Origin of the sequence: Natronorubrum tibetense GA33, assembly GCF_000383975.1 — an archaeon.
Classification (GTDB): domain Archaea; phylum Halobacteriota; class Halobacteria; order Halobacteriales; family Natrialbaceae; genus Natronorubrum; species Natronorubrum tibetense.
In genome coordinates, this window is sequence record NZ_KB913017.1 from 2,314,659 (window position 1) to 2,371,625 (window position 56,967).

The 56,967-nt window shown below is 64.0% G+C and carries 51 protein-coding genes and 1 pseudogene (2 of these 52 running past the window's edge); 21 read left to right on the forward strand and 31 right to left on the reverse strand.

From position 1 onward, the window contains the following. From NATTI_RS0112130 to ahaH, 11 genes are all read right to left on the reverse strand, one after another. Positions 1–580: the 5' portion of a V-type ATP synthase subunit D gene (locus NATTI_RS0112130; protein ID WP_006089732.1), read on the reverse strand. Its footprint begins 161 nt before the window's first position; the window shows 580 of its 741 coding nt (coding positions 1–580); its start codon is at positions 578–580; the stop codon falls past the left edge of the window. Between the two features lie 109 nt (positions 581–689). Beyond that, on the reverse strand, positions 690–2,303 hold the full coding sequence (locus NATTI_RS0112135; protein ID WP_006089733.1) for a long-chain-fatty-acid--CoA ligase: 1,614 nt from the start codon (positions 2,301–2,303) through the stop codon (positions 690–692). 138 nt (positions 2,304–2,441) lie between these two features. Continuing rightward, on the reverse strand, positions 2,442–3,380 hold the full coding sequence (locus NATTI_RS0112140; RefSeq protein WP_006089734.1) for a DUF7382 domain-containing protein: 939 nt from the start codon (positions 3,378–3,380) through the stop codon (positions 2,442–2,444). Between the two features lie 141 nt (positions 3,381–3,521). Next, a complete protein-coding gene (locus NATTI_RS0112145) occupies positions 3,522–4,940 on the reverse strand; it encodes an ATP synthase subunit B (protein ID WP_006089735.1) in 1,419 nt (472 codons plus the stop codon). Positions 4,941–4,942: 2 nt separating this feature from the next. Further along, positions 4,943–6,706, reverse strand: a complete 1,764-nt coding sequence (locus NATTI_RS0112150) for an ATP synthase subunit A (protein ID WP_006089736.1) — start codon at positions 6,704–6,706, stop codon at positions 4,943–4,945. Positions 6,707–6,712: 6 nt separating this feature from the next. Beyond that, positions 6,713–7,039, reverse strand: a complete 327-nt coding sequence (locus tag NATTI_RS0112155) for a V-type ATP synthase subunit F (protein WP_006089737.1) — start codon at positions 7,037–7,039, stop codon at positions 6,713–6,715. After that, positions 7,036–8,103: a V-type ATP synthase subunit C gene (locus NATTI_RS0112160; RefSeq protein ID WP_006089738.1), complete on the reverse strand. Its 1,068-nt coding sequence runs from the start codon at positions 8,101–8,103 to the stop codon at positions 7,036–7,038. Before NATTI_RS0112160 ends, NATTI_RS0112155 begins: the two co-directional genes overlap by 4 nt. Then, positions 8,100–8,681 carry a V-type ATP synthase subunit E gene (locus tag NATTI_RS0112165; RefSeq protein WP_006089739.1) on the reverse strand — a complete coding sequence of 194 codons (582 nt, stop codon included), beginning with the start codon at positions 8,679–8,681 and terminating at the stop codon, positions 8,100–8,102. The genes NATTI_RS0112160 and NATTI_RS0112165 overlap by 4 nt, the downstream gene beginning before the upstream one ends. A 22-nt stretch (positions 8,682–8,703) precedes the next feature. Next, positions 8,704–8,967, reverse strand: coding sequence for a hypothetical protein (locus NATTI_RS0112170; protein WP_006089740.1), 264 nt, complete (start codon positions 8,965–8,967; stop codon positions 8,704–8,706). 5 nt (positions 8,968–8,972) lie between these two features. Then, entirely contained in the window at positions 8,973–11,192 is a 2,220-nt protein-coding gene (locus NATTI_RS0112175; protein WP_006089741.1) for a V-type ATP synthase subunit I, read from the reverse strand. Further along, on the reverse strand, positions 11,179–11,511 hold the full coding sequence (gene ahaH, locus NATTI_RS0112180) for an ATP synthase archaeal subunit H (RefSeq protein ID WP_006089742.1): 333 nt from the start codon (positions 11,509–11,511) through the stop codon (positions 11,179–11,181). Before ahaH ends, NATTI_RS0112175 begins: the two co-directional genes overlap by 14 nt. Positions 11,512–11,669: 158 nt before the next feature. Here ahaH and NATTI_RS0112185 point away from each other — a divergent pair, with 158 nt between their 5' ends. After that, positions 11,670–12,293 (forward strand): methyltransferase domain-containing protein, encoded by a 624-nt coding sequence (locus tag NATTI_RS0112185; protein ID WP_006089743.1) that lies wholly within the window; start codon positions 11,670–11,672, stop codon positions 12,291–12,293. Between the two features lie 31 nt (positions 12,294–12,324). On the opposite strand, the gene NATTI_RS0112190 is transcribed toward NATTI_RS0112185, so the two are convergent. Next, a complete protein-coding gene (locus NATTI_RS0112190; protein ID WP_006089744.1) occupies positions 12,325–12,888 on the reverse strand; it encodes a type IV pilin in 564 nt (187 codons plus the stop codon). 50 nt (positions 12,889–12,938) lie between these two features. After that, positions 12,939–14,201: a DUF7096 domain-containing protein gene (locus tag NATTI_RS0112195; RefSeq protein WP_006089745.1), complete on the reverse strand. Its 1,263-nt coding sequence runs from the start codon at positions 14,199–14,201 to the stop codon at positions 12,939–12,941. A 371-nt stretch (positions 14,202–14,572) separates the two neighbouring features. Between NATTI_RS0112195 and NATTI_RS0112200 the strand changes: the two genes are divergently transcribed. Continuing rightward, the gene (locus NATTI_RS0112200) at positions 14,573–15,748 is read left to right on the forward strand and encodes a helix-turn-helix transcriptional regulator (protein WP_006089746.1); all 1,176 of its coding nucleotides are present in this window, start codon (positions 14,573–14,575) and stop codon (positions 15,746–15,748) included. A 147-nt stretch (positions 15,749–15,895) separates the two neighbouring features. Here the strand turns inward: NATTI_RS0112200 and NATTI_RS0112205 are convergent, their stop codons facing one another. Next, positions 15,896–16,891 (reverse strand): radical SAM protein, encoded by a 996-nt coding sequence (locus tag NATTI_RS0112205; RefSeq protein ID WP_006089747.1) that lies wholly within the window; start codon positions 16,889–16,891, stop codon positions 15,896–15,898. A 453-nt stretch (positions 16,892–17,344) separates the two neighbouring features. Between NATTI_RS0112205 and NATTI_RS0112210 the strand changes: the two genes are divergently transcribed. Further along, entirely contained in the window at positions 17,345–18,469 is a 1,125-nt protein-coding gene (locus tag NATTI_RS0112210; protein WP_006089748.1) for a DUF373 family protein, read from the forward strand. A gap of 65 nt (positions 18,470–18,534) precedes the next feature. Here NATTI_RS0112210 and NATTI_RS0112215 read toward each other — a convergent pair whose 3' ends face one another. The 4 genes and pseudogenes from NATTI_RS0112215 to NATTI_RS0112230 form a co-directional block, all read right to left on the reverse strand. Next, on the reverse strand, positions 18,535–19,377 hold the full coding sequence (locus tag NATTI_RS0112215; RefSeq protein WP_006089749.1) for a polyprenyl synthetase family protein: 843 nt from the start codon (positions 19,375–19,377) through the stop codon (positions 18,535–18,537). A gap of 310 nt (positions 19,378–19,687) precedes the next feature. Next, positions 19,688–19,936 (reverse strand): annotated as a pseudogene (locus tag NATTI_RS27640) (methyl-accepting chemotaxis protein); the annotation flags it as partial. An 86-nt stretch (positions 19,937–20,022) separates the two neighbouring features. After that, positions 20,023–20,979 (reverse strand): electron transfer flavoprotein subunit alpha/FixB family protein, encoded by a 957-nt coding sequence (locus NATTI_RS0112225; RefSeq protein ID WP_006089751.1) that lies wholly within the window; start codon positions 20,977–20,979, stop codon positions 20,023–20,025. Continuing rightward, complete coding sequence (locus NATTI_RS0112230; protein ID WP_006089752.1) at positions 20,976–21,767, reverse strand: electron transfer flavoprotein subunit beta/FixA family protein; 792 nt, start codon at positions 21,765–21,767, stop codon at positions 20,976–20,978. Before NATTI_RS0112230 ends, NATTI_RS0112225 begins: the two co-directional genes overlap by 4 nt. A 226-nt stretch (positions 21,768–21,993) precedes the next feature. Between NATTI_RS0112230 and NATTI_RS0112235 the strand changes: the two genes are divergently transcribed. From NATTI_RS0112235 to NATTI_RS0112275, 9 genes are all read left to right on the forward strand, one after another. Next, positions 21,994–22,506, forward strand: a complete 513-nt coding sequence (locus NATTI_RS0112235; protein WP_006089753.1) for a TRAM domain-containing protein — start codon at positions 21,994–21,996, stop codon at positions 22,504–22,506. A 156-nt stretch (positions 22,507–22,662) separates the two neighbouring features. Next, positions 22,663–23,661, forward strand: coding sequence for an MBL fold metallo-hydrolase (locus NATTI_RS0112240; protein WP_006089754.1), 999 nt, complete (start codon positions 22,663–22,665; stop codon positions 23,659–23,661). Between the two features lie 326 nt (positions 23,662–23,987). Then, complete coding sequence (gene nadE / locus NATTI_RS0112245) at positions 23,988–24,866, forward strand: NAD(+) synthase (protein ID WP_006089755.1); 879 nt, start codon at positions 23,988–23,990, stop codon at positions 24,864–24,866. Positions 24,867–25,058: 192 nt separating this feature from the next. Then, positions 25,059–25,610, forward strand: coding sequence for a hypothetical protein (locus NATTI_RS0112250; protein WP_006089756.1), 552 nt, complete (start codon positions 25,059–25,061; stop codon positions 25,608–25,610). A gap of 111 nt (positions 25,611–25,721) precedes the next feature. Next, positions 25,722–26,180, forward strand: a complete 459-nt coding sequence (locus NATTI_RS0112255; protein ID WP_027119136.1) for a Tfx family DNA-binding protein — start codon at positions 25,722–25,724, stop codon at positions 26,178–26,180. An 89-nt stretch (positions 26,181–26,269) separates the two neighbouring features. Then, positions 26,270–26,896, forward strand: a complete 627-nt coding sequence (locus tag NATTI_RS0112260; RefSeq protein WP_006089758.1) for a hypothetical protein — start codon at positions 26,270–26,272, stop codon at positions 26,894–26,896. Between the two features lie 151 nt (positions 26,897–27,047). After that, positions 27,048–29,066 carry a bacterio-opsin activator domain-containing protein gene (locus tag NATTI_RS0112265; RefSeq protein WP_006089759.1) on the forward strand — a complete coding sequence of 673 codons (2,019 nt, stop codon included), beginning with the start codon at positions 27,048–27,050 and terminating at the stop codon, positions 29,064–29,066. A gap of 71 nt (positions 29,067–29,137) precedes the next feature. Beyond that, positions 29,138–30,043, forward strand: a complete 906-nt coding sequence (locus NATTI_RS0112270) for an HFX_2341 family transcriptional regulator (RefSeq protein WP_019991843.1) — start codon at positions 29,138–29,140, stop codon at positions 30,041–30,043. A gap of 142 nt (positions 30,044–30,185) precedes the next feature. Then, on the forward strand, positions 30,186–30,947 hold the full coding sequence (locus tag NATTI_RS0112275) for a LamB/YcsF family protein (RefSeq protein WP_006089761.1): 762 nt from the start codon (positions 30,186–30,188) through the stop codon (positions 30,945–30,947). Positions 30,948–30,975: 28 nt separating this feature from the next. Here the strand turns inward: NATTI_RS0112275 and NATTI_RS0112280 are convergent, their stop codons facing one another. The 3 genes from NATTI_RS0112280 to NATTI_RS0112290 are packed head-to-tail and all read right to left on the reverse strand — an operon-like array spanning position 30,976 to position 34,213. Beyond that, positions 30,976–32,328 carry an acetyl-CoA carboxylase biotin carboxylase subunit gene (locus NATTI_RS0112280; RefSeq protein WP_019991844.1) on the reverse strand — a complete coding sequence of 451 codons (1,353 nt, stop codon included), beginning with the start codon at positions 32,326–32,328 and terminating at the stop codon, positions 30,976–30,978. A 17-nt stretch (positions 32,329–32,345) separates the two neighbouring features. Next, positions 32,346–33,311 carry a 5-oxoprolinase subunit C family protein gene (locus NATTI_RS0112285; RefSeq protein ID WP_006089763.1) on the reverse strand — a complete coding sequence of 322 codons (966 nt, stop codon included), beginning with the start codon at positions 33,309–33,311 and terminating at the stop codon, positions 32,346–32,348. Then, the gene (locus tag NATTI_RS0112290) at positions 33,311–34,213 is read right to left on the reverse strand and encodes a 5-oxoprolinase subunit B family protein (protein WP_006089764.1); all 903 of its coding nucleotides are present in this window, start codon (positions 34,211–34,213) and stop codon (positions 33,311–33,313) included. Before NATTI_RS0112290 ends, NATTI_RS0112285 begins: the two co-directional genes overlap by 1 nt. A 186-nt stretch (positions 34,214–34,399) precedes the next feature. Between NATTI_RS0112290 and NATTI_RS0112295 the strand changes: the two genes are divergently transcribed. Then, positions 34,400–34,645, forward strand: a complete 246-nt coding sequence (locus tag NATTI_RS0112295; protein ID WP_006089765.1) for an acetyl-CoA carboxylase — start codon at positions 34,400–34,402, stop codon at positions 34,643–34,645. Between the two features lie 91 nt (positions 34,646–34,736). Here the strand turns inward: NATTI_RS0112295 and NATTI_RS0112300 are convergent, their stop codons facing one another. From NATTI_RS0112300 to NATTI_RS0112315, 4 genes are all read right to left on the reverse strand, one after another. After that, positions 34,737–35,609, reverse strand: coding sequence for an FAD binding domain-containing protein (locus NATTI_RS0112300; RefSeq protein WP_006089766.1), 873 nt, complete (start codon positions 35,607–35,609; stop codon positions 34,737–34,739). Beyond that, positions 35,609–37,996, reverse strand: coding sequence for a xanthine dehydrogenase family protein molybdopterin-binding subunit (locus NATTI_RS0112305; protein WP_006089767.1), 2,388 nt, complete (start codon positions 37,994–37,996; stop codon positions 35,609–35,611). The genes NATTI_RS0112300 and NATTI_RS0112305 overlap by 1 nt, the downstream gene beginning before the upstream one ends. Further along, positions 37,993–38,472, reverse strand: coding sequence for a (2Fe-2S)-binding protein (locus NATTI_RS0112310; protein ID WP_006089768.1), 480 nt, complete (start codon positions 38,470–38,472; stop codon positions 37,993–37,995). The genes NATTI_RS0112305 and NATTI_RS0112310 overlap by 4 nt, the downstream gene beginning before the upstream one ends. Positions 38,473–38,764: 292 nt before the next feature. After that, the gene (locus NATTI_RS0112315; protein WP_006089769.1) at positions 38,765–41,380 is read right to left on the reverse strand and encodes an efflux RND transporter permease subunit; all 2,616 of its coding nucleotides are present in this window, start codon (positions 41,378–41,380) and stop codon (positions 38,765–38,767) included. Positions 41,381–41,532: 152 nt separating this feature from the next. Here NATTI_RS0112315 and NATTI_RS0112320 point away from each other — a divergent pair, with 152 nt between their 5' ends. Then, positions 41,533–42,168, forward strand: a complete 636-nt coding sequence (locus NATTI_RS0112320; protein ID WP_019991846.1) for a hypothetical protein — start codon at positions 41,533–41,535, stop codon at positions 42,166–42,168. Here the strand turns inward: NATTI_RS0112320 and NATTI_RS0112325 are convergent. Together NATTI_RS0112325 and NATTI_RS0112330 are read right to left on the reverse strand one after the other, a co-directional pair. Then, on the reverse strand, positions 42,149–42,967 hold the full coding sequence (locus NATTI_RS0112325) for a sensor domain-containing protein (protein WP_241434314.1): 819 nt from the start codon (positions 42,965–42,967) through the stop codon (positions 42,149–42,151). The two genes, NATTI_RS0112320 and NATTI_RS0112325, sit on opposite strands and share 20 nt — an antisense overlap. 93 nt (positions 42,968–43,060) lie before the next feature. Then, positions 43,061–43,894 (reverse strand): DUF4097 family beta strand repeat-containing protein, encoded by an 834-nt coding sequence (locus tag NATTI_RS0112330; protein ID WP_006089772.1) that lies wholly within the window; start codon positions 43,892–43,894, stop codon positions 43,061–43,063. A gap of 275 nt (positions 43,895–44,169) precedes the next feature. Here NATTI_RS0112330 and NATTI_RS0112335 point away from each other — a divergent pair, with 275 nt between their 5' ends. Further along, the gene (locus NATTI_RS0112335; RefSeq protein ID WP_006089773.1) at positions 44,170–46,953 is read left to right on the forward strand and encodes a valine--tRNA ligase; all 2,784 of its coding nucleotides are present in this window, start codon (positions 44,170–44,172) and stop codon (positions 46,951–46,953) included. A gap of 282 nt (positions 46,954–47,235) precedes the next feature. Next, entirely contained in the window at positions 47,236–47,607 is a 372-nt protein-coding gene (locus tag NATTI_RS0112340; RefSeq protein WP_006089774.1) for a DUF7344 domain-containing protein, read from the forward strand. Between the two features lie 15 nt (positions 47,608–47,622). Here the strand turns inward: NATTI_RS0112340 and NATTI_RS0112345 are convergent, their stop codons facing one another. Continuing rightward, on the reverse strand, positions 47,623–48,309 hold the full coding sequence (locus NATTI_RS0112345) for a DUF1405 domain-containing protein (RefSeq protein WP_027119137.1): 687 nt from the start codon (positions 48,307–48,309) through the stop codon (positions 47,623–47,625). Positions 48,310–48,439: 130 nt separating this feature from the next. On the opposite strand from NATTI_RS0112345, the gene NATTI_RS0112350 reads away from it, so the two are divergent. The 3 genes from NATTI_RS0112350 (at position 48,440) to NATTI_RS0112360 (ending at position 51,131) form a co-directional block, all read left to right on the forward strand. Further along, positions 48,440–49,225, forward strand: coding sequence for an acetoacetate decarboxylase family protein (locus NATTI_RS0112350; protein WP_006089776.1), 786 nt, complete (start codon positions 48,440–48,442; stop codon positions 49,223–49,225). A gap of 117 nt (positions 49,226–49,342) precedes the next feature. Then, positions 49,343–50,254, forward strand: a complete 912-nt coding sequence (gene pdxS / locus NATTI_RS0112355) for a pyridoxal 5'-phosphate synthase lyase subunit PdxS (RefSeq protein ID WP_006089777.1) — start codon at positions 49,343–49,345, stop codon at positions 50,252–50,254. A gap of 94 nt (positions 50,255–50,348) precedes the next feature. Then, on the forward strand, positions 50,349–51,131 hold the full coding sequence (locus NATTI_RS0112360) for a kinetochore Spc7 family protein (RefSeq protein ID WP_027119138.1): 783 nt from the start codon (positions 50,349–50,351) through the stop codon (positions 51,129–51,131). Positions 51,132–51,151: 20 nt separating this feature from the next. On the opposite strand, the gene NATTI_RS0112365 is transcribed toward NATTI_RS0112360, so the two are convergent. After that, complete coding sequence (locus NATTI_RS0112365) at positions 51,152–51,502, reverse strand: hypothetical protein (RefSeq protein WP_006089779.1); 351 nt, start codon at positions 51,500–51,502, stop codon at positions 51,152–51,154. Positions 51,503–51,530: 28 nt separating this feature from the next. Beyond that, complete coding sequence (locus NATTI_RS0112370; RefSeq protein ID WP_006089780.1) at positions 51,531–52,412, reverse strand: homoserine kinase; 882 nt, start codon at positions 52,410–52,412, stop codon at positions 51,531–51,533. On the opposite strand from NATTI_RS0112370, the gene NATTI_RS0112375 reads away from it, so the two are divergent. After that, the gene (locus NATTI_RS0112375) at positions 52,411–52,608 is read left to right on the forward strand and encodes a hypothetical protein (RefSeq protein ID WP_006089781.1); all 198 of its coding nucleotides are present in this window, start codon (positions 52,411–52,413) and stop codon (positions 52,606–52,608) included. The genes NATTI_RS0112370 and NATTI_RS0112375 overlap by 2 nt on opposite strands. A 193-nt stretch (positions 52,609–52,801) precedes the next feature. On the opposite strand, the gene NATTI_RS0112380 is transcribed toward NATTI_RS0112375, so the two are convergent. Further along, the gene (locus NATTI_RS0112380; RefSeq protein ID WP_027119139.1) at positions 52,802–55,900 is read right to left on the reverse strand and encodes a methyl-accepting chemotaxis protein; all 3,099 of its coding nucleotides are present in this window, start codon (positions 55,898–55,900) and stop codon (positions 52,802–52,804) included. Positions 55,901–56,283: 383 nt separating this feature from the next. On the opposite strand from NATTI_RS0112380, the gene NATTI_RS0112385 reads away from it, so the two are divergent. Continuing rightward, positions 56,284–56,967, forward strand: partial view of an ABC transporter substrate-binding protein gene (locus NATTI_RS0112385; RefSeq protein ID WP_006089783.1) — the 5' portion only. Its footprint extends 534 nt past the window's final position; the window shows 684 of its 1,218 coding nt (coding positions 1–684); it begins with the start codon at positions 56,284–56,286; its stop codon lies off the right edge, out of view.

Sequence of the window (56,967 nt, forward strand, 5' to 3'; positions counted from 1 at the left end):
CGCGTTCTTGCTCCTCGAGTTTCTGTTCGATGTATTCCTGGTTGTCATAGAGGTCGGGCAGGAGTTTGAACTCGAGGGCGTTGACGCGCCGTTTGGTCGTCTCGATCTCCCGGAGCATCTTCTTCATCGCCGTCTCGACCTCGGCGGCGAGGATGATGCTCTCGAGGAGGTCCTCGTAGGCCTCGGCGGCCTCGTCGATGCGGGCGGAGGTTCCCATGATCCCGTAGCCGCGCTGGTCGAGGCTCTTCGAGACGCGGGAGGACTCGATTTGGGGAACGACGACGCCCATGATGTTTTTCGACTCGGTGGTGATCTCGGGGTGTTCCTGCAGCGCAGCGGCGGCCCCGCGGACCGCGACGTCGCCCTCCATGGCCCGAGCCATGTTGATTTTCTTCTGGGCGTCCTCGTAGTCCTGCGCGAGGTCGCCGCGGACATCCTGGGCCTTATCCAGGATATCCATGAACTCCATGATCAGCCCGTCCCGTTTCTTCTCGAGTGTCCCGTGCCCCCGCTCGGAGAGTTCGATGCGATCCTCGATCTCCATCAGGTTCTTGCGGGTGGGCTTGACGTCCTTGGCCATCTTGTGGGGGGATTGCGCCCCCAGTCGGATAACTGTTTACAGTTTCCCTGGCCGCTGCGGCCGTGGGACGGCACTCGAGGACGTGAAATCGCTTCGATCGGAGTTCTGCTTACCCCTGTCCGACCATTCGATCTTCGTCCTCCCACTCCTCCTGACGGAGTTCGTACTTCTGGATCTTGCCGGTCGCGGTTGTCGGCAGCTCCTCGACGAACTCGATCTCCCGCACCACCTTGTACCCCGCGAGGTTGTCCCGCGTAAAGTCGACGAGGTCGTCGACAGTCACGCCCGGGTCGTCCGGATCGCCGCTCTCGGGCACGACGAACGCCTTCGGTGTCTCACCCCACTGGTCGCTGGGGGCCGGGATGACCGCCACGTCGGATATTTCGGGGTGGTCGAACAGCGTGTCCTCGAGTTCGATGCTCGAGATGTTCTCGCCGCCGGAGATGATGATGTCTTTCTTGCGGTCCTGGATCGAGATCATCCCGTTTTCGTCGACGGTCGCGAGGTCGCCCATGTGGTAGTAGCCCTCGACGCGATCGGTAAAGGCCTCCTCGGTCTCCTCGGGCTTGTTCCAGTACTTCTCCATGACCTGATTGCCTCTGACGACGATCTCACCGATCGAGGCGTCGTCGCGGGCCACGTCGGTACCGTCCTCGTCGACGACGCGGATTTCCGTGCCGAGGAAGCCGATTCCCTGCCGTTTCTTGATCGCGAACCGATCACCGCTGTCGTCGTCGAACGTCCGTCGAGCGTCGGAGGTCGTGATCAGCGGTCCGGTCTCGGTCGCGCCGTAGACGTGTTTCAGGTACCAGCCGAACTCGTCCTCGACGGTGCGGATGGTTGCCTCCGGCGGCGCTGATCCGGCGGTCGCGATTCGGATGTCGTTCTCGCCCGTCGTTGTGGGGTCGTTTTCCTCGTAGTAGTCACTCAGCATGTTCAGCACCGTCGGCGCACAACACATGTAGGAGATGTCCTCCTTTCGGACCGACTCGAAGATGTCCCCGGCGTCGACGCCGCGGGTACAGACGTGTTTCGCGCCCATGCCGGTGATCGCGTAGATGTGGCCCCAACCGTTGACGTGGAACATCGGCAACGTCCAGAGGTAGCTGTCGTCGTCGCGAATCTCCTGGTGGATGCTGATCAGGTACGCGTGGAGCGTCTCCGCGCGGTGGGTCCGACAGACGCCTTTCGGGTCGCCAGTGGTCCCGGAGGTGTAGTTGATGGTGATGATCTCGTCCTCGTGCATCTCGGGGCGGTCGTACTCGGTGCCCGCCGCCTCGAGGACATCGTCGAACTCCTCCCATTCACCGTCGACACTTTCAGCGTCGTTCGTAATGAACGTCTCCGCCGGCACCTCCTCCCGGATCGGCTCGATCTTATCCGCGAAGTCGTAATCCGCGTAGACCGCGTCGACCTCCGCGTCCTCGAGCATGTAGGAGAAATCGTCCGGCGTCAGCCGGTAGTTCAGCGGCATATGGATCGCCCCGGTCTGCATCGTCCCGTAGGCCGCCTCGAGGTGGTAGTGCGTGTTTGGATCCAGGACGGCGACGCGATCGCCCTTCTCGATGCCGCGTTCCTGTAACGCCGCCGAGAACCGGTCGGCGCGCTCCCCCAGTTCGCCGTAGGTGAACCGTTCACCCGTCGTGGCGACGACCGCTTCGTCGTCGCCGTAGTGGGTCCGCGCCCGGTCGAGAAAGTCCGTCGTAAGCAATGGCTTGTGCATTTATATCACACCACTTGACCCTTCACCGACGAACCCTACAGAAGTTTCGGTCGCTCGACGTTCGGCGAGCGTCTCGAGCATGCGACGTATCGCAGATATCGAATGGGCGGAGACGGCCTAATTCCTCCAGACTCGAGGTCAGTTTCTGACGATACGAATTTCCGGGTTCGGCTGCTCGTCGATATAGTAGCTGTCGGACGGCGGGAGCACGTCCAGTTCGACCGTCCCGATATCCTGCTCGTCGCGAAGCGATTGCCGGCCGTCGAAATTCAACACCGCCTGGTGGTCCTCGAGGTCGTCGTAGGTACCTTCGAGGTCGTCGGGAACGGCACCCGTCTCGGCGTCGAGAACGCCCTCGAGTTGTGCCGATCCGCCGGTAGCGATCACCGTCGCGCCCGGCACGATCTCCCCGTTCTCGTCGACGACCGAGACGACGACTTCCGCGTCTTCCCCGCTCGCGTCCGCGTCTACGAGCTGATCATCCTCGGCGATTTTGACCGTTACCTCGGTGTCTGAGACGGATACATCGACGACGCCGGCGTACCACGTCCCCTCGATCTCGAGGGCAAGGACGTCTATCAACTCCGATACTGCCTCCTCATCGGCCTCGAGGTCGAGTTCGTAGGTGAGCCACTCGCCGTCCGTCACTTCGGCGTCCAGTTCGCCGTCGGCCGCCTCGATCACGTCGTGGTCGTCGGCCGACTCTGCACAGTTCGCGGCCGTGAGATCGTAGTCCTCGACGGCGTCCGCGAACCGATCCTCGAGATACTCGACGAAGTACTCCCGGTCGTGCTCCGCGAGATGCTCGTGGGGGTAGTACTCGCTGGCCGCCTCGAACTCTCCGTCGAAGGTCGTCTCGAGGAACCCGGTGCCAGCTTCGCAGGCGGTCGCGTACGTTTCGTCGCCGTTGGAGGGATCGTCGTTGCCGTTTTCGGGACCGCTTCCGGCGTCGGATGGAGCCTCGTCATCGTCGCTCGACTCGCTACCGAACTCGTCGAGACAGCCGGCGACGCCGACCGTTAGACTGCCAGCTGCCGCTGTGGAGAGCAACCGTCGCCGCGAAATACGATCGTCCATACAAATTCATGTTTGCTGGAAAGAAATAACTATTGTCATTAAATCCAGGCCGTCAGCTTCCAGCTTCCCCCCGAGCCGGCCGACCGACTACCGGGATGAGTGAATCGAGAGAAACGGAACGACAAAACGAAACCGCGTCGATCAGTCGGCCGAGACTTCGGCGGCTTCCGTCTCGTCTTCGCGGTAGTGCTCTGCGATGAGGTCCTCGTCGATCCGGTTGAGGGACTCTTTCGGGAGTTCCGACAGGAGATCCCAGCCGAGTTCGATCGTATCGTCGATCGAGCGGTTGTTGTCGTACCCCTGCTGGATGAACTCCTCCTCGAACCGGTCGGCGAAGTCGAGGTACTTGTTGTCCAGTTCGGAGAGCGCTTCGCGACCGACAATGTTCACGAGGTCGCGCAGGTCCTCACCCTCGGCGTACGCGGCGTACATCTGGTCGGAGACGTCAGCGTGATCTTCACGGGTGAGTCCCTCGCCGATACCGTCGTCCATCAGCCGCGAGAGCGATGGCAGGACGTTGATCGGCGGCTCGATCCCCTGGCTGTTCAGGTCCCGATCCATCACGATCTGGCCTTCCGTAATGTAGCCGGTCAGGTCCGGAATCGGGTGGGTGTCGTCGTCGCCGGGCATCGTCAGGATCGGAATCTGCGTCACCGACCCCTCCTTGCCTTCGATTCGACCGGCGCGCTCGTAGAGCTGTGCCAGGTCGGTGTACATGTATCCGGGGTAACCACGCCGACCCGGAACCTCCTCACGTGCCGCACCGATCTCACGAAGCGCCTCGCAGTAGTTCGTGATGTCGGTGAGGATGACGAGCACGTGGTAGCCTTTCTCGAAGGCGAGGTACTCCGCCGTCGTCAGGGCGAGTCGCGGCGTGACCGTCCGCTCGACTGCGGGGTCGTCCGCGAGGTTCATGAAGACGACCGAACGCTCGAGCGCGCCGGTGCGCTCGAAGTCGTCCATGAACTCGTTTGCTTCCTCGGCGGTAATTCCCATCGCACCGAAGATGACTGCGAACTCCGACCCCTCGTCGTCGTCGCCTTCCTCTTCCTCGGGCACCGACGCCTGACGGGCGATCTGGAGCGCGAGGTCGTTGTGGGGGAGTCCGGATCCGGAGAAGATCGGGAGCTTCTGGCCACGAACGAGCGTGTTCATGCCGTCGATGCCGGAGACGCCGGTCTGGATGAACTCCTCGGGATACTCTCGGGAGTACGGGTTGATTGCCTTGCCGACGATGTCAATGCGCTCGTCGGGGACGATTTCCGGGCCGCCGTCGATCGGGTTGCCGGAGCCGTCGAGCACCCGTCCGAGGAGATCCTCGGTGACGGGCATCTTCATCGTCTCGCCCAGGAACCGAACGGAGGCGTTGCGGTCGATACCGCCCGTCCCCTCGAACACCTGGATCGAGACGACGCCTTCGCTCGATTCCAGCACCTGTCCGCGCAGCGTTCGTCCGTCGTCGGTTTCGATCTCGACGATCTCGTCGTAGCCGACCGGTTCGTCGACCTCGGCGAACACCAGCGGGCCGCTGATCTCCGTGATTGTTTGGTACTCTTTCATCGTTAGTACTGGCTTCTGATCTGCGATTCGATCTCTGATTCGAGTTCGTCGATGTACTCGTTCCACTCCTCCGCCGTCGCCATCCGGTTGAGCCGTGGGAGGGCGTCGGCGTCCTGAATCTCCTCGGCTGGAACGCCAGCGTCGAGCGCCTCGAAGGCCTCGTCGTTGAACGTCCGGATCGCCTGGAGCATCCGGTAGGTCTTTTTCGGGTCGCAGTAGGTGTCGACGTCATGGAACGCGTTCTGCTGGAGCCAGGCTTCACGCAGGTAGCGTGCGACCTCGAGGGTCAGCTGCTGGTCTTCCGGCAGGGCGTCCTTGCCGACGAGTTGGACGATCTCCTGCAGTTCGGCCTCCTCGTCGAGCACGTCGACCGCCCACTGGCGGACCTCCGGCCAGTCCTCCGCGACGTTGTCGCGGAACCAGGGGTCGAGTTGCTGTCGATACAGCGAGTACGACTCGTTCCAGTTGATAGAGGGGAAGTGCCGACGCTCCGCGAGGTCGGCGTCCAGCGCCCAGAACGTCTTGACGATACGCAGGGTGTTCTGCGTGACGGGTTCCGAGAAGTCGCCGCCGGGCGGCGAGACGGCTCCGATCGCCGTCACCGAACCCTCGTCGCCGTTGAGCAGCTGGAACTTGCCGGCGCGCTCGTAGAACTCCGAGAGCGAGGCGGCCAGATATGCGGGATACCCCTCTTCGCCGGGCATCTCCTCGAGTCGGCTCGAGATCTCGCGCATGGCCTCTGCCCACCGGGAGGTGGAGTCGGCCATCAGCGCGACGTCGTAGCCCATGTCGCGGAAGTACTCCGCGATGGTGATCCCCGTGTAGATACAGGACTCGCGGGCTGCGACCGGCATGTTGGACGTGTTCGCGATGAGACACGTTCGGGACATGAGCGGCTTGCCTGTCTGCGGGTCTTCCAATTCAGGGAAGTCCTCGATAACCTCGGTCATCTCGTTGCCGCGCTCGCCACAACCGACGTAGACGACGATATCCGCGTCGGCCCACTTGGCGAGTTGGTGCTGGGTGACCGTCTTCCCGGAGCCGAAGGGACCGGGAATCGCAGCCGTCCCACCTTTCGCGATCGGGAAGAGGCCGTCGAGAATTCGCTGCCCCGAAACGAGGGGGATCGTCGGCGTCTCCTTCGTCTCTGCCGGACGGGCCTCACGAACGGGCCACTCCTGGTGCATCGTGATCTCCTCGCCGGAGTCGAGTTCGACGACGGGTTCGTCGACCGTGAACTCGCCGCTCTCGGTCGACGTCACCTCGCCACCCTCGTAGTCCGGCGGGACCATCACGCGGTGCGTGATGCTCTCGGTCTCGGGCACTTCACCGACGACGTCGCCGGCTTCGACCGTGTCGCCGACCTCGACGGTCGGGGTAAACTCCCACTCCGTCTCGAAGTCGATTCCGGGAGCGTCGACCCCGCGGTCCAAGAACGCCGTCCCCATCTTCTCCTCGAGAACGTCGAGCGGGCGCTGGACACCGTCGTAGATGGCGTCCAGCACACCTGGTCCGAGGTCGACGGAGAGGGGTTCGCCCGTGTTCTCGACGGGTTCGCCCGGGCCGACGCCGGAGGTTTCTTCGTACACCTGAATCGTGGTCAGGTTCCCTTCGATCTCGATGACCTCGCCCATCAGCCCTTCGTCACCGACGTAGACGACGTCGTTCATCCGGGCGTCGAGGTCCGCGGCGGTCACGACTGGACCGCTCACGCTTTCGATTACACCGTCTTCGTCGACGGTCTGGGTGTCTTCTGCCTGGCTCATAGTTTATTATTCGTCTTCGTCCATCAGGTCGATACCGATCGCACGCTTGATCTGGTCGCGCAGTCCGCCGCCACCGGTTCCGCTCCCGATCGTGACGACGACCGGCTCGACGCTCGTCTCGACGTTCTGGCGGACGTTCCGCGAGAGGAACTCCAGATCGTCGTCGTGCATGACGACGATTCCGATGCCGTCGTCGTCGAGGACATCCGTAACGGCGTCGTCGAGTTCAGTCTCCTTCTCGTCGTCCGGGACGTTCTCGAATCGACGGACTCCCGCGAGGCGGAAGCCGGTCGTGAACTCCGGACTGCCGACGACTGCGATTTCCTGACTCATAGGATCACCAGCTCCTCTTCGATCTCGCTTTCCTCGAGTCCAACCTCGCGACCGCGAGCGATCGCACGGATGTTCTCGACCTCGCGTTCCTTGGCGAGGATGTACGACAGCACGGCCGAGATCGAGGCCGGGTAGATGCTCGAGAGCGTATCCGCGTACTCGAGCAGCGCAGCGTCTAGTGCGTGCTCGAACTGGATAAGGCTGTCAGCGTCCCGCAGCCGATCCATCGCTCCGGAGAGTCGCTTGCCGTAGCGTTTGTTCTCGCCGATGTGATCGACGAGCGCGTCGTAATCGTTGACGAGTTGATTCAGCTCCGACTCGTCGAACAGCACGCCGCCTTCGATGTAGTAGGACGCGGGATCGAGGTCGGCGCCGCTGCGAGCGAGTCGCAGGGCGTTCCGGGCGTTCCGGAAGTCGATCTCGGCCTGCAGGAACTCGACGTACTTCGCCTCCGGCCCCTCCTGGGGCTCGGCAATCGGTCCGCGGGAGAGATCGTCGAGCAGGTGCTCGTAGAACTCCCGGTCGAGTGCGTTCTCGAGGGGAACGAGCGCGCCGGTCTCTTCGAACTCCTCGTACGCTTCCGTGAGGGGCTCGTAGTAGACCGTCCGGTTGAGGACTTCGATCGCGTCCTCGATCTCGTCGACCTCGAGCAGACGATCAATCGTCGCCTCATCGAGTTCGCCGGCCATGATCAGGTCCGTCCGGATCTCCTCGGGATCGGTTTCGGTGTAGATCCCGCGGATGATCGTCTTCAGGTTCCAGACGTCGAACTTCCGGAGGTAGCGGGCGATGAGGTCGTACAGTCGACCGTCCGACCAATCGAGCAAGTCCTGGAAGTGTTTCGCGAGATTCCGGTTCAGCGCGTACTCGATCAGGTCGACACCCGAGAAGCGTGCGCCGAGTTCGTTGATCTCGCGTTCGTACTCCGATTCTTCCATGAACCGTGCGATCCCGCTCGGCCCCATCCGGATCAGCTTCCGATAGTCTTCGTCCGCGAACAGCGAGGCTCGGCGTGACCGAACGCGAGCGTTCACGTACTCCGGATTCGAGGCACCTACGCTCATTGTTCGAAGAGTCTGTTGCTGATCTCCCGGAGGTTGTCTTCCCAGACGTCCTCGAGCAGCGAGTCGAACGTGTTGTTGACTCGGACTCGAGACTGGTCGCTTTCGACGACGACGCCGCCGAGGCAGTCGTACTCGCCGGCGTACTCGTAGCCATCGTAATCGTCGAGGATCGACGTGATCAGCTCCTCGTCGCTTTCGCGACCGTAGACGCTGACGTCGTCGCCCTCGTCGAACTCGTCGCTCGCCGTCTCGAGGAGGGTTCGCGTCAGCTCCTCGCGAGTGTCTCCTTCGAGAGCCGCGAGTTCGTCTTCGACCTGCTCGCGAACGTCGCCGAGGACGTCACGGCGGGCCTCCAGGCGCTGCTGTTTCGCCTCCAGTTTCGCACTGGAGAGTCGCTGTTCGCGAAGCTGCTCGATCTCGCGCTCGACAGCCTGCTCTGCATCGCTGCGGATCTCCTCGGCGTCCTCCTCGGCGGCCGATTCGATCTCGTCGGCGCGCGCTTCGCCCTCCGCACGGATGTCCTCCGCACGCGCGTGGGCCTCTTCTCGAATGTCTTCTACGACTGTATCCAAACTCATTGGTGAGAGAAGGGGGGTTGTTTTAGACGATGAAGACGACGACCAGTGCCAGGATCACGAGCGTCTCCGGAAGGACGGTCATGATCAGGCCTGGAACGAACATATCGTCGTCCTCGGCCATTGCGCCGACCGCAGCGGCGCCGATACCTCGTTCCGCATATCCGGCTGCGAGTGCCGCGAGACCGACTGCCAGTGCCGCTGCACCTTCGTTCTCGAGGGTTGGGCCGCTCACTTCTTCTGCTTGCAGTGCAACATCCGCCAGTTCAGGTCCGAGTTCAAGTGCCATTGTAGTTAGTCCTCGCTGTTATTTCGATCGTGTCCGAACGGTTCGTAGTTCTTTCCACCGCCTTCATAAAACTTCCCAAAGAACTCGACGTACTCGAGCCTGATACCCTGTAATCCGGCACTTGTGATACCAAGTAGCAAGACCAGGATGTGTCCGAGTACCAGCACGAGAATGCCGAGTGCGAAGGCGGCGATCGCGACTGCTCCGTCGCCGATGTAGAACAGGCCATCAAACATGACCTGTCCGTCCTCGGGTCCGTAGCCGGTCCAGGGTGCCATGAAGGGGCGGCCCCCCTCAGGCGTCTGGACGGCTCCGAAGGTCAGCAGGTTGACGACGAACGCCATCCCACCCTTTGCGAGCAAGACGGCGGTCATTCGTGCGTAGGAGACGACGTGTGCGAACGGCATGGCGAACTCGGCCAGTTCGACCGGGTCGCCGACTGCCAGGAGCACGACGCCGAGGATGACTGCCAGGAGCGGCAGCGTAATGTCGACGCCGCCGATCGCGAACAGATCCATCATCGGGAAGCCGCTGAATCCGAACGCGAACGGCTCGCCGTCGAACGCGGTGTAGATGAAGTCGGGCTTGACGTCCGCTGCCTGCTCCGTGAACACCCACACCCAGAGTCCGTTGAGCATCAGGAGCCACGAGCCGCTGTGGGTAATCGCTCCCCAGAGACCGTGACCGTGCTGGATGTTCGCGACGAAGTCGAGGATCCAGCCGATGTTCAGGTGAAGCACTCCGAGTGCGACGGCGACGATCAGCCAGGCGTTGACGAACTCTGCCGTCGCTGGCGAGAGTCCCTTGTCTCCCATCGGCGCACCGCCGTCGCCGAAGATCATGTAGCCGAGTTCGTGGAGTCCGAAGAACTCCCCGAACAGGATCCCGAAGAAGATCGTGAACGCGCCACACCACATGGCGACGCCCCCGAGACTCGTGATCCCCGGGCTATCGAAGCTCTGGTACATGTAGAATCCGGTCAGCACGTACAAGAGCCCGTACCCGACGTCACTGATCATGAACCCGAAGAACAGTGGGAACGTCAGGAACAGGAAGATCGTGGGATCGAGTTCGTTGTACTTCGGTCGGTTGACCGCCTGTACCAGCGTTTCGAACGGCTTGGCTGCCGACGGGTTCTTCTGGATCGTCGGCGGCTCATCACTCATCGTCACGGCCGAGCCACCGTCCGTCATGGCCTTCTGCTGCTGGCCGTCTTCTTCCGCAGCCGCATCTTCGTCGTCTTTCGCCGCCTGGGCACCCTGCTGGATATCCTCCGTGTGGGTTTTCCCGTGACGGTCGTAGCTCGCTCGCTCGAGCTCTTCGATCTCGACGCTCTCGCCGACGGCGTCGTTCAGCGACGCGACGAGATCGTCGTACTCGTCGCTCGGGATCCATCCCTCCGCGATGAACGCGCGGTCGGTCGTCGCGAACTGCAGCGGCGCGTCGGCCTGCTGGACCTCGACGGTCAGCTCCTCTTCTACACGCAAGAGGAAGCGAGCTTCGTTCGCCTTGATCTGCTCGAGTTCCGCGTCGATATCTTCGATCTCGTACTCGAGTTCGCGTTTGCGTTCCGACAGCTCGTCGACGTACGCACTCGGCGTCTGGTCGGTCTCCGGCACCGGGTGCCGGGTGAACTCGACGCCGACCAGGGCGTCGTCGATCGGACTCGAGCCAGTGTTTGCGGTGGGCGCGGCCACGATAGCCACGACATCGCCACCGGTGAACGTCTCGTAGGCTCGAATGTCGTCGGACGCGGCGACGGCGTCTTCGACCTGGGCGTGCTGCCCTTCGCCGACGACGACGTCGACCGTGTCGTACCCCGACAGGAGGTCGAGGTCAATTCCGAGCTCCGCGAAGGGAGCGACGCGGCCGATCTTCTCCTCGACCTGTCGAAGCTCCTCACGGATCTCGCTGCGCTGGTCGTCGAGCTCGTTGACCCGCGTTCGGATCTCCTCGACGCGCGACTCCCAGTTCTCCTCTAAGGTCCCCGGCTCGGCCTCGTCGGCCGACAGCTCCAGGGTACTCTCGAGGGCGCGGACGGTCACCAGCTTCTCGGAGGCGTCGTCGGCTCCTTCGATGGGGTTCCCGTTGTCGAACCCCTCCCAGGTGCCGTCGTAATCCGAGAGGTGAACCAGGTTCAGTCCGTGGATCGTCTCGATGACCGTGGGCATAACGCCCTTGGAGCCGGTCACCGAGACCTTGCTCATCCGTTCAGGTCTGAGCATGGACGTCCTCCTGGAACAGTTCGACGACGTGGTTCGTCACTTCGTCGACCCGATCCTGGGCACGTTCGGCTAGCGCCGCACGCTCCTGTTCTCCGTCTTCGAGGACGCGTTCGCACTCCTCGTCGATCTCTTCGCGCGCCGCTTCTAGCTGGCGCTCCTTGAGATCCCGCGCTTCTTGTTCCGCTTCCGTGCGAATCTCCTCGGCACGTTTCCGGGCCTCGGCTATTCGCTCGTCGCGGTCGTTCTGTGCCAATGCGACGATCTCGTCGGCTTCCTCTTCCGCCGACTGTATTCGTTCGAGAACCTCTGGCCTCGGCATACTCTAAGCGGGTGGACGTTTACAAGGGCGCGTATATGGTAGTTGCGAAAGTCATCCAGCAATTTTGCACACGGGAGTATCGATCTGTGCCGATCAATCACGTTTCGTGACCGACGGGAACAGCAGACATATCCCGATCCGGCTGAAACCCACTCACAATGGGAATCCTCGAGAACAAGGCCAGAGCCCGACTGTTCTACAAGTACCTCTCGAAAGTGTACGACCAGGTTAACCCCTTCATCTGGAACGAGGACATGCGCGCCGACGCCCTCGAACTGCTCAATCTCGACGAGGGGATGACCGTCCTCGACGTCGGTTGTGGCACCGGCTTCGCGACGGAGGGGCTGCTCGAACACGTCGACGAGGTGTACGCGCTCGATCAGAGCGAACACCAGCTCGAGCAGGCTTACGCGAAGTTTGGGAAACGCGCTCCGCCGGTTCACTTCCACCGCGGCGACGCCGAACGGCTGCCGTTCGCGACGGACACGTTCGACGTCGTCTGGTCGTCCGGCTCGATCGAGTACTGGCCGAACCCGATCCTCGCGCTTCGGGAGTTCCGCCGCGTCCTGAAACCCGGCGGACAGGTGCTCGTCGTCGGGCCGAACTACCCCGACAGCTTCGTCGCGCAGAAACTCGCCGACTCCATCATGCTCTTTTACGACGAGTACGAGGCCGACCGAATGTTCAAACGGGCCGGATTCGAGGACGTCAAACACCTGTTCCAGGGACCGTCCTACGATCCGGACGTCGCGATCACGACGATCGGTCGCGCTCCCGAGTAATCGCTGACTATCGTTCTCCGCTACCGCTACGTTACGTCGCCGTCGTCTCGAGCGTCGCTATCCGAGTCCCGTTGACAACGAGTGTGACGCCGACCGTATCGCCGGACTCGACCGTCGGATCGTTCGTCTCGGCGACCGTGACACTCGCACGCTCACCGGTCCGCCACTCGGAATCGCTCTCCGCGTTGAACGGCCCCGTCGGCGAGCCGTCGAATCCGTCCGCGCCGACGAACGGCACCGGCGGCTGGTCGGTCAGCTCTTCGCCGTCGACCGTAATCCGAATCGACAGTTCCGCGACGTCGATTTCGTCGCCCTCGATGTGATCGATTGCAATCGTCGACTCTTCTCCGTCGACCGTCAGATCGAACGCCGCGGTCGGCCCGCCCGCCTCGAGCGACCACGTGCTGGCCCCGACTGCGACCATCGTCGCCAGCAGGACCGTTATCGCGAGCAACGCGAGCACGCCGACGAGTCGGCTGACGGCTCGTGTGCCGAAACCGAACGTCGTTCCGTCGGCGCTCCCCTTGCTGGCGCAGTCGCTCCTGTGATCGCAGTTTTGGTCGCAGGTTGACGGATCGCTCGAGCGGAGTGACACGCCCCATCGTGGCCGCTCGTTCCGATATAAAGGTACGGCCGAACCCGTTGTTACCTTCTATTCGCGGTCCTCGTGTCGACGCTTCCCGAGTCCGTCTCGGCCGATACATCGTACTCGCCGAGTGGCGGCAGGAGCCACAGCGTGCCGTCGTCGTCGGTCTCGCCGAGTTCTACCCCGTTCATCCAAACCGTCGCACTCTCGGGGTCGTCAGTGACCATATCGGCCACTCTCACTTCCACCGGCCCGTTGACGGGCGTTTCCGTAATCGTGAGATCGATATCGTGGTCGATCCACGATCTGTTGTTGTCTTCGGGCAGCGACTCGAGGGCGAGTTCCTGTGACTCGCGGTAGACATCTCCCGTTCCGCCGTCGAGGTAGACCTGGAGGTGGTTTCGGTCGTCCTCCATCTCGACGAAGTAGAGGTTCTGCTCGCCGTAGTCGTTGAAGCTCGACCAGCTCTGTTCACCGCCCGCCCACGGATAGTGCTCCGTTGCGGCCTCCATCGTCTCGGAGTTCGAGTAGTCCTCGAACTGGTTTTCGGCGTCGGGGCCGGTGTCGCGGTTGTCGAACCGAACCGTCTCGAGGATGTACATGTCTCCCTCGATCATCGAGAGGCTGTAGCCGTCTTCCGACGTCTGAATTCGGACATCGGGCTGTTCGTCCCAGCCGGAGGACTGACTCGCCTGGTCGAGGTTCGCCCGGAGCGACGTTCGGTGGAGCTCGAGTGCCGCTTCGTCCGCGCGGACCTGCTGGTTCGACAGCGAATAGCCCGGAACGGCGTCCGTTCGGTCGTCTATCTCGTTCAGCGCGTGTAGCAGCGATTCTGCCTCGTTGTAGTTTCGCAACAGCGTCTGTAGCAGTTCGGTATCGGTGATCTCTCCGCCGGCGTGAGCTCTGACGGCCTCACGTTCGCGCTCCTCGAGATTTTCGGTTCGATCGGCGATCCGATTATTCGCCGTTCTGATCATATTCTCTCGCTCGTCGTTCGTGGCGGTATCGAACTCGCTGTCGACGATGGTGTACTGCTCCTGATCTACCCTGAGGTGATCGTCCACGGCGGCGAGTGTGAGTCCGAAATCGGTTCCGTACGTGGCTCGCTCTTCCCTGATTTCACCGGAAAGCTGGAGCCGGTTCGTCGTCTCTTCGGCTTCGACCGGCGACGATGACACTTGTTGGAGGGCCAACTGCTGGAGCTGCGAGTCGGGGGCATCGCGTGTCGCGTCGTCGGCTTCCGGTCCCGGCGCGATGACGGGCATCGCAAGAAGCGACGTGACGAGCAACACCGCGAGGAGGGCGGGCATCGCACTGTTCATCGCCCCACCATACGGACTCCTGATACAAAAACTGGTCGCACCAGTGATGGAAGCGCTCAGCGGCTGATTACAGCCCTCACACGCGAGTTTCCACCCGATAGTAATGCGTTATTTTCCGATGGAAAGTGTTTTTTCCCCGGGGAAACCACCGGTTGATACGCATGCGGTTATCCCCCGCGATTACAATTGCCCTCACAGCCCTCCTCGTGATGTCCTCCGTGGGGGTGGTGGCCGCCGCCCCGTCGGCGTCCCCGCACGACCCCACACCGACGGGTCACAACTCCCTCGAGTCGACGCCGCTCGATCTTTCCCCGTCTGTTTCGATGTCTGATACTTCGTCGTCGGTTTCGTCCGCTAATCTCGCCCCAGCAGTGGCCATCGAGGATCCACCTGCAGAGGCCGGTGCGAAACAGGTGCTCCGGATCGAGATCGACGAGACCGGCGACGCCCGCTGGTCGATCGAGAGCCGGTTTATCCTGACTGACGACGAGGATGTCGACGAATTCAACGACTACGTCGACGCCGTTCTGGCAGGCGAACGCGACCCCAACGTCGATCCCCGCGAATTCGAACACCGCGCGAGCGAAGCCGCGGACCGAACCGACCGTGAGATGACGATTCGGGACGCCGGCTGGGACGACTCCCGCGTCGAGTCCATCGACGATGTCGACGATATGGACGGCGAAGCGATCGATCACGAGGACGGTGATGACGTTCGCGTCGGTACTATCACATACTCGCTCACCTGGACCAACTTCGCGACGGCCGAAAACGATCGCATCTACCTCGGGGATGCCTTCCAGACCGACGACGGCGTCTGGCTCTCGCTGAACAGCATACAGCGTCTCGTTATCGACTATCCGGACGCGTATGCACTCGATACCCCGACACAACTCGACTGGGACGGGCCCTACGAGTTCAACGACCACGAACTCGAGATCGTCTTCGTCCGCAGCGGCGGTCCCACCACCCCTGCATCCTCCCTCGGAATCTCGAACTGGCTGATCGCCGGCGTCGTCGGCGTCGTCTTCGCCGTCGGGATCGGGAGCTACCTCTTCGCCCGCCGCGAACAGAACACTGATCTTCCGGCCCCGCTCGATCGCGTTTCGGAGCGGGTCGCCGAACTCGGCCTCCTCGGATTCATCGCTCGCTTGCGCTCGAGGGCTGTCACTCGAGACGGGGCTGGCGATCAGGACACGGCCGCGACTGACACCGACGGCGGGACCGCAGTTCAGTCCGCGGCTGACGATCCGGTTGACGCTGTCGGCGACCGGGACGCCGCCGGGACGCGACTCGAGTACGAAGAGACACCCGACGGCGAGATCGAGCTCGAACTGTTGAGCGACGAGGAACGCGTGCTTCGGATGCTCACGCGAAACGGCGGGCGGATGAAACAGGCCTCGATCGTCAAAGAGACCGGCTGGTCGAACGCCAAGGTCTCTCAACTCCTTTCGCAGATGGATGAGGACGACGAGATCGAAAAGCTCCGAATCGGTCGGGAGAACCTCATCACACTTCCTGAAGTCGATCCGACAGAACTGGATTGACGACGACTGCTTTCTTTTCGGGTTCGCTCCGCTCTCTGCTCACGGACGCTTTGCGTCCGTTCGCACGGTTAGCGGGTCCGCTGGTCCCGCTCAACTCCAAAAACCTCCACGAAAAAGCCGCTCACTCGAGGCGCTCGTTCGCGGTACTCACACCAACGGCGTCCGCTCGACAACCTGTCCATCGTACGTCGGATACTGCTCGACAATTTCGCCGTCCTCGAGATCTCCTTCGTCGATCATCTCCTCGAGGAGCCACCAGGCGATCTCGATGTGATCCGTCTTGACGGTGTAAAACTCCTCGGGAACGCCCAGGGCCTCGAAGCGCTCGGGTTCGGCTCGGGTCTTGCCGTAGACGAGCGTGCCGTCGTCAGTGATGTCGTCGAACTCTCGACGGATGTTTCGGGCCATGCGCTTCAGGCGGCGGCGGTGCTGGGCAGCGTCCTTGAAGACGGACGTACAGAAGTAGACCTTCTCGTGGTCGCCCATCACCTCGAGGATGTCTTCGCGGGAGCCCTCGACAGCACTCATGTGGTCTTCCTTAAGCTCGAAGCCTTCCTCCTGCATCCGGCGGTAGTTTCCGTCGCTCATCTCGAACTCGTTGACGTTACAGAAGTCGGCCGCGCCCTCATCGAGAAAGTCGAGGAACTCCGGTTCGGGTCGGATGCCGGGGATTTCAAAGGCCGGGGTGAGCCCCTCCTCGCGGGCGATGTAGAGGATCTCCTCCCACTCGGTGCCGTGCATCTCGCCCCACAGCTCCAGTGGCGGGTGGAACCGAATCTCGTCGAGTCCGGCTTCGGAGAGGCGACGCATATTCTCGCGGCCGCCCGGAATACCTGTATAGAGGTGGGTGTGGTGGTCCTCGCCGAACTCGTCTTTCAAGAGCTCGAGATAGTGACAGGTTCGATCGAGGGCCTCCTGGGGTTCGCCGCCGGTGATCGACGTGCCAAGCGCGTCCATCCGGTGGGCCTCCGTGAGGACGTCCTCGTCGCTCTCGACGAGTCGCTCGTTCGCGTAGACGTCGGTGACGTTCTTGCGGTTCTCGCCGAGCGGGCAGTAAAAGCAGTCACGCTGATCGCAGTAGCCGTAAACGAACAGCACCATCTTGCCGCCTTTCGCGCACTGCTCACAGCCCTTCGAGATCATTCGAGGAAACGTACTGGGCGCGTCCACAAAAGCCGTGCGAAACGAGCGCGCCGTGAGTCGGCTGGCCACCCCACCCTCGAGCGTCGGCCATCCGTCTCGGTCCCGCGATGGTCGCGTTCCGAGCGCTCTCTTGGCCGTATACTATTGTACCGTAGCCTCCCAACGGGGCTAACTGGTGTCTCCCGGGTCTGCGTCCTCTGTGTCGACGACGACCTGGGCGTCCGGTCATTGACGGCGACCGGGGCGGCGCGCTTCGAACTCTGGGAGTCTCTCTGCTCGAGGCCGCGTCCGCCGGGACGGGGCAAGGACTCGCCACATTCGAAACTGTTTTGACTCCGTCCCGATCGGCGTCTCGCTCCGAGCGCGGTCGTCGTTCGACTCTCCCTCGAGCCGTCCTGTATATTCTGTCGTCCCCAGAAGATGGAAATACCCCGCGCCCGAACGTTCGTGCAGATGCTGCTGGTCCTCTGTGTCGACCTCGACGACGACCTCGGCCGGAAAACGGGCTTTTCGACGCCGGTCATCGGTCGCGATCCGGTCGAGGAGGCAGCCGTCGCTCTCGCGACCGCAGACCCGGAGGACTCCGACGTCAACGTCATCTTTCAAGGGATACACATCTACGACGACCTCGACGAGCGCGACGAGAGCGTCGAAGTCGCCGTCGTCACCGGCAACGATGAGGGCGATGTCAAGGCCAACCGGGAGGTCGGCGACGAGGTCGATACGGTCCTCGCGAGCCTCTCGACCGCGGAGGACGTGACCGCGCTCGTGGTCACCGACGGCGCACAGGACGAGTCCGTCATCCCCATTATTCGGTCGCGGGTTCCGATCGACGGCGTTCGCCGCGTCGTCGTCCGACAGGCCCAGAACTTGGAGTCGATGTACTATACGATCAAACAGGTGCTGAACGACCCCGAGACGCGAGGGACGGTGTTGATTCCGCTGGGAATCCTCCTGCTCATCTATCCGCTCGCGCTGATCGGGAGCGTACTGGACATGCCGGGAATCGTACTCGGCACGACCTCTGCGCTCCTCGGGTTCTACCTCATTTCCCGCGGGCTCGGCCTCGGCGACCGACTCGACGAGGCCGTCGAACGCGGCCGACGGTCGCTGTACGCCGGCCGCACGACCCTCCTCGCCTACGTCGTCGCCGCGGCCCTGTTCGTCCTCGGCGGCGTCAGCGGGATGGACACGTTAGAGGAGGTCCAACAGGCCACCGCGGACGATATCGGCGCTCCAGTCATGCTCGCCGCGTTCGCCTACGGTTCGATTCAGTGGATCGCCGCCGCCGGCCTCACCACCAGTCTCGGACAGATCACCGACGAGTACATCGCGGGTCGGCTCGAGTGGCGATACCTCAACGCCCCCTTCTACGTCCTCTCGATCGCCATCGTCCTGCACGCGGTGAGCGCGTACTTCCTGAACGAGGTCGAGATTAACTACCTTGCGACGGCGCTGACGGTCGGGACGTTGCTGGGCATTGTGAGCACCCTCACGTTTGCCGTCCTCGAGTCGCGGTTTTCGGACGAGGAAAGTGACCACGATACCGAGGGGACGAGACAGACGGATCGCGTGTAAGGATGCCACTCGCAAGCGGATGATAGTCGCCGACAAGGATCGTTACCGCACGGTCTCGCCGCGAGTTACCGTTCTCGCTCGACCACGAACTCCGCCAGCTCGAGCAGGTAGTCTCTGGCCGTCGGATCGGCGATTTCGACGCGGTCTAGGGCTTTGATCGCGCGGTCCGACTCGGCTCGAGCGCGGGCGTTGGCCTCCTCGGGGCTGAGATCGGTGACCTGCACGACTGATGGCCGCTCGAGGGCGGCGTCGTGGCCGGTCGGTTTCCCCAGCTCTTCGGGATCTGCGATCGCGTCCAGCACGTCGTCTCTGATCTGGAAGGCGACGCCGACGCGTTCGGCGTACTCGCCGAGCGCCTCGACGGTGACGGGATCCGAATCGGCCGCGATGGCCCCGAGTTCGGCGGCGGCGCGGAAGAGCGCGCCCGTCTTTCGCCGCGCCAGCGTCATGTACTCCTCTTCCGTCTCCGGCTCGGCCGACAGCTCCGTCGCCTCGCCGACGCCGAGTTCGACCATCGCCTCGGCGACGACCTGCGTCGCCTTCGGATCCGCGGAGAAGAGGGCGAACGCCTCCCCGAGCAGGCCGTCGCTCGAGACGATGGCGGGCCCGTAACCGAACTCGGCCCACGCGCTGGTTGTCCCGCGGCGCAGTTCGGACCGGTCGATAATGTCGTCGATGACGAGCGACGCGCTGTGGACGAGTTCGATCCCCACGCCGAAGTCCACGGCGTCCTCGGCCGACCCGCCGACGGTTTCACAAGCTAGCAGTGCGACCATCGGCCGGACGCGTTTGCCGCCCGAGAGCGCCGTGTGGCGGACCTCCTCTCTGAGCGAGTCCGGCTCGAGGGCGTCGACCACCTCGACGAGGCGCTCCTCGATCAGCGCCCGACGACGCTCCAGACGTTCCATTGCCAGCGCTTAGGACGGGGGTACAAAGTAGGTGACGGATCAGCCGAAGTCAGGATCCGTCCACGCCATCGAACGAGAACGGCTGGTCCGCTTGTTCCGGCTCCGACGTGTTCGCTTCCGGCTCCGCTGTTGCAGAATCTTCGTCATCGGTCTGTTCGGCGTCCGTCTCGGTCAGGTTGCTATTAGTCTGTTCGGCGTCCGTCTCGAGAGCGTCATCCGCTTCGAAGCTCAGTTCGGTTCCCGTTTCGGGCTCCCCGTCGGCTTCGTCGGTCAGTTCGGGGCCCGCGTCGGTCGACCAGGACTGCGAGCTTCGGTCGGTATCGAAGCGGTCGAGCGCCTCGCTGAGGTGGGCCGCCTGTCCGGCCAGCGAGTTCGCGTTCTCGGACACCTTGGCGAGCGCCGACGTCTGCTCCTCCGCCGCGGCCGCGACGTGTTGGGCCTCCTGTACCGTCGTCTCGGAGATGTCGGTCGCGGCGGAAGCCATCGCGACGACTTCCTGCGTCGAGGCGGCCTGCTCCTCGGATGCCGCGGAAATCTCCTGGACGCCGTCGTTGGCTCTCTGGTGGCTTGCTCGAGTGCACAGCCCCCGGCGGGACGTGGACCAAAAATAGCCGCTCGCTCCTGTGGTCGCTCCGGTACTCTCGCTTACCCGCCGAACTCTTCGGTGAGCGCGGGGACGACGTCGAAGAGGTCGTCGTGGATCGCGTAGTCGGCGATGTCCATGATCGGCGCGTTGGGGTCCGTGTTGATCGCGACGATCGTATCGGCGCCTTTCATCCCGGCGACGTGCTGCACCGCACCCGAAATACCGATCGCGATGTAGACATCGGGCGTGACGACCTTCCCGGACTGGCCGACCTGTCGGTTCTTGGGCAGCCAGCCGTTGTCGACGATCGGTCGCGACGAGGAGACTGTCGCGTCGAGCGCGTCGGCGAGTTCCTCGATGAGCGGGATGTTCTCTTCCTCTTCGATCCCGCGACCGACGCTGACGAGCACGTCGGCTTCGCTGATGTCGACATCTCCGCCGCCGACTTCCTCGAAGCCGTTGACGGTCGACCCGACGGAATCTTCGTCGATGTCGGCGTCGAAGGCCTCGAGCGAGGCGTCGCCGGTACCCTCAGCGGCGGGCCACTCGGCCCCCCGGATCGTCGCAACTGCGGGGCCCTCGAGTTCGTTGGTCGTCTCGACCTTGCCGCCGTACATCTCGCGGGTGGCGATCAGCGTCTCGCCGTCGGTCTCGAGGTCGATGGTGTCGGTGACGACGGGGAGATCGAGCGCGTTGGCGATGGCGGGTGCGTAGTCGAGTCCGTTGACGCTGTTGGGCGTCAGGACGTACTGGGGAGCCAGTTCGTCGTAAAGCTGGGTGATCGCCTGCGTGTAGACGTCGTGGTTGAACTCCTCACCGTGGGAGACGGTGTGGATGGCGTCGACGCCCTCGCGGTTGCATTTCTCCGCGAACTCGTCGACGGTGCCGCTGATAACGGCCAGGTGCAGGTCGCCACCGGTCTCGTCGGCCAGCTGGCGGCCAGCTGTGATGATCTCGTAGCTGACGTCGCGAAGCTCGCCGCGGCGGTGTTCCGTGACTGCGAGGACGTCCGTCATGGTGCCACCCCCTTGTCGCGAAGCATCTCACCTAACTCGGCGGCGGTCTCTTCGGAGCTTCCTTCCCAGATCGTCGCGTCGCTCTCGCTCTCGGGCTCGTACATGTCCGTGAGCGTGAGATCGCCTTCGATCTCGCCCTCGTCGACGCCGAGGTCGGCGAGTCCCCGGACATCGAGTTCCTTGCGCTGGGCCTGACGGATGCCGCGCAGGCTCGCGTAGCGGGGCTCGTTGATACCCGTCTGGATCGTCAACACGGCGGGGAGCTCGATATCGGTCAGCTCCTCGACGCCGCCCTCGAGTTCGCGTCGCACGGAGGCGACGCCACCGTCGAAGTCGTGCTCGAGGTGGTTGACGACGGCACCCCACTGGGCGCCGATCTGTTCGGCGATAGAGACGCCGGTCGCGGCGAAGCTGTCGTCGCCGGCCTGGACGCCGGTGAGGACGAGGTCGGGATCCTCTTCCTCGACGACGGCGCTCAGGATCTGGGTCTTCGCGTTGACGTCGAGCAGGTCGATCCCTTCCAGCGAGTCGTCCCAGACGCGGACGGCGCGGTCGGCACCCTTCGCAAGCGCTTGACGGATTGTTTGTTCGCAGTCTTCCGGACCGATGGTAACCGTGACGACTTCGTCGGCGATGCCGGCCTCTTGGAGCTGGACGGCCTCTTCGACGGCGTAATCGTCCCACTCGTTGAGGTCGGCACCGAGGTACTGATCCGCGATCTCAGTACCCTCGATCTCGAACTCGTCTTCGACGGTCGCGACTTCTTTGACCGTAACGAGGATTTTCATCACCAAACACTGCAACGTCCGTACCGTAAATCTTTTCGAAACGCGCTTTCAGATGGGAGTCGTTCATTTTCCAGTCGTCGCCGATTTACCGGGTGCGTATTACGCTCCTCGATGCACGTTCGGGAAGACGTTACCAGCGTTTTCTCTGGCTCGGTCTTCGATCGATGAGACGAATGCCGATCTACGAGACGGAAACGGTTTAACGACGCCACTGGTAGTACGCGCTATGGCAGACTGTCCACTTGCCGACGACTGTCCGAGCTTCTCCGAGCGGATCTCGGGAATGGGGTGTAGCCACTACGGTGATCGGGGTGGCAAGGAGTGGTGCAATCACTACGGCCAGCCGATCCAGGACTTGAAGACCCAGCCCGTCAAAGCGGGCGAGGAGGTCGTCGTCGACGTCGTCGACATGCACGAGAGCGGCGCCGGCGTCGGTCGAACCGAGGACGGGTTCATCGTCATGGTCGACGGCGTCCTGCCGGAGGCTCGCGCCCGCGTCGAAATCACGCGCGTCCACAGCAACCACGCCCGCGCGGAGGAGCTCGAACTCCTCCCGATGGACCCGGATGAAGCGGGTGAAGAGACCGGAGATACCGACGCGAGCGACGATTCCGACGACGAAGATGGCGATGACGATGGTGACGGAGACGCCTCGGCAGAGGCGGACGACAACTCGAGGGAGTCCGCGGCCGAGAAACGCGAACGTCTCGGCAGTCGCGAGAATTTCTGGGGCTCGTAAGGCGCTTTGCGTTTCGATGAGTGGACAGTCATCGAGCAGTCGCCGTTTTCACAGATCGACAAGGCGGATGCCACGGGGCTTGACCCCGAGGCTGTTGACCGTTCGTGAACCGCCGCGGTCACAACAGTTTTCTCATCACTCGTGCGATACAACCCCATGGATCGGATTTCGTTGTCGAATTCGGCGTTCGAAGGTGACAACAACGCGTACCTCTTCGCGGACGGGCGGGAGACGGTGCTGATCGATACCGGGGACTGGATGGAAACGACGCGCGAGCAACTCGAGGCCGCCTTCGACGAGCGCGGACTCGCGTTCGCCGACGTCGATCGGATCTTCCTCACCCACTGGCACGGCGACCACACCGGGCTAGCGGGGCCGATTCAGGCCGAGAGCGGAGCCGAGGTATACGCCCACGAGGCTGACGCGGCGCTGATCGAGGGCGACGAGGACGCTTGGGAGGAGATGCACGAGTTGCAGGAACAGTACTTCGACGACTGGCGGATGCCCGAGGAAAAACAGGCGGTCCTCCGCGAGCGGATGGCGTCCGCCGGCGGCACGAACGAGTCGCCGACCGTGACGACGTTCGAAGACGGCGATCGATTCTCGCTCGACGGCTACGACCACGACCTCGAGGCCGTCCACACCTCCGGGCACGCGGCGGGGCTCTCGATGTTCGAGACGACGCTCGAGGGCCGCCGTGAGGTCGTCTCCGGCGACGCGCTGTTGCCAGTGTACACGCCGAACGTCGGCGGCGCCGACGTCCGCGTCGACCGGCCGCTCGAGAAGTACCTCCGCGCGCTCCAGAAAATCGTCGACGCGGAGTACGACCGCGCGTGGCCGGGTCACCGCGATCCGATCGACGACCCCGCGGGCCGGGCCCAGTACATCATCGACCACCACGAGGAACGCTCGTTTCGGGTGCTCGACGCGCTTGATCGCAAGGGCCCCTGCGATACGTGGACCGTTAGCGCCGACCTGTTCGGCGAACTCGAGAGCATCCACATCCTCCACGGGCCCGGCGAGTCCTACGCCCACCTCGAGCATCTCGAGCGCGCGGGAACCGTCGTTCGCGAGGGCGCCGAGTACCGGTTGGCCGACGGCGTGAGCGAGGTACTCGCCGCGAAAGACGACGAGCGCTGGACCCTCGAGTACTGACGGTCACTTCTTTTCCCCCGTTTCCGGCCCGGCTTTGTCCCTCATCGTCTCGTTTCGTCTCCCCTCCTAGCCGTGCGATCTCGCTACTGCCCGGGTGTATGAATATCATACTAAGTATGGAAACACTGCTCAATTGTGAAATGATATGGCTAGGAAACGTCTATATGGGTTGGGAAACGGTGATCGAAGTGAATGAGTATCTCTTCGCTATTCCGATCGGGGTGCGGTCGTTGTTTCGTCCGTGACCCCTCCTCGAGTCAGTCGCAACGATCGATCGACGGGTACGAGATCGAGCAACCGCCGCGTACACCGCGGACCGAGCAGCGATGACTGACGACGCCGCTGCGGTCGGTCGCGCTCGAGATGACGAACTCCCGCGAGAGGACGACGGCCTCGCCACCGGTCCCGACGCGCTGGCGCGGCTGCAGGAGGTCGTCCCGGCGTTCATCGAAGCACAGGTCGACGAGGCGGGCGCCGACGGCGTTGTAATCGCCCTCGACGGCGAACTCGTGTCGACGGTCACCGCCACGCTCGCCGTGGACGCGCTCGGTTCGGACCGCGTTACCGGGCTCGTCCTCCCGGCCTACATGAATCAGGAGGCGGCGGCGCGAGACGCGGAGGCCATCGCGTCCGTACTGGATATCGAGTACAGTCGCGTCCCGCTCCAGCCGTTGCTCGGCGCGTTTCAGGAGGTTGTCGGCATGACTGCTCAGCCGGCCGACGATCTCGTCGCGATGGAGAACGTCGCCGCCCGACTGCGGATGGCCTGTTCGTACTACGTCGCGAACACGACGAACGCGCTGGTCGTCGGGACGGCGACGCGAACCGACCGCTTTCTCGGGACGCTGACGAAACACGCCGATACCGGGGTCGACTGTCTCCCGCTGGGCGATCTGTACGCGACCGAGGTCCGAGCGCTCGCCGACGCGCTCGAGATTCCCACGGATCTCGTTGCACCGTCCGCGTCCCCTGGTGTTGGCGCAGGTCAGTCCGCGGGTGATGAACTCGAGATCGAGCCGAAAACCGTGGACCGCGTCCTCCGATTATCCGTCGACGAGGGAGTCGACGTCGCGGCCGTCGCCGAACGGGTCGGTGTCGACGCTGCGGCGGTCGAACGGATCGCGGACTGGTACGCCAGCATGCGGCACAAACGGCAACTCCCTCCGACGCCGGCGACTCGAGCGGGGTCCGAACGTCCGTTCTAGCGATCCCGAACAACTCGGCTGGCGCACGTCCCCGCAGGTGTCGGCGCCCTCGAAACCGTTACGACTGCTGGCAGTCGTGCAACTGGTGTTTGTGTTCGGCCGGTTCATCTGCCGTCGACTGGGTCGTCTCTCCCCTCTCAGCCGTCGAAAAATGACGTACTGTTAACCCGTTTCGCCTGTACCGTCTACTCGATGTCCGATTCGATCTGCCGGCGCTTCGGTCCCGGCCGACTGCCGTACGCGTCCAGACGCGACGTCGGCGCCGGGATCGCGATGGCGGCCACGGGGGTGCTCGCGATCGCCATCTGGTTCGTCGCCACCGGCCTGTTGCTCGTGACCGACGCTGTTCCCGCACTCACCGGCGGGGGTGACCTCGAGTTCGCCGCCGCGTTCGGGCTCCTCTTCGCCCCGTTCGGCGTGGTGACGTCGTTCGTCGTCGGAACACTCTGCTGGCGCGCTGTTGACACGGATGCACCGGATCCGACTCTCGGCGCACTGCTCGGTGCGTGTACGGCGGCCACCGGGATGATCGGCGGCTCTCTCGGCATCTCGCTCGTGTTCACCGTCGCAACTCTCGTCTTCGGGTCGATGGCACTGGGACAACTCCTCGTGTTCGCCGTCGTCGTCTCGGTCTCGGCGCTCCTGTTCAGCGCGGTCTTCACCGGTTGGCTGATCGTTCCGCTCGGGGCGTTCGGCGGCTGGTATCACGAACGCGCGCGGGCGACTGAGGTGGACGGGAGTTGATCCGTCGGATCGGGAAAGCTTTGATCCCGCCGCCGGCTTAGTGTACAGTATGAGTGCACGGGAAACCGAACTCGGGGGCCCACGGTCGGTCGAGCGAACGCGGTGGTCGCCGTGATCGACGAGGTCGAGGAGTTACTCGAGGAGATCGGGTTCGACGCCGAGACGAGCGTACTGACGCGCCGGCAGGCCCAGGTGCTTGCGCTTCGCGAGCGTGGCACCTCCCAGGCGGATATCGCCGACGCGCTCGGAACCTCGCGAGCGAACGTCTCCTCGATCGAGTCGAGCGGCCGCGAGAACCTCGAGAAGGCCCGCGAGACGGTCGCTTTCGCCGAGGCGTTGCGGGCACCGGTTCGCGTCCGCGTCCCGGAGGGAACCGACCTCTACGATGTGCCACAACTCGTCTACGAGGCCTGCGACGAGAAGGGCGTCAAGGTCGACCACACCGCGCCTGACCTGATGAAGGTCGTCAGCGACGCCGCGGGCGCTGCGGTGTCGGGCCGCGAGATCTCGACGCCGCTGATCGTCGGTGTCACTGCCGAGGGGACGGTTCGCGTGCGCCACCAGCAGTGATCGGCGCGGGTCTCCGGCAGTAAGGTGGTGATCCTCGCGACTCGAGACGACCGCCAGAGCGAAAGGCGACGGCAGCATACGTGGGAGCGATGACGATCGACCTGCCGACATCGCTGGCCGACTCGTGGCGAGCGCTGGGAACCCGGACTGGCGAATCGAGCGTGCTTCTCGCGTCGATTAGCGCCGAGACGACGGTGTACGAACCGATCGACGCCGCCGACCGACTGGTAACGTTGGGCGCGAGCGAGATTCCTGTCCGCTCGCTGTTCACCGTCGACGTGACGTTCTCCCCGTCGCTCTCAGATCTCGGCATGGCTCCGAAATCGGCCTTCGAGAAGGCTGCGCCGAAGGCGAAGTCACAGTTCGTCACGACCCTCGAGGACGAGGGCCTGCACATCGACGGGACGCGAAACACCCTCGAGTTCGAGGCAACGAACGGGGCCGAGGGTGCCTGGTTCGTCCTCGACGCGGACTACCCCGTCTCCCCGGATCTGACGACAACCGACGACGAGTGGCTCGACGCGGAGGCCCACATCGCGGTCTGGCCGACCGAGGCGAGTTTCGGAATGGCAGGCGGCGTGCTTCCACTCGAGGACGGAAGCGGCGTCGTCGATGGAAGGAATGGGGGCGAACTGCCGGCCGGGCTCGAGGTCGATCCGGAGGCCGACCGGGAGACGGTCGCAGCCCTGATTCGGACGCTCGAGCCAGACAGATAAGGGGGCGACGGCCGCCGTAACCTTTCGTTTCCCGGCTCGCTGCAGGCGATTCGCCAATCGGTTCCTCAACTGTTAACGTGTTTGACGTTAGCATATTCAGAAAAGTAGTATTACCCGCTACGCTTATTGAGTGTGGCACACAGTGGCGAACATGGTCGACGAGTGGCGATCGATCGAGACCGAACTCGAGGGGATTTCGGACGAGCGGAGCGAACTCGAGGATGCGTTCGCCCGCGTCTCCGACGCCCTCTACACGCTGGATGCCGACCTGCGGTATACCCTCGTCAACGACCGAGCCAGGTCTCTTTTCGATCCGTTCGCCGAGGACGCAGCCGACGAGTCCGCGAGCCCGAACGAGTCCGAAAACGCGGCGTCGGAATCCGTGACGGGCCGTCTCGAGTCGCTCTTCGGCGACGCACACGAACGCGCGTTCGAGCGCCAGCGTCAGCTCTCCGTCGAAGTGCATGACGACGGCAGCGACCGCTGGTTCGAGGCGCGGTGTTATCCAGACACCTCCGGCGTGACCGTTCTCGTCGCCGACGCCACCGAGCGCAAGCGCCGTAAACGCGAACTCGAGGAAGGCAACAGGCGGCTTCGATCGATCTTCGAGGACGCACACGACGCGATTCTCGTCGGCGACGAGAACGAGATCGTCGCCGCCAACCCGGCCGCGAGCGAGCTGTTGGGAGTCGACCGGTCGGAAATTTCCGGACGCTCGCTCAAGGAGTTTATTCACGACGACCACGACGTTCCTTCGGCCTGGGAAACGTTTCTCGAACGGGGACGGCTCCGCGGTTCGTTCTCGCTGGTTCGACCCGACGGGACGGAACGGATCGTCGAGTACAACGCCGTCGCCAACGTGTTGCCCGGCACGCACCTCTCGATTCTCCGGGATGTTACCGAGGCCCGACAGCGCGAAGCGGAACTCGAGCGCCAGCGCGAGCGCCTGGCGGCGCTCGACCACGTCAACGGCGTCGTCCGCGAGATCAACGACGCCGTCGTCACCGGATCGACGCGGGCTCACCTCGAGCGCGTCACCTGCGAGTCGCTTGCCGACTCGCCGTCCTACGAGTTCGCGTTCATCGGGGACGTCGACGTCAAATCGGAGTCGATCAGTCACCGCGTTGAAGCGGGGATCGACGGCTACGTCGAGTCGATCCCACTCTCGACGGATTCCGACGATCCGTCCGGCCGCGGCCCGGCCGGAAAAGCGATTCGAACCCGGACGATTCAGGTATCGAACGATGTCTTTGCGGATCCCGACTTCGAACCGTGGCGCGAGGACGCCCGGGAACACGGCTACGAGTCGGCTGCCGCGATCCCGATCACGTACGACAGCGCACTGTACGGTATCCTCGGAATCACCAGCGAGCGTCGAAACGCGTTCACCGACGAGGAGCGAGACGTCGTCGCCCAACTCGGCGAAATTCTGGGCCACGCCATCGCCGCCCTCGAGCGCAAACGGGTCCTGCTCGGCGACGATCTGATCGAACTCGAACTCGTCATCGACGATGCGGTCGCGATGTTCGACGGCCCCGACATGACCGGCCACTCGATCTGGTTCGACCGAGTCGTCCGGACCGGCGACGAGCAGTTCCTCGAGTACGGGAGGACGGCCGCCGAGACGTTTCCGCTGCTCGAGGAGATCGTCGAGTGCGTCCCCCACTGGGACGAGGTGTCGGTGCTGCAGCGGTCGGCCGGCGACGTAAAATTCGAGTTGGCAATCACCTCGCCGCCGATGTTCGGGGTCATCGACGCCTACGGCGGCTACGTCGAGGCGGCGGCGATCCACGACGGCGAGTACACTACGACGGTCCACTTTCCAACCGGGACGGACGTTCGCGCTGTCATGGACGAACTGACGGAAGTCTATCCCAGCATCCGAACCGTCGCTCGGCGTCAGATATCCCCCTCAAGCAAGTCACTGGAGCAACTCCAGGCGAAACTGGCCGAGGCGTTAACCGACCGCCAGCGGACCGCCCTCGAGATGGCCTACTACGGCGGTTACTTCGAGTGGCCCCGCGACAACTCGGGCGAGGAAATCGCCGAGTCAATGGACGTGACGGCTGCGACGTTTCACGAGCACCTCCGGGCGGCCCAGCACAAACTCATTACGACGATCCTCGACGACGCGGAGACGGCGGGGGAGGACGCAACCGACGATCGCTGAGCGTCGAGACCGTGGCACACGTCGGCCGCGACGTACTGGGATTGATTACGTCGCCGTCCCACGTCCCACACATGCAAACCCACATCGTCCCGGTCGGCTTCGACTACGACCGGCTGATCGCGCCGCTAGTGCGCGATCAGATCGACGTCGACAGCGTCATTCTCCTCGAGGGTGCCGTCGGAAGCGAGGCCAACGTCGAGTACTCCCGGCATCTCTCGGAAAAGCTCGAGACCGACTTCCGGAACCTCCTGGGGGCGAGCACGGAGCGGTTCGTCCTCGAGGATGTCTACGACTACGACGCGGCGTTCGAGCAGGCCTACGACCTCATCACGGCGGAACTCGACGCCGGCAACGAGGTCTGGGTGAACGTCGCCGCGATGCCCCGCACCGTGAGCTTCGCGTTCGCCAACGCCGCCCACTCGCTGATGGTCGAACGCGAGGAGGACCGCGAGGGGATCCACACCTACTATACGGCCCCCGAAAAGTACCTCGAGACCGAACTCGCCGAGGAACTCCGCGAGCAGATCAGTATCCTCGAGGATATCGGTACGCGGGAGGCGGAGATCGACGGCGACCGAATCGACTCCCGCCTCGAGAGCGCCCGGAACCTCCTCTCGGAGTTCGACGAGCGCGGGACGACCATCGGGGCAAAGGAGATCGACGGCAAGCACATCGTCGAGTTGCCGGTCGCCTCCTTTTCGAACGTCAAACCGTTCGAGGAGCTCATTCTCTACAAACTCGGCGAGGACGGCGAGTTCGACTCGGTCTCCGAACTGGCCGAATCGCTCGCCCGCGAACTCAACGAGGAGTACACCGACAGCTTCCGCTCGAAGGTCATCTACAACGTCGACCGGCTGGGTCCCGGCGGGAAGGGGTACATCGAGCGCGAGGAACACGGGAAATCCTACCGTACCAGGCTTTCCAGGATCGGCGAACTGTGGGTGCGTGCACACTCCGATAGCGACCCCGACTCGTAGCGCTCGGGATCCGGCGGCCTCCGCAGGTAGCTGACCCTCGCAGATTTCTATTCGGCGTTGCGGACGGGGTCAGCGAACCGGCCCGGCCACAACACCTCAAGTAGATCGGCGACGAAGGACGTGATACGGTACTATTCCACCGATGACTGCAATCGATATCAACTGCGACATGGGCGAGAGCTTCGGCAACTGGACGATGGGACGCGACGGCGAGGTGATGCCGTACATCACCTCTGCAAACATCGCCGGCGGCTACCACGCGGGCGACCCCCACGTCATGCGCGAGACCGTCGAACTCGCGGCGGAACACGACGTGGGAATCGGGATCCACCCCGGCCTCCCGGACAAGATGGGCTTCGGCCGTCGAACGATGGACGCGACGCCCGAGGAGGTTCGCGACTACGTCGTCTACCAGTTGGGGGCGCTGCTAGCGTTCGCAAAGCGCCACGGCGCGAGCGTCCAGCACGTCAAACCCCACGGCGCGATGTACTCGATGCTCTCCGAGAGCGAAGCGCACTGTCGGGCCGTCATGGAGGGCATCCTCGAGGTCGATCCAGACCTCATCTACCTGGCAACCGATATGAACATCTACGAAGTCGCCCAGGAGTACGACGAACTAGACGCCGTCTTCGAGGGCTACGTCGACCTCGATTACAACCCCGACCGAACCCTGATCGTCGAGAAATCCGTCGAGCCGAAGGATCCAGAGCTGGTCGCGGATCGCGTCGTCTCTATCGCGAGCCGCGGCGAGGTCGAAGCCGTCGACGGCACCACGATCGACGTCCCCGCATCGTCGATCTGTATCCACGGCGACGGCCCGAACGCCGTCGAACTGCTCGAGTCGATCCACGAGCGACTCGAGGCGGAAGAAATCGAACTGGCTCGCCTCGACGAACTGGTGTAAACCGGAGGCGTGGCGACGCCCCGGCGGGTCAGACCTCGTCCAGCCCCTCGAACTGCTCGTCGAGGTACTTCGTCGTGTGCTCGCTGTCGACGAACGCGTCGTCCTCGAGCACCGCGAGATGGAACGGAATCGTCGTCGCGATCCCCTCGACATCGGTCTCCTCGAGGACCCGTTTACTTCGTTCGAGGATCTCCGTTCGATCCTGTGCGGTGACGATGAACTTCCCGACGAGCGAGTCGTAGAACGGGCTGATTCGATCGCCCTCGTTGACGCCGTCGTCGACGCGGACGCCCATCCCCGTCGGTGGCCGGTACGTCTCGAGGGTGCCCGGGGTTGGCGAAAAGTCGTTGTACGGATCCTCGGCGTTGATGCGGAACTCTATCGCCGCTCCACGGGTCTCAACCTCGTCCTGCTCGAACGAGAGTTCTTCGCCCGCGGCGACCCGGAACTGTTCTTTGACGATGTCGATGCCCGTCACGGCCTCGGTGACAGTGTGTTCGACCTGAATTCGGGCGTTGACCTCGAGGAAGTAGAACTCGCCGTCCTCGTAGAGAAACTCGACGGTTCCGGCGTTGCTGTAGCCGGCTTCGGCGACGCCGGACCGTGCGGCTTCACACAGTTCTTCCCGCGTCTCGTCGTCGAGCACCGGCGATGGCGTCTCCTCGATGAGTTTCTGCTGACGGCGCTGCACCGAGCAGTCCCGTTCGTAGAGGTGACGGACGTTCCCGTGCTGGTCGCCGATGACCTGCACCTCGATGTGGCGTGGGTTCTCGAGGAAGCGCTCGACGTAAACCGCGTCGTTGTCGAAGTACGCCTCGCCCTCTCGTTTGGCGTTCGTGAACGCCTCCTCGGCTTCGCCGGGATTCTCGACGACTTTCAGCCCGCGACCGCCGCCGCCGCCGTCGGCCTTGATCGCGACGGGGTAGCCGTGCTCGTCGCCGAAGGCTTTCACTCGCGCGGGGTCGTCGATCGGCTCGTCGGTCCCGGGAACGATCGGGACGCCGGCCTCGTTCATGATGGCTCGAGCCTTCGTCTTCTCGCCGAAGTCGGCCATCGCGTCCGCCGGCGGCCCGATCCAGATGAACTCGGAGTCTTCGACGCGGCGGGCGAACGACTCGTTCTCCGCGAGGAAGCCGTAGCCGGGGTGAATCGCGTCGGCACCGGTCTCGGCCGCCGCCTCGAGCAGCGATTCCTGGTTGAGATAGCTCTTCCCGGCGACGGAGGAGCCGACGTGAGCGGCTTCGTCCGCGCGCCGGACGTGTTTGGCCGTCTCGTCGGCGTCGCTGTAGACGGCGACGGTGTCGATTCCGAGTTCGGTTGCCGCTTGCATTACGCGGACCGCGATTTCGCCTCGATTCGCAACGAGTACTTTGTTGATCATCTATTGGTAACTCCGCACTACAGCGACTCCTGAATGTCCGCAAGCAGTTCGTCTCGCTCGCGACGGATCTCGAGTGCCTCCTCCACGTCGACCGCGTTGAAGTCGACGGTGCTGTGCGTTCGACACTGCGAGAGCGCACCGCGGTCGGGGCTGACGATCGTTCCAACGGTGGTGTAGCCGCCGCCGGTGACGGCGTCTCGCATCAGGATGATCGGCTGGCCGGCCATCTGGATGGAGCCGACGGGGTAGCCGAGGTCGACAACGTTGGTGACGTCCGTCCCGGCACCGAACGGTTGCTCGCGCTCCTCGAACATCTCCCTGATATCGGGGCCCTCGAAGCGGTAGCCGACGCGGTCGGCTTCGTCGGAGACCTTCCAGTCCGCGTCGAGGAAGCGCTGTCGGCCCTCGTCGGTGAGCCGATAGTCACAGAGTCCCATCACGACGTTGATCTCGTTCGTCGAGTAGTCCGGTCGGTCCGCCTCGTCGATCGAGTTCCCGATCACGTCGTCAATGTCTGCCGAGGGCTCCCCGATCGGCAGTTCGTCTCCCGCCTCGAGCGATCGGCCCTCGTGGCCGCCGATGCCGATCAGGGTGTACGTCGACCGACTCCCCATCACCGGCTCGATGTCGACGCCGCCGGCGACGGCGAGGTACGTTCGCGCGCCTTCCGTCGCGAACTCGAGACTGAGCGTATCGCCCGCGTCGGCCTGCACGGCCGTCCACGTCGGGACCGGTTCGTCCTCGAGTGTAGGCTCCATATCCGCGCCCGTAACGGCGAATACGGCGTCGTCCTCGAACTCGACGTCCGCGCCCATGTAGGTCATCTCGAGCGTCGCGTCGGATTCGTCGTTGCCGACGAGCCAGTTGCCCACTTTGTGGGCGAACTGGTCCATCGCGCCGGAGGGCGGCATCCCGATGTGGTAGTGGCCGTGGCGGCCGGTGTCCTGGACCGTCGTGACGAGTCCACCGTCGAGAATCCGCATTACTCGAGCACCTCCAGAAGCTGCTCGTTGTAGCCGTCTGGGTCCTCGAAGAACGCTTGGGGCTCGAAGTCGACTCGATCGTAGTTGTACTCGTAGCTGCCGTCCTCCACTTCTTCGCGGATCGCGTCGTACTCCTCGCGGTCGATCTGGCGGAAGTTGAGGATGTCACCCGGGTTGGGGAGCACCATCGAGTCCTCGAACGCCGACAGCTCCTGGTCGACGTCGAGTACCTCGACGGGCGTTCGACCGTAGAGCTGGTAACCGCCCGCGCCGGGGACGGGGTAGATGGCGGTGAACGCACCGCCGAAGCCGATCGCTCGGCTCGGCGTCGCCGTCCGCGGCTGTTCGTACTTTGGCACCTCGATCTGCTCGTCGCGGGGTACCATCTGGAAACAGAAGGGGAGTCCGGGAACGAAGCCGATCATCGTCACCATGTGCGGCGCACCCGAGTGATGATCGATAAACGCCTCGACGGAGTCGAAGCCGTTGAGTTCTGCGGAGTATTCGAGGTCCGTCGCGTCCGGATCCTGGTGGCGCTCCCGGAAGTCCATCAGTGTGTCGTGAGTCCACGGATCGTCGTAGAAGACCGGGATATCGAACACGCGGGCCTCCCACTGGTAGTCGGAGACGTCGATCTCGTCCTCGAGCGATTTCAGTTCCTCGATCAGTTCGTCCGGATGCAACACGGCCGGATCGAACTGGATCAGGTAGGAGGCGTTCGACGGCGCGACCTCGACGAGCCCCTCGAGACTGTTCTGGCGGATCTCCTGCGTGATCGCCTGCGCCTTGAAGTTCGCATCGAAGCTCATCGCCTCGTCGAGTTCGACGAACACCCAGTCGTCCCCGCCGTACTCGTACCGTGGTGACGGAAGCTCTTGCCTCGTTATCGTTTGTTCGCTCATCCTACGTTCAAAGAGAGCGGTTACCACTGTATAGATGCCGACTAGAGTCGGACGAGAAACGTACTAAAACAATTACATATGCCTGTAAACTATGGTGGTTGATGTGTTTACGATGATGTTCGAGGGGGTATAGGTTTGTCAAAACCTATATGCTCGGGCGCCTTATCCAATAGTAAGATTTCATAAATGACGACAGAACACATCCAGTCACCGATGCCCGGCGTCTACTACACGCGTCCAGATCCGGACGACCCGACGTTCGTCGACGAAGGCGACGAGGTTTCGGAGGGAGACGTCGTCGGATTGGTCGGCGTCATGAAGAACTTCCACGACATCACCGCTCCGGCGGACGGCACGGTCACCGAGTTCGTCGCCGAGAACGAACAGGAAGTCGACGCCGGCGATGAGCTGCTCGTTCTCGAGATCAACTGAGTTCGCGTCGAGCCGTCCTCGCCTCCGAAACCGAACTGGGTCAGCGGTAGCCCTGTTCCGTCCCGGCTCGAGCGAAAGAGACGACGATCGGTTACTGACCGACGTCCAGCAGCTCATACAGCGCGCGCTCCGTGTCGATCGTCAGCAGGTGCTCGCGGTACTCGGCGCTTGCCTGTACGTCCGAGACGAACGCGTCGGCGTCTAGCGCGGTGCCCGACTCGGCGGCCGCCGTGGTGATCGTCTCCTCGCTCACTGCACTCCCCTCGAGTTCGTCCTCCACGGCCGACAGTCTCGTGGGGGTCGTCGTCGCACCCGTGACGGCGACTCGCGCCGCCTCAATCGTCTCGTCATCAGTACGGAGCCAGACGCTGACGCCGACCATCGCGTAGCCCGAGAGGGGGTCTCGGCGCTTGTGGTAGCCGCTCACGGCATCGTTGTCGGTCGAAATTCGAACCGCAGTGACGATCTCGTCGTCGGCGACCGCCGTCTCGAACGGCCCCTCGAAGCAATCGGTGGCGTCGATCGTTCGCTCGCCGTTCGAGCCACGAACCTCGAGGGTGCCCTCGAGCGCGAGGAGGGCGGCCGGCGGATCCGATCGCGGATCGCCGTGGGCGAGGTTGCCGCCGATCGTGCCGCCGTTCCGGACCGGCGGATCGCCCAACTCGGACGCGGCGTCGGCGAGCGCAGCCGCGTGTTCGCGGACGATTTCCGACTCGGAAATCTCGGCGTGGGTGGCGAGCGCCCCCACCGAGATGCCGTTCTCGTCGTCCAGTTCTTCGATCGCATCGAGCCCGCTCAACTGCCCGATGTCGACGAGCGCCGGCGGCGACTCGTCCCCGGTTTTCATCCGCGGCAGCAATCCGTGCGCGCCGGCGACCAGTTCGGCACCGTCGTGGTCGCCGAGGAGGTCGAGCGCCTCGTCCACACTGTCGGCGCGGTAGTAGTCGAAGTCGTTCGTGTACATCAGTTATCACCCCCCGTGGCCCGCCAGACCGACTCCGGCGTGATCGGCATGTCGAGGTGGTCGATGCCGAACGGCTCGAGCGCGTCCGTGACGGCCGAGACGATCGTCGGCGCTGCCGCGATGGTCGCCGACTCGCCGACGCCTTTGACCCCGATCGGGTTGTGCGGACTCGGCGTCACCGTGTGGTCCGTCTCGTAGTCGGGCAACTGCGTCGCGTGCGGGACGACGTACTCGTCCATCCGACGGGTTCTGAGGTGGCCGTCGTCGTCGTAGGCTGCGCCTTCGTAGAGCGCAGCGCCGATCCCCTGTGCGATCCCGCCGTGGACCTGCCCTTCGACGATCATCGGGTTGATGATCTCGCCGCAGTCGTCGACCGCGACGTAGCGCTCGATTTCGATCTCGCCCGTCTCGGGGTCGACCTCGACGACGGCGACGTGCGTGCCGAAGGGGTAGGTGAAGTTCTCCGGATCGTAGAAGTTCGTCTCCTCGAGCCCCGGATCCATCCCCTCGGGCAGGTCGTGGCCGAGGTAGGCCTCGTGGGCGATCGTCTGAATGTGCAGCGAACGATCCGGCGCGCCGGCGACGTGGAACTCGCCGTCGTCGAACTCGATGTCGTCGACGCTGGTCTCGAGCTGGTGGGCCGCGATCCGACGGGCCTTCTCCCTGACCTCGCGTGCGCCGCGGGCGATGGAGCCGCCGCCGACCGAGGCGCTGCGGCTGCCGTAAGTGCCCATCCCCTGGGGAATTCGATCCGTGTCGCCTTCGACGACCGTGACGTCGTCAACGGAGACGCCGAGCTCCTCGGCCGCGACCTGGGCGTAGGTCGTCCGATGCCCCTGTCCCTGGTCGGCCGTTCCCGCGAGGACGGTTACCGATCCCGTCGAATCGAAGCGGACGATCGAACTCTCCCAGCCCCCGGCCTGCGCGCCGAGGTCACCCGCGAGTCCCGAAGGCGAGAGCCCGGCCGATTCGATGAAGCTGCCGATCCCGATGCCGATGTACCGATCCTCGTTTCGAAGCTCGCGCTGGCGCTCGCGCAGCGCCTCGTAGTCGACGTGCTCGAGCGCCAGATCCATCGCGCGCTCGTACTCGCCGCTGTCGTAGACCAGCGCAGCCGCCGATTCGTAGGGAAACTCGTCCGGTGGGACGAGGTTTCGCCGACGCAGTTCGGCCGGGTCCACCTCGAGTTCCCGCGCGGCGACGTCGACGAGCCGTTCGATCACGTAGATTCCCTCGGCCCGGCCCGCACCGCGGTAGGCGTCGACGGGGGTCGTGTTCGTGAACGCCCCGATGACGTGGCAGTGGATGGCCGGAATCGTGTACTGGCCGGAGAGGACGGTCGCATACAGATAGGAGGGTGTCGCCGTCCCGAACTGCGAGAGCTGTGCGCCGAGTCCGGCGTGGGTTTCCACTCGAACGCCGCGGATCGTTCCGTCGTCGTCGAGCGCGATTTCGCCGGTCGTCACGTGGTCCCGACCGTGACAGTCGGTCAGATAGCTCTCCGAGCGCGTCGCCTGCCACTTCACCGGCCGGCCGAGTTGCATCGAACACCAGGCCGTCACGGCCTCGTCCGGATAGTGGTAGATCTTGCTCCCGAAGCCGCCGCCGACCTCGGGGGCGATCACCTGAATCTTGTTCTCCGGCAGTCCGAGCGTCCCCGCCGAGAGCAGCATCCGGTGAAGATGGGGGTTCTGACTCGTCATCCAGAGCCGGAGCTTTCCCGTCGCCTCCTCCCAGTCGGCGAGGGCCGCTCGCGGCTCCATCGCGTTCGGGATGAGACGCGGCTGTCGGAGGTCGACGCTCGCGACCCGGTCGGCGTCGGCAAACGCCTCGTCGGTCGCGTCCGCGTCCCCGAGTTCGAAGTCGAAGGCCACGTTGTCCTCGGCCTCGTCGTGGACCGGCGGGACGTCGCGCTCGACGGCGTCGACCGGATCGGTGACGTGCTCGAGTTCCTCGTACTCGACGTGGATGTGCTCGAGGGCGTCGTGAGCCGCGTGTCGGGTCTCCGCCACGACGGCGGCGACGGGGGTTCCCTCGTGGCGGACCTTATCTGTGGCGAGCATGCGGTACTGTGGTTGGACGAGTCCGGGGAGATCCCACGCGGTCAGGATCGTGTTCGGAACGCCGCTCTCGACGACGTCCTCGCCGGTGAACACCGCGAGTACGCCCTCCATCGCTTCCGCGTCACTGGTATCAATATTTTCGATACGCGCGTGGGCGTGGTCGGAGCGCCGGATCGCCAGGTGGGTCGTTCCGCGCAGGGAGATATCGTCGGTGTACTCCCCGGATCCGGTCAGCAGTGGAACGTCCTCGCCGCGTTCGATCGCGGCACCGAAGGCCCCGTTGCCGTCTGTGTCGGACGCTCCACCCGTGTCCGCGTCGCTCATCGTTGCTCACCCAACTGGTCCGCCGTGGCCTCGATCGCGTCCACGATGTTCTGGTAGCCGGTACACCGACAGAGGTTCCCCTCGATGGCGTCCCGGATCTCCTCGCGCGACGGATCCTCGTTCTCCCGCAGGAACGTGTCGGCGGACATGAGCATCCCCGGCGTGCAGTAGCCACACTGGAGCCCGTGATTCTCTTGAAACTGCTCCTGCAGGGTCGAGAGATCGCCGTCGTCAGCGAGTCCTTCAACCGTCTCGATCTCCGCGCCGTCGGATTGGACGGCAAACCGCGTACAGGATTTGATCGTTTCGCCGTCCACTCTGACGGTACAGGTGCCACACCGCCCGGTCTCACAGCCGACGTTCGCCCCGGTGTAGCCGAGTTGCTCTCGGAGCGCCGAAACGAGCAGCGTTCGTGGTTCGACCGTCAGTTCGTGGTGTGTGCCGTTGACTGTTACAGAAATGTTGTGTTCTGACATTATTACTCCCGGAGCGTCCGAGCGGCTCCGTCCCGAGTATTGTTTCCAACCCTCTTGTTAGAAACTCACACACTATGCACACCGCATCGAGGTAAATAGGTTTGTGACCGAAATCACCGCTTCTGACCGTCATAAACCCGGACATATCACTCCCAAATCTCGTCCCATCCGTGAGTTGTACCACTTGGAGTGCGGTCGACGGTGCGGACGACACCCGAACGGTCGGTCGCCGTCGACGGGCCGACAGCAGAGTGGTCGAGCCGACTGGGGCGGAGACGCTCCGCCGCTCCCGTTAGCCCGCTCGAGCGAGCACTCGCTCCCGGAGTACGAGCAGACACGGCAGGACGGTGAGGCAGGCGATGAACGCGAAGATGATACTCATCCCCGTCACCAATCCGAACCGCTGCAGCGGCGGTGCGAGCGCGAGCGCGAGGACGCCGAAGCCGGCCGCCGTCGTCGCTGCGCTGCCGAGGAGCGCGCCGCCGGTGCCCGTGATCGTCGCGGCGAGGGTCTCCTCGAGCGACTCCCGCTCTTCTCGTTCCGCAATAAACCGCTCGCCGACGTGGATGCTGTAATCGACTCCGAGACCGATCGCGAGGCTGGTGATGACGGCCGTCTCGCTGTTGAACGGCAGATCGAGCAGCGCCATCGCGCCGAGCAGCCACGCGAGGGCGGCGACCACGGGCGCGAGCGTGACCGCGCCCAGTGAGAGCGCACGGTGGCGAACCCAGTAGAGGACCGTCAGGAACGTCAGGATAACGACCAGTGTGATCGCAAAGGCCTGGACGAGCGTCTCGAGGAGGGCGTCTTGGACGACGGCGGTCGTCACGGGGCCGCCAGCCGCGACTGCGGTGACTGGCCCGTTGCTCTGGATCGCGGCCGCGAGGTCACGAGTGTCGTCGGCGACGGTCTGTGCGGCCGCGTCACCCTGGACGCTGACCAGCAGCCGGGACGTCTCGTAGCTCCCGTCGTCGGTCCGGTAGATTACCTCGGAGGCACGGTCCGAATCGACGTCGAATAACACGTCGTAGAAGCCGTCGACGTCCTCGTTTGGCAGGTCGTCGCCGGTCGTATCGCGCTCCTCGAGGGCGGCCGCGACGGTCTCGTTCTCGGCGGCGAGTTCGCGGATGACCGATGGCGGCCCCTCGATCGCTGCAGCGCCGCCCGGTCGAACGATGATCGTACTGTCGTCGCCGACCCCGCTGATCGCGTCGTCCATCGCGACGAGCGCGTCGGGATCGGTCACGTCGCCACGTATCAGTATCTGTGTTTGACTCCCCTCTCCGCGTTCGGCGAAGTTCGCGCCGAGATAGGCGGCGTCGTCGCTGATCGTGTACGTGTCCGGCGCCAGCGGCCCGGGGAGGGACTTAGCCCACTCGGGGGCGTCTTCGGGGAGGAAATCGGCCTGATTGAATTCCGTATCGATCGTCGTCGCGCCGTAGGCGCCGCCGGTCGCAAGCAAGAATCCGATCAGCACGACCGCAAGCGGCGCGCGGCGAGCGAGCGCTACGAATCGCGAGAGGACGCGGTTGACGACGCTCGTGCCCGTTCCGAACGGCTGTTTCGCTCGATTTCGTCCGAACCGGTTCTCGAGCACGTTGTCGACCTCGACCTTGAGCGCCGGGACGAGAACGGCGAAGGCGACGAACGTCGCGAGAATGCCGCCGGCGCTCAAGATTGCGAAGTCCTGAATCGCTGGCAGCGGACTGACCACGTTCGAGAGGAACCCGACGCCCGTCGAGACCGTCGCCGCCCCGAGCGCGAGGACGACGCCCGACAGTCCGAGCGTCATGCCGGCCCGCGTCCCGACGAGGCCGCCGTCCGACTCTCGTATGTGTTCCGTTTCCGTCCCGTTTCCCCCGTTCTCCGCCGCCAACGCTTCCGTCTCCTCGAGTTCCCCGGCTCTGGCCTCCCGATACCGCATCACGACGTGGAGCGCGTAGTCGATGCTCAGCCCGATCAGGAGGAAGGGGACGGCGATGAGCAGTTGACTCGAGGGGACCTCGAGCCAGCCCTGAATACCCGCGAGCCAGGCCATGACGACAGCGATGCCGAAGACCGCGATGAGTACGTCGACGATGTCCCGATACGTGACCGCGAGGACGCCGAGGACGAGCACGAGCGCGACGGGCGTGATGATCGCGAAGCTGTCGCCGACGGCGCTCGCGGAGGCCGCGTCCGTAACTCCCTGGCCGAAGAGGAACGCGTCGTCGAAGCGCTCATCGACCAGTCCGTCGATCGCGACCTGCGCGTCGTAGGCCGCCTGTGGCTCCTCGTCCGGGCCGCTGTCGTCGATCTGGAAAATGAAGGTGATTCGCGACTCGGCCTCGGTCTCGCCCGGTTCGTAGCTGGTCGGGAGGAACTCGTAGGCGTCCTCACCGCCCTGGTCGCTGTCGGGATCGAGCACGTCCGCGAGCAGCGCCTCGACCTCCTCGTCCGAGCGCGACTCGAGCGCCTCGATCATCTCCTCGAGCGTGGGCTCGCTCGTGTCGGGCGGGCCGTTCGCCTCCGCGGCCCGATCCTCGAACACCGCGCCGGTCGCGACGATGTTCTCGAGCCCGACGAACCCTTGGTCGTCGAGCGTCGCGTTCAGGTCGTCGTCTTCGCGTACCTCTTGTTGGAGGTACAGCCCCTCGAGCAGCGAGTCGCGAGTCAGGACGTCACCGCCCTCGTCGCGGACGACGAGTTGGGCGACGACACCGTCGTCGGTGCCGTAGGTTTCGTCGATCTCCGCTAAGGCCGCGGTTTCCTCGGAGTCGGTCTCGAAGTCGCCGATCTCGCCGTCCTCGCTCTCACCGATCACCGCGCCGGCCGCGACGACGGCGGTGAGCAACAAGACCAGTACGACGACGAGGCGGCTGTGTGAGACGACGAAATCCGCATACCGCTTCCCCAGTCCTTCGCTCATTGGCTCTCCGCCCCGCTCCTTTCTTCACGCCACGCGACTCGGTGGCAACGTGGAACGACGGCCCGCAGTCTCGCAGTCATTGCAGCGTGTTCGGACCGGGAGAGCCATAGGGGTTCGGGTCGAAACCGATGTTGTATAATCCGATACCGATTATGAACACGGATACCGACCGCGAACGCGGCGTGCTCAGCCCGGCCGACCGAGCCTACCTGCTGGGCGACCGGGAGATGGGCCACGAGCAGTCGAAGCGAAACGCCGAAGCGCGCATCCGACGCCGGATTCACGCGGCCGTCGTCGATTTCGATCTTCTCCTCCACACGCTGCCCGAGAAGGACCGAAAGCAGGTGTTCGAGCGAACGACCACCGACGAGGCGTTTCTGGACGGACTCCGGGCGATGTTCGCCTTCGTCTACCTCGGAACCGAGCGGTACGGCGTCGGCTTCGAGGAGATCCTCATACCTGCCGTCAGAAGCTCCGAAGAGTACTTCGCCGCGACCGACCGGGACGAAACCGTCTCCGTCGACGTGCGTTTCGACGTCGAAACGACGGTCGAATCGTCGCTCGAGGGGATCACCGCGCGGCTGGACGCGGGCGACCCGGTGACGCCGCGAGAGCTGTTTTCGATCGTCATGCAGGGGACGTACGACGCGACCCAACACGACCGCATTCGCGTGATCAGCGTCGACGGCGACAAGAGCGGACCGTCGCTCGAGCGACTGGCGACCTACCTCGACGGCGACCTCGAGCGCGTTTCGGACGGGATCGCGGTTATTCGCCTGGGGGAGTAGGGTCGTTCGCGGCTTCCGTCGGAGACTCGAGCCGCTGGACGACGACCGCGAAGGGATCGTAGCCGCCCTCGAGTGCGAGTCGCGCGAACCGGCTCCAGCCACGAGCGAGCGCGTTGAGGACGTGGAACGTGCCGAAGAGTAGCACGAAACCGAGTACCGCGACCGCGAGCGCCTGTGAGAGTGTCGTGATCTCCCAGTAGCCGACGGTGAAGACGGCGTCGACGCTGACAAGGAGGTAGTCCCAACCGAGATGTAGCGTCTGGTGGATCTCGGGTGCGCGATCCGACATTGTGCCGACGTACAGTCCCGGCTGGTCGTAGTAGAGCGGGACGGTGAGCATGGCAATCGCGGTCGACAAGCCGGTACCGACGAGCACGAACGAGACGACACCGAGCACGAATTTCACGGGGAGATACAGCACCGACGTCCACGTCTTCCGGTGAGTCGCGAGCGACCGAATCTGCTTGGCGTGCGTGTCCCCGTCGGGGCTGGTCCGCGGCTCGATATCGACATCCAGCAGCGCGGCCGTCAGCCAGCGATCGAAGCCGGCGAGCGCGAGCGAGGCGACGACCACGGCGGCCAGTAGTGGAACCCCAACGAGGATAATCGAGAGTCCGATGCCGAGTGAAACCCCCGTCACGACGAACACGAAGTAGGCGATGCCCAGCGGAAAGGCGAGCAACAGATAGGTCAGATTCAGGTACGTCCGGCGCTGGAACGGCACCGCGACGAATCGCTTGAGTCCCGCCGCCGCTCGTCCGAGGTGGCCGTCGGTGAGTGTCGTCGCGGTGCGCGCCATCCGGTCGTGAGTGCTCTCCGCGAAAAAATAAACGTTCGCCATCTGACGAAACGGGGTCGAATGCACCGCGACCCCCCGCCGTTCTCCTCGCGATCATGACAGCGGCGACACGTCGACCCCACCTGTCGTCGTCTCGAGTTGCAGCGTCGGTCCGCCGTCGCCCAGCGTTCCTGTCACGAGGTCGTCCTCGCGCGTCTCGTCGGTCAACTCGAGGCCGGTGACGTCGACCCCGCCCGTGGTGGTACTCGCGTGGAGTTCGGCGTCGAGACCCGGATCGACGGTGGCGGAGACGCTGCCGGTCGTCGTGCTGATCGTCGTATCGCCGTCGATCGCGGGCACGTCGGTCTCGACCCTGCCCGTGGTCGTGTGGATGTCCGCGACCCCCTCGACGTCGCGGATCTCGACCTCGCCGGTACTCGACTGCACGCCGACTGTCCCGTCGACGTTCGAGACATCGATCTCTCCCGTCGTCGCCTCGATCGTCGGATCGCCCGTCACGTCCGCCACCTTGACGCGGCCGACGCTCGCCTCGATTCGCTCGACCGCCAGTGCCTCGGGGATCTCGAGATCGAGGTTCATCGTTGGCTGGCTCTCGAACCAGCCGACGCTGCCCGTCCACTCTGAGCGGATCTCGAGGGTATCGCCGTCGATTTCGGTTCGGAGTTCGAGCTCCTCGAGGTCGGTTCTGATCGAACTCGCCTGTTTCTCGATGTCGAGGGCGATGTCGTCGCGATCGGTACCGACAACCGTGATCTCGCCCACGCTGCCGAAGACCGCGAGTCGGTCCGCGTCCGCCGACGAGAGCGTTTCGTGGTCCTCGATCCGTCGACCAACTAGCGGTGTCATCCCGCTACAGCCTGCGAGTGCCGATAGCAGGCTCGCCCCTGCGGCCCCGAACAGCGTTCGTCTCGACGTCTGCGCGCTCATAGTGTCATCCAGAACGTGATACCACGTTAACCCGATCGGTCGACTGTCGGCGGCCCAACCGGACCCCTATGCTTTTATTTGAGAATCGGGACAGTCGATTCGACTGTCCCGGAGCGGCCACGTTCGCGACGAAACACCTAACACCGTTCCCGGCAGTACAACCACGTATGTCCGACACCGTCACGAGTACGGCCGGCGCGCCCGACGGCCCGTCCGACGCCGTTTTCGTAGGGGCGATGTAGCCCCTCAGTACCCACCCCGTTTCGACGGATGTATTGTCGGCGACCAGCATTCACCGAGCAACGACCGGTATCTCCAATGAACGACCACAGTTTCGACGACACGACGACGCACGGCCGACGCCCGAGACGGGCGGTGAGAGCATGAGTACGGACGCGCCGGAGCAGGAGAGTGAGGACGTCCGAGACGGCGAGCCGAGCCTCGAGGGCGGATACGACCCCGAAGCGGTCGAGTCGCGCTGGCAACGGCGCTGGGTCGACGAAGACGTCTACGCTTACAACGGCGAGCCGGGACAGGACCCGAACACAACCTACGCCATCGACACGCCGCCGCCGACGGTCTCGGGCAGCCTGCACATGGGCCACCTCTACGGCTCGACGCTGCAGGACTTCGCCGCGCGCTTCCAGCGAATGGCCGACGGCGACGTCCTCTTTCCGTTCGGCTACGACGACAACGGGATCGCGAGCGAACGGCTAACCGAGGAAGAACTGGACATCCGCCACCAGGACTACGAGCGACGCGAGTTCCAGGAGCTTTGCCGTGAGGTCTGTGACGAGTACGAGGCTGAGTTTACGGAGAAGATGCAGGCGCTTGGTACCTCGATCGACTGGAACAACACCTACAAGACGATCGAACCGCGCGTCCAGCGCATCTCCCAACTGTCGTTCCTCGACCTCTACGAGAAAGACCGCGAGTACCGCAAGAAGGCCCCCGCGATCTGGTGTCCCGAGTGCGAAACGGCCATCTCGCAGGTCGAGACCGAAGACGACGAGCGCCACTCCCACTTCAACGACATCGCGTTCGAACTCACCGGAGACGCACCCCGAGAGGAGTTCGTCATCTCGACGACCCGGCCCGAACTGATTCCGGCCTGTGTCTCCGTCTTCGTCCACCCCGACGACGAGGAGAACCAGGACCTGGTCGGCGAGACCGCCCGGATTCCGCTCTTCGGCCACGAGGTGCCGATCATCGAAGACGAGCGCGTCGACATGGAGAAAGGCAGCGGCGTCGTCATGTGCTGTACCTTTGGCGACCAGAACGACATCGAGTGGTACCAGGCCCACGACCTCCCGCTGCGCGTCGCGATCGACGAATCCGCGACGATGACCGACCTCGCTGGTACCTACGAGGGGCTCTCCACGGAGGAGGCCCGCGAAGAGATCGTCGAGGATCTGGACGAGGAGGGTTACCTCCGCGACCGCTGGGAAATCTCCCACGCCGTCGGCGTCCACGAGCGCTGTGACACGCCCGTCGAGTACCGCGTCTCCAAGCAGTGGTACGTCGAAATTCTGGATCACAAGGAGGAGTACCTCGAGGCCGGCCGGGAGATGGACTGGTACCCCGAGAAGATGTTCACCCGGTACAAACACTGGATCGAGGGCCTCGAGTGGGACTGGCTGATCTCCCGCCAGCGCGACTCGGGGATCCCGTTCCCGGTCTGGTACTGCGAGGAGTGTGACAACGAGATCATGGCCGAGCGCGAGGAGCTGCCCGTCGACCCGCTTTCGGATGAGCCACCGGTCGACGCCTGCCCCGAATGCGGGGCCGACAAGTTCGTTCCGGAGGAGGACGTCTTCGATACGTGGGCGACTTCCTCGCTGACTCCACTCATCAACGCGGGCTGGGACTGGGACGCGGAGAACGAGGCGTTCTCCATGGACAACCCCGAACTCTACCCCTTCGATCTGCGCCCGCAGGGCCACGATATCATCTCGTTCTGGCTGTTCCACACCATCGTCAAGTGTTACGAGCACACCGGCGAGGTGCCGTTCGACGCGACGCTGATCAACGGACACGTGTTAGACGAGAACCGCGAGAAGATGTCCAAATCGCGGGGGAACGTCGTCAAACCCGACGCGGTGCTCTCCGAGTACCCCGTCGACGCCGTCCGGTTCTGGGCCGCCAGCGCCGCTGTCGGCGACGACTTCCCGTACCAGGAGAAGGACCTCACCGCCGGCGAGAAGCTCCTGCGCAAGCTCTGGAACGCCTCGAAGCTCGTCGACACCCTTGCTCCCGCCGAACCCGAGGAGCCGGCCGAACTTGAGGCGATCGACCGTTGGCTGCTCGCGGAACTCGATGACGCCGTCGAGACGCTGACCCACCACTTCGAGAACTACGAGTTCGCGAAGGCTCGCGACCGTCTCCGAACGTTCTTCTGGAACACGTTCTGTGACGACTACCTCGAGATCGCGAAGGGCCGCGAGGACAATCCCTCGACGCAGTACGCGCTTCGAACTGCCCACCGCACGTTCCTCGAGCTGTGGGCGCCGTTCCTTCCCCACGTCACGGAGGAGATCTGGCAAGCGGTCTATGTCGACGATCCGACGACGAATCTGAACAGCATCCACACTCGCGACTGGCCCGCACCGCAGGGGTACGAGGCCGACCTCGAGGCCGGCGAGACCGCGATGGAGGTTATCTCGGCGCTTCGACGCTACAAGAGCCAGAATCAGTTGCCGCTGAACGAAGCGCTCGAGTCGGTGTCGGTCTACGGTCCGATCAAGGGCTTCGAGGACGCCATCCAGAACGTGATGCACGTCCAGGAGTTGACCGTCCTCGAGACCGAACCCGAAGTCACGACCGAGGTCGCGAAGATCGACCTCGACTACTCGACGCTCGGACCGAAGTTCGGCTCGAAGGTCGGCGAGATCGACGCCGGGATCGATAGCGGGGAGTACGAGATCGACGACGATGCGGACGTGTTGCGAGTCGCCGGCGAGGAACTCGAGGACGACCTGTTCGATGTCGAACTCGAGCGCAGCTACTCGGGTGCTGGCGAGATGATCGAAACCGAGTCGGCAGTCGTCGTTCTCGAGTAACGCCACGGCTCGTTACCGGCTTCCGTTCTGCCGTATCGGCGTCCAAAAGCGTAGACTGAGTAATGACCTCTCTACTGGACACTCCACCTTCTACGTAGGTCACAATTCCAGATAGTAACGAAATTCCTGGGTGGAATAGTTTATTATACAAAACTTTCTGGAAAGTAGTACGATACAACAGAAAGATTATAACACCGTTCACCCATTCGGAAACTGTGCTCTGCTGAAGTCGCCGTTCGACGACAGGTCGTGAGCAGCCGTGTAAGCCGAGTACAGAGCACTATGAAGACAGATACCTCGAACGTGAAATCTTCGAACAGCACCGCGTCCCTCTCCACGAACGCCGTCTTCGACATTCTACTCGAAGAACAGCGACGGGACGCGTTATCGTACCTCTCGCAGAAAGTTGGGGCGGTGTCGGTCGACGAACTCGTCGAAGGGATCGCCCACCGCAACGGCGACCTGACACCGGAACGACTCGAGGCAGTCTCGACTCGATTCCACCACGCCCACCTGCCGAAACTGATCGACGCAGCCGTCGTTCGATACGATCCGGCGGCGGAAACGATCGAGCGTCGCGACGCGGCTCGAATCCTCGATCCGTACCTCGAACTGGCCTCGCTCGAGGACGGACGACGGCCCCGGTCGGCCTAACGTCGCCTGGGGGATTCAGGTCGTACGCGACGATTGGACCTTTTTGACGCAGGTCGCGAGCGCGAGAAAGAGCGCGAGCAGCGTAAACGTCACTTCGCCGGCGGCGACGACGCCGAGTGCATCGGCACCGAGATACATCGGTTCGTCTCGATCGACGGGGATCGAGGTGTGGTGTGGATCGCCGACGATCGGAATAAAGTAGTCGACGACCAGGTTGCTCGCGTACCAGACGAGCGCGACGGCGACCGCCCAGACGGGGAAGTCGGTGATCCGGTGGAGGACGAACGCCTGGACGACCATCGCGAGGTGGCTCCAGAAGAGGAACTGGAACATCAGCGGATGCAGGTAGCCGTAGGCGTCGGAAAAGGCCAGCAGCGTGTACGGCGTCCAGAGCCCGAGAATGATGTTTCCGAAAAAGGCTAGCGACGTCAGCCACGGCTGTTCGTAGCCGAGTTTCCACGCGGCGATCGCGAGCGCGATGAACAGCGTCGCCATCGGGCTGTCGGGCACCCACGGCCACATCACCGCCGGCGTCTCGGCGAACTGCCCCGAATAGTACCAGAAGCCGAAGGCCGTCCCTGCGAGGTTGATCGCCACGACGAGCCACGCGAACCGGAGTCCGAGATCCTCGAGTCGCTTCGGAACGGGTGCGAGATACGTCGGCAACGGGTCACGGTCGGGCAGCCGGGTCGTCGCGGACATCGTTTCACCTATCGTGACGGTCGACAGTCGCAAAACAGTAGCGGTTGTCGGGTATCGATCGTCGATACCGTCGCGATCGGTCGATCGCTCCACCCGAGCCACTATCCGGTATCGCGTCGTCACGTCCCGTATGAACTGCGGGACCGACGATGGACCTCGAGTGACCCTCTCGACCGGCCACGAAATCGCCCTGCCGCTCGACCTCGAGTTCGCGCTCGGCGGCGTCACGGTCCCGGCTCGACGGGATCGACTCGAGGCGCTGTTGCCGGCCGATCTCTCGTCGCTGGCGATTGCACCGGGTATCGGCTGCGTGACGCTCGTCGGGATTCAGTACCACCGCGTCGGCGGCGGCGGAAACGACGGCGAGGGAGCGAACGACGGCGAGACGGGTCTCGAGCCCTACGACGAGTTCGCGGTTATCGTCCCAGCCGTTCGCGGGAGTCGGACAACGCTCCCGTTCGCCCAGTTGATTGACGGCGAGGTCGGCGGCTACGTCCACTGGCTGCCGGTGACGACCGACGCGTCGGTCGCGCTTGGGCGCGAGATCTGGGGCTACCCGAAGGAACGAGCCGAGATCACGGTGACGGATGGGCCACGGGGGCTGCGCGCTGTCGTCGGTGATGGCGAAACCGGGATGTCGGCCGTCCGTCTCGAGGTCCCGCGTCCGCGAACGCGAGTCGCCACCCGCGATCGCGACTGGACGATGTGGAGTTACACGACACTGGACGGCGACCTGTTGCGGTCGCGGGCCCGGATTCGAGGGGAGATCGCCGTCGACTCGCCGGTGGGAACGTCGCTCGAGATCGGGTCCGAGCTGCGGGCGACGCTGGGCTGCTGGAATCGACCGCTCGCGCGTCTGTACGGTTCCCGTGCTCGAGCGCGGCTCCACGCGGGCGATTCGGTCGATGCGCTGTGACCCTACAGTCGGTTCCTCGCGAGTGATCGTGCCGATCCGTCTCGCAGCATCTCGGCTCGTCAACCAGTCGTATCCGGAACGGATACGCGTAAGTGTGGTGGCTCCTAACAGCGGAGTATGACCGAAACGGAGACCGATCTCGAGGAGCTACGACGCGGGACCGACCTCGTCAAGCGCGGATTCGCCCGAATGCAAAAAGGCGGCGTCATCATGGACGTCGTCAATAAAGAGCAGGCTCGTATCGCCGAGGATGCCGGTGCCGTCGCCGTCATGTCCCTCGAGGCCGTCCCCGCGGATATCCGCAAGCGCGGCGGCGTCGCCCGGATGGCCGATCCCGCGGACGTCGAAGAGATCGTCGACGAAGTCTCGATTCCGGTGATGGGGAAGTCCCGTATCGGCCACACGAAGGAGGCTCAGATTCTCGAGGCCGTCGGCGTCGACATGATCGACGAGTCCGAAGTGCTCACTCCCGCCGACGACGCCTACCACATCGACAAGCGTGACTTCACCGCCCCGTTCGTCTGCGGCGCTCGGAATCTCGGCGAGGCGCTCCGCCGCATCGACGAGGGCGCGGCGATGATCCGAACCAAGGGAGAGGCCGGCACTGGCGACGTCAATCAGGCCGTCCACCACCAGCGAACGATCAAGGGCGCGATTCGCAAACTCGAGGGCATGAAACACGAGGAGCGCGAGGCCTACGCTCGCGAGATCGAAGCCCCTGCGGAACTGGTCCACGAAACCGCCGAGATGGGCCGCCTTCCGGTCGTCAACTTCGCGGCGGGCGGCATCGCGACGCCGGCCGATGCCGCGCTCATGATGCACCACGAGTGCGACGGCATCTTCGTCGGCAGCGGGATCTTCGGCGCGGAGAACCCCGTCGAGATGGGCGAGGCAATCGTCGAGGCGACGAACAACTGGGACGACCCCGAACGCCTCGCCGAGATCTCGAAGAACCTCGGCAAGGGGATGAAAGGCGACGCGAACGCCGATCTCGACGAAGAAGAGAAACTCCAGGGTCGGGGCGTCTGATCGGCCGTAGACGGGAAATAGCTGCTTTGGCGTCCCCTCTCTACGACCGTTCAGCAAGCACCTCCGTTTTTGCCGTACGCCGCCTGCGGTACGTATGAGTCAGGCACCGTCTTTGACCACGTTCGAGCAGCTGTCCGAGACCCTCAAAACGGGAACCGCCCGGTTACTCGAGGAAACCACCAGCGACGAGTCGGACGAGACGTTGTCGGCGACGGCAGCAGAACTCTGGGACGTCGTCGAGGAAGTCGAGGACCTCTTCGGGACGATCGATCTCGAGAAGTTGCCGGACGTCGTCGAGGTGTCGGCGTTGCCGGACCTCTTCGAGCTAGACGAACTCCCGGAGGCGATTCGTGAGAAGGATCCGGATATAGCGCTGGATCTCAGCACGATCCGGCACGTTATCCACCTCCGAGAGCTTTGGAACACCGTCGACCTCGTCGATTTTCAAAAAGAGCTGCGACAGCTCAAAGCCGAACTTGAGGACGTCGTCGCCCCCGACGCACTCGACTCCTCCGGCGACTCCGAGGCGGCTGCCGACGTCGGGTCGTTCGTCGACGACGTGAAAGCCGACGCGTCGGATGCAGCGCTCCAGCAGCAGGCGAAGAAGGCGGCGAAAACCGCCCGAAGAGGTGTTCTCGAGGGCCACTCGAAATTCGAAGACCTGTACGAGTCGAAACAGCGCGGTTCCGGCTACACCGGCCGACGGCCGGTCTCGAACAATCCGACGACGGTGTCGTTGGTTCCCGCCGGTCCGCTGCCGGCCAGCGTCTCCACGCGCGTGTCGACCGTCCCGAGCAACGTTCGCGGGGCGAAGGTCGATGCACTCCCGCGGATCTACGGCCGGCGCTGGAAGACGGCCCGCGGCTCGAAGCGGTGAGCCGACGCGACCAGCGGGCCTCACCACCACGTACGCGGTGGCGGAACGAGCCCCACACCGACGAGTCCGAGAAACGCGAGGTACGTTATCGCTCCGCCACAGAACAGCGATAGCACCACGGTTGGCGCGATGGAAGCGCCGACGGCGACGACGAGCAACGCGACGATGACGGACAGTGCCTGTACCACGGGCCGTTCCCAGTACTCTCGAACGGTCGCGACGTCTCGAGCGGCGACGAGTTCGAACGCAATCGTGCCGAGTCCGCCGAGGGCGAGCGCGAGCGGCGACAGCGACGCGTCGACCAGAACGAATGCGATACCGACGGCGACGAGAACGAGTATCGTGAGTGCAGCGTCGGTTCGAGCTCCCATCTGTGTCTGCTCGAGGTGACGGTGACAATCAGTCCCGGTACAGCCGCGCACCCTCGCCGACGTGGGTCTGGTAGGCGCGGCAATCGATCCCGATGTCTTCGAACGCATCGACCATCGCACCGGCGATCTCCCGTTGATCCTGCTGGTGACAGACCGCGAGGATTCCCGGGCCGGCCCCGCTGACCGTGACGCCGGTCGCGCCCGCCTCGAGGGCCGCCTCGCGGACGTCGTCGTAGCCGTCGATCAGCGCGGTGCGCCGGGGCGTGACGATGGCGTCGTTCATTCCGCGGCCGACGAGTTCGGGGTCGTTCCGGGTCATGCCGACGGTGAGCGTGGATGCGTTGCCGACGGTGTCGACGACGTCCTCGAGTGTGGCGGAGTCGGGGACGACGCCGCGCGCGTCGCGAGTCGATACCGACTGTTCGGGGAGGCAGGCCACGACGGGAATCTGCGCGTCGACCTGGGTGACATCGTCGTCGGTGACGACGGTAAAGCCGCCCAGCAGCGAGGGAGCGACGTTATCGGCGTGGGCTTCACCGGAGACGAGCGCCTCTCCTTCGGCGGCGATCGGGACGAGTTCTTCTCGCGAGAGGCCGCGGTCGTAGAGCGCGTTGAGCGCGACGGCCGCCGCGGCCGCGCTCGCGGCCGACGAGCCGAGCCCTGATGAGGGCCTGACTCCCTTGTCGATCTTGATGTGGGCCGGTGCGTCGAGCGCGTCGGCAACGGCGCCGACGGTGTTCTGTTTCGGATCCTCCGGGATGTACTGGCTGCCGGCGCCGGTGATCGAGATTCGCGTTTCCGGCGCGCGTTCGACCCGAACCACGTCGGCGGGCGTCCCGAGGGCGACACCGAAGACGTCGAAGCCACTCCCGAGGTTCGCACTCGTCGCCGGTGCCCGCACGGTGAGCATGCCGATTGCTTCCGAGACTGCAGGCAAAAAGGTAGCGGACCGCGACGGCCCGATGGGCGATCGATCCCCCAGCGGGGCGACGGTCCAGTCGAACGGTTCGTTCGCGAGCGCGTCCGACGCTATCTACGACGCGTTCTCCCGTCCGCTGCTCGAGGCCCGGTTCGGCTCGTCCACACCCGCCGTCAGCGCGCCGTAGGTGCTCGAGAGAGGGCCGACCTGCGGAACGACTATCGCTGAGGCTCTGAAACGCCGCTCGACGCGCTCTCCACTCGACAAGCGATCGTGAAAACAGCGAACACGGATTCCGGACGTCTTCGGCGGATCGCCGCCGGCAACTCCCACCGAGGGCGATCGGCTATCGCGGTTCGATTCGATTCGAGCGCGGACCGTTACTCGTCGTCCGTGTTCCCGAACGTGAACACGTCGTCGTCGTTTTCGACAGTGTCGTCCGCGTCGTCCTGGCTGCTGGTGTTTTCGACCTCGTCCTGATCGCCAGTGCTCTCGCCGTCGGTCGCTTCGGACCCTGCGTCGGTCTCGGGTTCGGTCTCCTCGACCGGTTCGAGCGGTTCTGCGATTTCGTCACCGAACTGTTCTGCACCGCTGTCTCCGAGCGGATCGGGAGCGTCTTCACCCGGCTCCGTAGCGTCGTCTCCGAGCGGATCGGTGCCGTCGTCAGCGGCTGGTTCGGGCTCCGACTCGGATGCCGGTTCGCCGGCCGCGTGGTCCGCGTCGGTCTCCTCGTCGATCCCGAGAATCTCTTCGGCACCGAGTTCGGTCGCGCCACCCGCCGTCTGATCGGCGTCGGTCGCCGATGGCTCTTGCTCGGTGTCAGCTGCTGTCGCCGGTTCGGCGTCGGTCTCGGCGGGCTCCGACTCGAGCGCGTTGGGGGCCGATCCCGGGCCGGCCGACGGCTCGCCACCGATCCCCGACTGGGCCGCCGTGTCGGTCGACTCGGTCTGGAACGTCTCGGTCGACCGCTCCGAATCCGATTCGGTCGGTTCAGCGGAGTCACCGGTCTCAGACTGGCTCGACTCGAGCGTGATCCCCTGGCCCTGGCTTCGTTCGTCCGTTGCCGTGTTAGCCCGCTCTGTGGACGCCTCGTCGTCGGTCTCGAGTCCAGGCAGGTCCGGATCGTCGTCCTCGTCGAAGTCCAGTTCGAGATCCGCGCGGTCGGCGTCGGTATCGAACCGGTCGAGCGCCTCGGAGAGCTCTGCGGCCTGTCCGGAAAGATTCGAGGCGGACTTCGTCACTTCGGTCAGTGCGGTGGTCTGCTCTTCGGCCGCCGCGGCAACGTTTTCGGCTTCGGAGGTGGTCTCCTCGGAGACCGTCGCGGCATCGTCGACCATCGCGACGACTTCCTGCGTCGAGGCGGCCTGCTCTTCGGTCGCCGCGGAGATCTCCTGGACACCGATGTTGGTCTCCTGTGCGAGGTCGGCGATCTCTTCGAGCGCCTTCACGGCTTCTTCGACCTGTTCGCCGGCGTCTTCGATGTTCTCGCTGGTACCTGCGACTTCGTCGGCGGACTGTTCGGTCCGCTCGCGGATCGCCTCGAGGCGGTCTTCCGCCTCGTCGGCCGCTTCCGCGACGTCCTCGGAGAGGGCCTTGACCTCCTTTGCGACCACGGAGAAGCCTTCGTCGTCCTGTCCGCCCGCCGCGGAGCGAGAGGCTTCGATGTTGGCGTTCAGTGCCAGCATGTTTGTCTGGCGCGCGATCTCCGAAATCGTCGCGATCAGTTCGTCGATCTGCTGGACCTCCTCCTCGAGCCGGCGGATCTCGTCGACGGCACCGCCCGCTTCCGTCTCGATCTGGTTCATCGCAGCGATGGCCTCCTGGGCCGCCTGCTGACCCTTTTGGCCGGTGTCGACTGTCCGTTCCGCGATGTCTGCGACCTCGTTCGAAGAGGCGGCGATCTCTTCGGTCGTCGTCGAGAGGCCGCTCATCTCCTGGTTGACCGACTGGAGCGACTCGTTCTGTCGCTCCGCACCGTCTGAGATCTCCTGGATCGATTCGGTGACCTGCTGGGAGGCGGATCGAACCTCTTCGCTCGAGGCGGTCACCTGCTCGGAGGCGGTCGCGACGTCGGTTGCGAACCGGTTGAGTTCGGCCACCGTCCCCTCGATCTCCTCGAGCATCTGGTTGAACTCGTCGGCGATCTCCGCCATCGCCTCGTTATCGCTTTCGGCGTCCATCCGAGCGGTCAGATTACCGTCGGCGGCCGCCTCCATGACGTCGCTGTACTCGTCGGCTTTCTCCTCCAAGTGACCGTTAATCTCTTCCACCCGCTTGCGTTCGCGTTCGGCGTCCTCGCGGGCGGCTTCGGCCTCTTCGATCTGTTCGCGGAGGGCGACGCGCATCGAGTCGAACCCGTTGTACAGTCGGCCGATGTTGTCGACGCGTTTGGTTTCTAAGTCGACGTCGAGATCGCCCTCTTCCATCTTGCTCGCTTTGTCGGTGAGGCGGTCGATCGAGACGGCCGTGTTCCGTCCGAGTACGGCACCGATCAGGCCGATCATGAGCACGCCTGCGAGCGTCGCGTAGATACCCCAGTCGTTGACGGTGTTGACGAATCCGTACGCCTGACTCTCGGGTTCGTGGGTCACGACGACCCAGTCGGTCCCCAGTACGCGTGCCGAACTGACGACGTAGTCCTCGTCGTCGCTGAAGTCGTAGGCAGTGGTGTCGAAGCTCAGCGCGGATCCGGGAACCTGATGCGTTCCGGCGCCTTCGGTTCGTGCCGGCTCGACGATGGTGTCGGCGTTCTGGTCGCCGTAGGCGAGACCGAGCGTCTCGTGGTCTTCGCCGTAGCCCTTGTTGTCGGCCATGACGTTGTTATCACCGTCGACGACCATCGTTGTGATCCCGTCGTCGTCGGCGAGGCGGTTCGCGTGCGCCTCGAGTTCCGCCGTGTAGACGATGGCCCTGTCGTCTTCGTTCGGAACCGACAGCACGTAGGTCATCACGGTAACTTGCTCATCGCCGAGTTCGCGGTCGACGGTGTAGGCCTCGGAGACCCACGGAACGCCCTCCGTTTCGGCGGCTTCCTCGTAGGCTTCTGCAGGGACGCCGTCGATCTCGTCGACCGTCGTCGGCTCTTCGCCTCCGGTGTCGAGGTTCGTACTCGCGAGGACCGTCTCCTCGTCGGTGTCGACGTAACTTATCGCGTGTGTGTCCGCGTCGAGGTGTTCCTCCCAGTCGAGGAACCGTTCTTCGATCGCGTCCGGTTCGTCACTGGCGACGACATCGGACCAAGCGATCACCCCGATCGTATGCTCGTTTTGTTCGTTCCACATCTGCAGATTCTGTGCTTCCTGGCTGGCGAACGACGTGTGATCGTCCTGTACACGATCCTCCACCTGATCCGTGATTCCAGCGGTCGCACCGAATCCGACCAGCCCAACCCCCAAACCGAGTATCAATAGCACGATCCCGAACTTGACCGCGTATCGACGGCGGATAGCTGATGGTACCAATCGTCGAAAGACGTCCATAGATACAGTAGGGGTGAGAGTGTCCCTACATAAATTGTCAGCCGCCGTTATCGGAGCTGATAATCAATTATCAAAGTGGTATTTTCACCGGGGGGAGAGATAGCTCTCCATTCGGTCGAAAAACTCTCTCCCCGTGTTGAAATTTGTTCTGAGGCGGCGTATCCGGAAAGATCTTCCAATCAGTACGCTGTGTCGAAACTGCGTTCACGCCGTTCGACCGTTGTGAGATACTCTCCATAACTGTTAAGAAATGGAGGGCGGAATTTCAAACTAACATGACCGAAGAGAGGTGCAGGGATGCACGTACTTTGTCGACCGCGTCTTCTACACTGGAGCGCCGTACACTCCTCAAAGCGGCAGCGGGTGGAGCGGCCGGTGTCTCGGTGGCGGGGTGTCTCGATGCGTACGAAACCGTCGCCGGCTCGAGCGACGGCGAGGAACCGATCACGATCGGGATACTGACGCCGGATCCGAACAGCGACTTCATCGGTCGATCGATCGAACACGGGGTCGAACTCGCCGTCGACCAGCTCAACGACGAGGATGGGATTCTCGGCCGAGAGATCGAGACTGTCGTCGGCGACACGAACGGCAGTCCGGTTGAGGCCCGCCGTCAGTACGATCGCCTCGTCCTCGAAGAAGGTGCAGACGTCACGATCGGTGTGTTCGCGACCGAAGCGCTGCAGGGGATTATCGACAAGATCGCCGAACAGGAGACGATCCACATCACGGCAGGCTCCGCAACGTCGTCCGTGAGCCAACTCGTCCACGAACAGTACGACGACTACAAGTATCACTTCCGTGCCGGACCGGTCAACGACGTCACGCTGGGCGAGGTGCAACTCGACTTTCTGGACGAGATGGGGCCCGAAATCGGGTGGGACTCGGTCGCGATGCTGGCCGAAGACTACGCCTGGAACGACGGCGTGTGGGAGACGTTCGAGGAGAACTTGCCGACCGACACGACCGACGTGACGATGTGGGACCGGTACTCGCCGGCGACCAACGACTTCTCCGACATCTACGACGCCGTCGTGGAGTCGGGTGCGGACGCCGCCTACATTTCG

Excerpts from the sequence above, each read along its gene's own strand:
- NATTI_RS0112260 (WP_006089758.1), top strand. The coding sequence starts at position 26,270 with ATGACGATCGACCTGCCGACATCGCTGGCCGACTCGTGGCGAGCGCTG.
- NATTI_RS0112175 (WP_006089741.1), bottom strand. The coding sequence starts at position 11,192 with ATGCTCAGACCTGAACGGATGAGCAAGGTCTCGGTGACCGGCTCCAAG.
- NATTI_RS0112140 (WP_006089734.1), bottom strand. The coding sequence starts at position 3,380 with ATGGACGATCGTATTTCGCGGCGACGGTTGCTCTCCACAGCGGCAGCT.
- NATTI_RS0112135 (WP_006089733.1), bottom strand. The coding sequence starts at position 2,303 with ATGCACAAGCCATTGCTTACGACGGACTTTCTCGACCGGGCGCGGACC.
- NATTI_RS0112370 (WP_006089780.1), bottom strand. The coding sequence starts at position 52,412 with ATGCTCACCGTGCGGGCACCGGCGACGAGTGCGAACCTCGGGAGTGGC.
- NATTI_RS0112275 (WP_006089761.1), top strand. The coding sequence starts at position 30,186 with ATGACTGCAATCGATATCAACTGCGACATGGGCGAGAGCTTCGGCAAC.
- NATTI_RS0112300 (WP_006089766.1), bottom strand. The coding sequence starts at position 35,609 with ATGTACACGAACGACTTCGACTACTACCGCGCCGACAGTGTGGACGAG.
- ahaH (WP_006089742.1), bottom strand. The coding sequence starts at position 11,511 with ATGCCGAGGCCAGAGGTTCTCGAACGAATACAGTCGGCGGAAGAGGAA.
- NATTI_RS0112270 (WP_019991843.1), top strand. The coding sequence starts at position 29,138 with ATGCAAACCCACATCGTCCCGGTCGGCTTCGACTACGACCGGCTGATC.
- NATTI_RS0112165 (WP_006089739.1), bottom strand. The coding sequence starts at position 8,681 with ATGAGTTTGGATACAGTCGTAGAAGACATTCGAGAAGAGGCCCACGCG.
- NATTI_RS0112365 (WP_006089779.1), bottom strand. The coding sequence starts at position 51,502 with ATGGGAGCTCGAACCGACGCTGCACTCACGATACTCGTTCTCGTCGCC.
- NATTI_RS0112185 (WP_006089743.1), top strand. The coding sequence starts at position 11,670 with ATGGGAATCCTCGAGAACAAGGCCAGAGCCCGACTGTTCTACAAGTAC.
- NATTI_RS0112320 (WP_019991846.1), top strand. The coding sequence starts at position 41,533 with ATGAACACGGATACCGACCGCGAACGCGGCGTGCTCAGCCCGGCCGAC.
- NATTI_RS0112345 (WP_027119137.1), bottom strand. The coding sequence starts at position 48,309 with ATGTCCGCGACGACCCGGCTGCCCGACCGTGACCCGTTGCCGACGTAT.
- NATTI_RS0112155 (WP_006089737.1), bottom strand. The coding sequence starts at position 7,039 with ATGAGTCAGGAAATCGCAGTCGTCGGCAGTCCGGAGTTCACGACCGGC.
- NATTI_RS0112230 (WP_006089752.1), bottom strand. The coding sequence starts at position 21,767 with ATGAAAATCCTCGTTACGGTCAAAGAAGTCGCGACCGTCGAAGACGAG.
- NATTI_RS0112350 (WP_006089776.1), top strand. The coding sequence starts at position 48,440 with ATGAACTGCGGGACCGACGATGGACCTCGAGTGACCCTCTCGACCGGC.
- NATTI_RS0112315 (WP_006089769.1), bottom strand. The coding sequence starts at position 41,380 with ATGAGCGAAGGACTGGGGAAGCGGTATGCGGATTTCGTCGTCTCACAC.
- NATTI_RS0112235 (WP_006089753.1), top strand. The coding sequence starts at position 21,994 with ATGGCAGACTGTCCACTTGCCGACGACTGTCCGAGCTTCTCCGAGCGG.
- NATTI_RS0112145 (WP_006089735.1), bottom strand. The coding sequence starts at position 4,940 with ATGAAAGAGTACCAAACAATCACGGAGATCAGCGGCCCGCTGGTGTTC.
- nadE (WP_006089755.1), top strand. The coding sequence starts at position 23,988 with ATGACTGACGACGCCGCTGCGGTCGGTCGCGCTCGAGATGACGAACTC.
- NATTI_RS0112195 (WP_006089745.1), bottom strand. The coding sequence starts at position 14,201 with ATGAACAGTGCGATGCCCGCCCTCCTCGCGGTGTTGCTCGTCACGTCG.
- NATTI_RS0112280 (WP_019991844.1), bottom strand. The coding sequence starts at position 32,328 with ATGATCAACAAAGTACTCGTTGCGAATCGAGGCGAAATCGCGGTCCGC.
- NATTI_RS0112375 (WP_006089781.1), top strand. The coding sequence starts at position 52,411 with ATGCCGATTGCTTCCGAGACTGCAGGCAAAAAGGTAGCGGACCGCGAC.
- NATTI_RS0112285 (WP_006089763.1), bottom strand. The coding sequence starts at position 33,311 with ATGCGGATTCTCGACGGTGGACTCGTCACGACGGTCCAGGACACCGGC.
- pdxS (WP_006089777.1), top strand. The coding sequence starts at position 49,343 with ATGACCGAAACGGAGACCGATCTCGAGGAGCTACGACGCGGGACCGAC.
- NATTI_RS0112380 (WP_027119139.1), bottom strand. The coding sequence starts at position 55,900 with ATGGACGTCTTTCGACGATTGGTACCATCAGCTATCCGCCGTCGATAC.
- NATTI_RS0112215 (WP_006089749.1), bottom strand. The coding sequence starts at position 19,377 with ATGGAACGTCTGGAGCGTCGTCGGGCGCTGATCGAGGAGCGCCTCGTC.
- NATTI_RS0112225 (WP_006089751.1), bottom strand. The coding sequence starts at position 20,979 with ATGACGGACGTCCTCGCAGTCACGGAACACCGCCGCGGCGAGCTTCGC.
- NATTI_RS0112290 (WP_006089764.1), bottom strand. The coding sequence starts at position 34,213 with ATGAGCGAACAAACGATAACGAGGCAAGAGCTTCCGTCACCACGGTAC.
- NATTI_RS0112325 (WP_241434314.1), bottom strand. The coding sequence starts at position 42,967 with ATGGCGCGCACCGCGACGACACTCACCGACGGCCACCTCGGACGAGCG.
- NATTI_RS0112150 (WP_006089736.1), bottom strand. The coding sequence starts at position 6,706 with ATGAGCCAGGCAGAAGACACCCAGACCGTCGACGAAGACGGTGTAATC.
- NATTI_RS0112295 (WP_006089765.1), top strand. The coding sequence starts at position 34,400 with ATGACGACAGAACACATCCAGTCACCGATGCCCGGCGTCTACTACACG.
- NATTI_RS0112265 (WP_006089759.1), top strand. The coding sequence starts at position 27,048 with ATGGTCGACGAGTGGCGATCGATCGAGACCGAACTCGAGGGGATTTCG.
- NATTI_RS0112205 (WP_006089747.1), bottom strand. The coding sequence starts at position 16,891 with ATGATCTCGAAGGGCTGTGAGCAGTGCGCGAAAGGCGGCAAGATGGTG.
- NATTI_RS0112240 (WP_006089754.1), top strand. The coding sequence starts at position 22,663 with ATGGATCGGATTTCGTTGTCGAATTCGGCGTTCGAAGGTGACAACAAC.
- NATTI_RS0112160 (WP_006089738.1), bottom strand. The coding sequence starts at position 8,103 with ATGAGCGTAGGTGCCTCGAATCCGGAGTACGTGAACGCTCGCGTTCGG.
- NATTI_RS0112330 (WP_006089772.1), bottom strand. The coding sequence starts at position 43,894 with ATGAGCGCGCAGACGTCGAGACGAACGCTGTTCGGGGCCGCAGGGGCG.
- NATTI_RS0112360 (WP_027119138.1), top strand. The coding sequence starts at position 50,349 with ATGAGTCAGGCACCGTCTTTGACCACGTTCGAGCAGCTGTCCGAGACC.
- NATTI_RS0112310 (WP_006089768.1), bottom strand. The coding sequence starts at position 38,472 with ATGTCAGAACACAACATTTCTGTAACAGTCAACGGCACACACCACGAA.
- NATTI_RS0112340 (WP_006089774.1), top strand. The coding sequence starts at position 47,236 with ATGAAGACAGATACCTCGAACGTGAAATCTTCGAACAGCACCGCGTCC.
- NATTI_RS0112305 (WP_006089767.1), bottom strand. The coding sequence starts at position 37,996 with ATGAGCGACGCGGACACGGGTGGAGCGTCCGACACAGACGGCAACGGG.
- NATTI_RS0112250 (WP_006089756.1), top strand. The coding sequence starts at position 25,059 with ATGTCCGATTCGATCTGCCGGCGCTTCGGTCCCGGCCGACTGCCGTAC.
- NATTI_RS0112170 (WP_006089740.1), bottom strand. The coding sequence starts at position 8,967 with ATGGCACTTGAACTCGGACCTGAACTGGCGGATGTTGCACTGCAAGCA.
- NATTI_RS0112210 (WP_006089748.1), top strand. The coding sequence starts at position 17,345 with ATGCTGCTGGTCCTCTGTGTCGACCTCGACGACGACCTCGGCCGGAAA.